Below are 56,324 nucleotides of genomic sequence, written 5' to 3'. Positions count from 1 at the left end.
CCCCATCTCCGCTCAAGTTTATAAGGTGGCCGGAGTCCCCGGTCTCCCGCCCGCTTATATACGAAGGCAGGTCGTCCACGTCGATTTCTCCGTCATCGGTGAGGTTGATGGCCCTTTCGATGATGTTTTCGAGCTCCCTTGCGTTCCCGGGCCAATCGTAATTCATCAGGCACCTCATGGCCCCGGGCGTTATGGTGGTCACATTTTTTCCCAGCACCGTTGATAGTTTTTCCCTAAAATGTTCCGCCAGAAGAGGTATATCCTCTTTCCTCTCCCTGAGGCTGGGCAGGAAAATTGGTACAACGTTGAGCCTGTAATAGAGGTCTTCCCTGAATTCTCCCCTTTTTACCATTTCCTCGAGGTTCCTGTTGGTGGCTGCGATGATCCTGACATCCACCTTTATGGTCTGGTTTCCTCCTACCCTCTCAAACTCCTTTTCCTGCAGTACCCTTAAAAGTTTGGTCTGCATGTCCTTGCCCATTTCACCGATCTCGTCCAGGAAAATCGTCCCTCCGTTGGCCAGTTCGAACTTGCCTATCTTTTGGTACAGCGCTCCGGTGAAAGCACCTCTCTCGTGGCCGAAGAGCTCGCTCTCCAAGAGCGTCTGGGGAATGGCCGGACAATTCACCCGAACGAACGGGCCGTTCTTTCTCTTGCTGGCACTGTGGATTGCCCTGGCCACCAGTTCCTTGCCGGTACCGCTTTCTCCCCTGATAAGAACCGTGGAAGTCGTTGCGGCGGCTTTAGAAGCCACAGCTAGAGCATCCAATAGTTTTCCGCTCCTGCCGACTATCTCATCGAAGGCCCTGTCGAGCTTTTTACTCCTTATGAGCTCTTCTTCCAGGTATTCGGCCCGAGCCACGGCTTCGTTGAAGTCCTTCATTTCCCTTAAAAGCCTCTCCATGCGGGAAATGTCCTGAAAGATTATGACTCCCCCTACTATTTTCTTCTCTATTTTTATCGGAGCCAGGTCGGCTATCACCGGCCGGCCGTTGAAGATCTTTTTCTTTTCGTACTCGCCCCTTCCGCCGGCCAGTACCTTCTCTATCCCGGTTCCCGGCAGCAGGAAGTTAAGATTTTTTCCCACTGCCAGCGCCTGGGGGATCCCGGTAATTTCTTCCGCCGCTCTGTTAAATACCGTTACGGTGCAGTCCGCGTCTACCACTATGAGGCCGTCGGTTATGCTGTCCAGGATTACGTCGGATGTCAGGGCGTTTTCTTCAAGTATGGAGTCTATTTTATCATTCTCCTCGATGTTTTTTGGCATTAAATCTCCTTCCAGCAGCCTCGAAAATCTATCCAGCGCGGCACCCGCACCGGCGCCGCTTGCCAGCACCGTAATCTTATCCCCCGGTTTAATGTGCAAGGAATAAAGGGCCATAAGAGCCGTCGCCGGCACTTCGTGGCCTCTCGGATTCCTGACAAAAAGACTGGCGTCCAGCTCCTTTTGCATCTCATGGGCCTTCTGGACCAGCATAGCGGCCGCCCTGATATGGAGACCTTTCCTGTTTTTAAAAAGGACCTCCTTTTTTAACACACTCATCACCGCCGGTATTTTAGTTCCAGCTCCGGGTAGTCACCACATCGACGCCGGTACCGGCCACGTTGGAGTAAATCACCTGGCCGATTTTTACCGGCGCTTTTACCCTCACGCCGCTCAATTCCTTTACGGCGTCAAAGAGCAGGACCTTCGGTATAGGGCTCGCCGTCTTCACAGGCAGCAGCCGGCCGTCTTCCAGCCGTACCGTGGTGGTCAGCACCCTCATGGGCTGAGTGACTTCAGCCCTGGCGTAATCGGCACCCCTCTTACACTGGTTACCGCTGATCCGGACTATTTCACTCCCTTCTATGCCCACCTTAATCCTGCACCCGCTGGGGCACACTATACAGGTTACCGTCCTTTCCTCATTCGCCGCGCTCAACGCTGTCACCTTCCTCCCGAAGGCTGAAGTTTAACATTTTAATCCCCCTCATTTCATCGCGATCCAGCTGGATGCTTATCATCTCGCTGGGCTTGACGTACCTCAACACGCTTGATTTTATTACACCCCTTTCCGATTCTACGAAGAGCCTTGCCTTCGCCATGGGTCTGACGCTTCGCATAAAGAAGTTCTGCCTTTCCTCCGGCATTGCGTCTACGTTTATTCTCTGGGGCAGCACGTATCTCAGTCCATTCCCCGGAGAAACGGGTATGTGCTTGTATTTTTTGCCTCCGTCGGCCAGGTACGAGGCGGCTCCCCTCGCAGCCGACACCGCTTCCTGGGTGACGTAATCCACCAGGTCGTGGACGTGCAGCACGTTGCCGCAGGCAAAAATGCCGGGGACCGATGTCTCCATCCGCTGGTTTACCACCGGACCTCCGGTGACCTCGTCTATTTCTATATCCGCCAGCCTTGAAAGCTCGTTTTCCGGTATCAGGCCGACAGACAAAAGCAGCGTATCGCAGGGAACAAATTTCGCGGTCTCCATGATTGGCTTCATGTCGTCGTCGACTTCGGCGATGGTAACCCCTTCTACCCTTTTTCTACCGTGGATGTTGACAACCGTGTGCTTTAAGAGCAAGGGAATGCCGTAATCCTCCAGGCACTGCACGATGTTCCTCGTGAGGCCGTTGGAGTAGGGCATTATCTCTACGACGCACCGGACCTTGGCTCCCTCTAGGGTGAGGCGCCTTGCCATTATCAGCCCTATATCTCCCGAGCCCAGGATGACTATTTCCCGCCCAGGCATATAGCCTTCGATGTTGACAAACCGCTGCGCAGTGCCTGCGGTAAAAATACCCGCCGGCCGGAAACCCGGAATGTTGATGGCGCCCCTGGTCCTCTCCCTGCATCCCATAGCAAGGATGACCGCCTTCGCCTGGATTTCTATCAGCCCTTCCCGGCTGTTAACCGCCACTATGCGCCTGTCCGCTGTGAGCTCTATCACCATAGTGTTCAGCATGATTTCCACGCCAAGGTTTTCGGCTTGTTCTATAAAGCGCTCCGCGTACTCGGGGCCGGTAAGCTCCTCCTTGAAGACGTGCAGTCCGAACCCGGTATGAATGCATTGCTTCAATATCCCACCCGGCTCCGATTCCCTGTCTATGACGAGCACATCCTTTATCCCCAGCCTGCGGGCTTCCACAGCAGCTGACAGCCCTGCGGGTCCTCCACCGATTATGACAAGCTCTCTATTTTGCACCGGTAACACCACCAGTCTCAATAAATTCTTTCGTCCTTCCCCTCAATATTTCAGAACCGCTGCCGCATTTGGTTACTTCCAGGGGGTCTATACCGAGCTCCCTGGCCAGGATTTCCACCACTCTGGGCGAACAAAAACCCCCCTGGCACCTACCCATCCCGGCCCTGGTACGGCGCTTTACGGCGTCCAGGCTCCGGGCACCCACCGGCCTTCTGATTGCATCGATTATTTCCCCTTCGGTCACCGTCTCGCACCGGCAGATCACGCGGCCGTAGGCCGGATTTCGCCTTATCAGCTCCCTTTTTTCTTGGCAGCTGAGACGGCGGAATTTGAAAATTTGCGGTCTTTCAGGATTATAGTCGCTCTTTTCTTTTAGCTCCAATCCCTCTTCCTTCAAAATACCGACAACCATTTCGGCGATGGCTGGTGCGGAGGAGAGCCCTGGCGACTGGATGCCTCCGACGTTGATAAAGCCCTTGACTTTCTTCGAGGCCCCTATAACGAAGTCATCGGTATTAGACACGGCTCTCAACCCGGCAAAGGAGGCGATGACGTGCTTCAGGGGCAGTTCGGGCACTAGCTTGCGGGCGCTTTTTATTATTTCTTCAATCCCCTGCTGTGTAACTGCCACGTCGTCCTTTTCCCGGACATCGTTGGAATTGGGGCCGATGAAAAAGTTGCCGTCAACCGTAGGGCATACGAGAATGCCCTTGGATATTTTTGTAGGCGTTGGGAATATTGCTGTGTTTACGATACCCCCGAACCTTCTGTCGAAGATCAGGTATTCGCCTTTTCGCGGCGTTATGCGGTAGTCTTCCGCCCCCGCCATTCTCGATATCTCGTCGGCGAAAAGGCCCGCGGCGTTCACAACATACCGGGTGTAAATAGTTTCTCCCGGGGTCCTGACGGCCAGCACTTCCCCGTTTTCTACCCCTATACTCAGGACCGGGGAATTCAGCTTTATTTCCACCCCGTTCCGGCTGGCATTTTCCGCCAGGGCAATCGTCAGCTCGTAGGGGCATACGATGCCTGCCGTCGGCGCATAAAGCGCCGCCCGGGCCTCCCTGCTGATATTGGGTTCCATTTCCATCAGCTTTTCCCGGTTTATAATCTCGAGGCCGGGAACGCCGTTGGTCTTCCCCCTTTGCAGCAATTCTTCCAGCACCTTGACCTCTTCCTCGTTTAAAGCAACCACGAGAGAACCTATCCTCTTAAAGGGTACATCAAGCTCGCTGCAAATTTTGTCAAAAAGAGGGTTGCCCCTCACATTTAACTTGGCCTTCAGGGTACCGGGCTTTGCATCGTAGCCGGCGTGGATTATGGCGCTGTTGGCCTTGCTGGTGCCGCTCGCCACATCGTCTTCCTTTTCCAGCAGTACAGTCTTCAGCTGGTACCGGGACAATTCACGGGCGATCATGCATCCCACGACACCCCCGCCTATTATAACCACATCTACCATTTGATTGACCTCCTTAAATTGATGACCCCTAAAAAAGTAAAGAGAACCACACCTAAAGGTGTGGTTCTCCTCTTCTCCACCACAACTTTCTAACAGCAATTTATCTTTTACTGTAGTAGTACTTCGACAAAAAATCGATCATTCCTTCTCCCAATCGAGGGCTCTTTTCACTGCTTTTTTCCATCCGGAGTAAAGTTTTTCTCTGGCTTCCATCGCCATTGCCGGTTTAAACTCCCGGTCAATCTGCCATTTGGCGGCGATTTCATCCATATCCTTCCAGTATCCTATGGCAAGGCCCGCCAGGTAAGCCGCCCCCAGAGCCGTGGTCTCCGTTACTTTAGGCCTAGAAACCGGAACGCCTAGAATATCGGACTGGAACTGCATCAGGAAATTGTTGGCGACGGCGCCCCCGTCAACCTTGAGGTTCGTCAGCGTTATGCCGGAATCCTTCTGCATGGCCTCAAGCACATCTCTGGTCTGGTACGCAATGGATTCAAGAGCCGCCCTTATTATGTGTTCGCGCTTGGCCCCGCGGGTAAGGCCCACTATAACACCCCTAGCGTACATATCCCAGTAGGGCGCTCCCAGCCCGACGAAGGCCGGCACCAGGTATACACCGTTGGTATCCTCCACTTTCATAGCGTATTCCTCGCTCTGGGCCGAAGTGTCGATTATTCTGAGCTCGTCCCTGAGCCACTGGACCACGGCGCCGGCTATGAATATACTTCCCTCGAGGGCGTATTCGACCCTGCCGTTAACGCCCCAGGCTATAGTGGTCAGGAGTCCGCTTTGAGATTCCACAGCCTTTTCACCGGTGTTCATCAGCATGAAGCAGCCGGTGCCGTAGGTGTTTTTGGCCATACCTGGCTTGTAGCAGGCCTGACCGAAGAGAGCCGCCTGCTGATCACCGGCATCGCCGGCTATAGGCACCTCGGCCCAAAATATTTCGCGGTCGGTATGTCCGTAGACGAAGCTCGATGGCTTTACCTCGGGGAGCATCGCCCTGGGAATTCCAAGCTCTCTGAGTATGTCGTCATCCCAATCGAGGGTATGGATGTTAAAAATCATCGTTCTCGAGGCGTTGGAATAATCGGTGACATGAACCTTACCGCCGGTGAGATTCCAAATCAACCACGTATCTACGTTGCCGAAAAGCAACTCTCCTCTTTCCGCTTTTTCCCTTGCGCCCTCCACGTTATCAAGAATCCACTTGATCTTGGTACCCGAGAAATACGCATCTACCACCAGCCCGGTTTTGCTGCGGATCGCATCGGCCAGTCCTTTTGCCTTTAAATCGTCGCAAATGGGAGCCGTCCTGCGGCACTGCCACACAATGGCGTTGTACACGGGTTTACCGGTATGCTTATCCCAAACAACGGTGGTTTCGCGCTGGTTGGTGATGCCTATGGCAGCTATTTCATCCGGCGTTATTCGCGCCTTCTCCATGGCTTCCCTGGCGACACCTACCTGGGTTCCCCAGATCTCCATGGGATCGTGCTCCACCCAGCCGGGCCTGGGATAAATCTGGGTGAATTCCTTCTGGGCGACGCTTTTTATGGAGCCGTTTTCGTCGAAAATTATCGCCCTCGAGCTGGTAGTCCCCTGATCCAGGGCCATTACGTATCTCGTCATAAAATATACCCTCCCGTTTATAATAATATTTTTATACCATTGCGAAGAGCAAAAGTCCTCCGAGCACCCCGCCCAGGAGACCGCTAAGGACCGGTTCCCAGTCTATCTTCTTACCTTCCATCAGATCCGCTACAAAGAGCCCCCAGAAGGCCGCTAGGGCCATATCGCTCCACGGACCGGGCAAACCTCCGCTCATCTGGGGTTCATACATCAGCCCGATGCCGTGGTTCAAAAGCCATATGGTACCCACTATGAAAAAGCCGGCCAGGACTCCTCCGAAGCTCTTGTATTCATCGGCCAGTTTGCCCCATACCAGGCCGATGACCAGCGGGAAAATAATACCCCCGAAAATGGTGGTCAGCACGTGCTGCCATGTCCACATTACACATCACTCCTTCTCGCAGCGTATAGGAGATATCCGGCCAGCGTCGCCCCGACGAGCTGCAGGAATATGGTCATCAGTGCACCGCCCAAGTTGGCACCGTGTAAGATACCGTAAGCTCCCCTGACAAGGCCCTTTACCGGGTCGAGCACTACGGTCCCGCCGAGCAGGGCCGAAAGCCATACCGACAGAGCCATATCCACCCAAGCGCCGCCGCCCTTGTTGGGTATACTGCCGGCATAGTGATTTACCAGCCAGCCCGTCGTTATTATGATTCCAGCCGCGAGCCAGCCGCCCAGCCAGTTCCACCGGGCCAGGCTTGAGGGCCATATGGTAAATACTCCGAAGCCTACAAAGGCCCCCGTGCACATGCCCATGAGAATACGCCTCAAATTCATTCTTTAACCCCTCCCATTAAAATCTTCTTGTGAAAAAGACCGGTCGTGTTTTTTATCACCTCCCCTGCTTAAATAAAAACCCTCCCGGAAAAGGCAAATTTATTACCTTCCGGGAGGACTTCTCCAGCTCTCCGAGTCCCCCGTCTTCCAACTATTGCTTTTTAGAAGGCATCCCAAAGGTCCTCCCTACTGACGGATACGGCCCAAGCTCCGGCTTCCAGAGCATCGTTCACCTCTTTTTTGTCCTCGATTAGGCCTCCGGCTATCAACAGGTGATTGACGTTTTCGTGTAACCTCTTTATGATCTTCGGTATTACTCCCGGTAAAATCTCTACCGCGTCGGGGTCTACCTGCCGTATGGTGCGGACGGCGGTGTCAACGGCCTGGCTGTCGAGGAAAAACGCCCGCTGAATGGCAAAAATGCCCTCGCTCTTCGCCGAAGAAATCAAATTACTCCTGGTCGTAATTATCCCGTCGGGCCTTATCTCTTCAGACACGTATCTCAAGCCGGCGGCGTCCTTGCTCACGCCTTCCAGCAAATCCATGTGAAGAAAAACCCTTTTTCGCGCCTTTTTTATGTGGGTGACAGGATATTTAATATTGAGGATATCGCCTGCAAGCATGAATATGCACCTGACGGGTTTATCCAGGGCCAGGTCTACAGCATCAATATCCCTAATCGCCGCTATAATCGGGTAGGCCTTCAGGTCAGCCAGTATATCTCTCAACGGTTTCACTCCCGATTTAGGGTTAATCTAAATAAAATTCTTTCTTTTTCTGTTTATTTTTAATTGCAAAATTTGTGCCAGCAGGCAAGTCCCAGTAATTGACGAGTTTGTTGGGAAAAAGTATCAAGCTTACAAAATACGGTGGATACTTTTTACCAAATTATATTAGATCTTCACATAACCTTCGTCCAATAAATTTGATTCCGAATTGCACTAAATATTACTATAAAAACCAGATATTTTATATTTTCGGTCATTTTTAAATATATTTTCGCACAATTCTTAAGGCCTGATTTTCTCGCCCAGCTTATGCTCCTTGCCCGCAATCAACCTTTTTATATTGGTCCTGTGCCTGTAAATGGCTATCGCAGCTATTATTACGCCGTACGCTATGTATTTGGCCGGGTAACGGAAAATCACAAGGAATAAAGGGAAGAATGCACTACCGACAACGGACCCCAGGGACACGTATCTCGTCAGCAGTATCGCAGCTGCTCCCACCATAAAGGAAAACAGTGCCGCCTTAGGAGCCAGGGCAATTACAACCCCCATGCTGGTAGCTATGCCCTTGCCGCCGTTGAAGTTGAGGAATAAAGACCAGTCGTGACCAACAATGACGAAAAGGCCGCTGAAAAGCGCCAGTGTGTCGCCTCCTATTAATTTAGCCAGCGCAGCAACGAGAAATCCTTTCAGAAAGTCGGCCGCATACACTGCTACCGCGGCCCTGCCGCCAACCACCCTGAACACATTGGTGGCACCCGGGTTGCCGCTGCCGTATTTCCTTATATCGATACCGTAGTATTTTTTGCAGATCAGGTGGGCGGAGGATATGGATCCTATTAAGTAACTTATGATTCCCGCAAGTATATATTTGAGCAATCGTCTTCACCTCCCGTCCTCACTTTTATTTTACCATATTATATTGATTTAAGAAAATAAAAAAAATGGGTTACCTTTTATAAAAGTATAACCCATTTTTCACTCCACTATTATATCCCTACCAGATTTTTCTTCAACCCGGCCTATAATCGACGCCCATTTTACGCCATTGTTTTTAAGTTCTTCCATCAGGACGGCGGCTTTCTGTTCCGGACAGGATATCAAAAGGCCTCCCGACGTCTGGGGGTCGAAAAGAACATCGGCCAGTTCTTCCCTGATATTTTCCGGGAGAACAACCTTATCCGCCAGGTACTTCCGGTTAGCGTAGAGGCCCCCCGGCAAAAGTCCCATAGCGGCGTATTCGAATATTCCCGGAATAACCGGAACTTTTTCCACCTTTATTTTAATGGTTACCTGAGAAGCCGCAGCCATCTCATACGCGTGGCCCAGGAGCCCGAAGCCCGTTATGTCGGTTACAGCGTTTACGCCCACCTGGACGGCGGCTTCCGAAGCAGCTTTATTGAGGGTACTCATGGTCTCAAGCGCTTCTCTTTCAATCCGGCTATCAGCCATTCCGGTCTTGGCGGCGGTAGTGAATACGCCTGTCCCCAGGGGTTTCGTAAGAACTATAACGTCTCCGGGTTTGGCCCCGGCATTGGTAAGTACACCGGCGGGATGCACCGCGCCCAGCACCGAAAGGCCGTATACCGGCTCAGGAGTCTTTATGGAATGGCCTCCTGCTATTATAGCCCCGGCTTCGATCACCTTGTCGGCACCGCCCTTCATCACCAGAGGCAGTACATCCTCCACCAGCTCTTCGGGAAAGCCCACGATATTCAGTGCCAGCAGGGGCCTTCCCCCCATGGCGTATATGTCGCTCAGGGCGTTGCAGGCGGCTATCTGCCCGAAGAGGTAGGGGTCGTCCACCACCGGGGTGAAAAAGTCCACCGTATGAATAACGGCCAGCTCCTCGTTTATTTTATAAACCGCCGCGTCGTCGGAAGTTTCAAGGCCCACCAGCAGGTTTTCGTGCTTTATTACGGGTAAGTGCCGCAGGACCTGCGACAGCGCCGAAGGCGAAAGCTTGGCCGCTCAGCCGGAACTGCAGGTGAGCTCGGTCAGTTTTATCTTTTCCACGGGTTCACCTCCCCGGGGTCTAATCTAAAATAATTAGCTGTAAAACAGCCGAAAATCCGGCAATATGCCGCGCTTTAAGAAGATTATAATACAAACTTGTAGAAAGCTCAATCGGACATCTTGTTCCGTGTTTGATTGTACTAACCGGATGCCGTGATATGGATAATATTATAGATATAATCTATAGAAATCATTGATTTGTATTTACATTTCAAATGCGTTCCATCTAAATAGTATTGTACAATTGTTAGTGAAAGAGAACACCCGGCTTGCAAAAAATTCCGGGTACAATGTGGAGATAATAAATTCAGCGGCGAATTTATTTTGAGGATATCGAGGTAGAACTGTATGATCGATAAGTACCCTTTTTTTATGATAACTTTTCCGTCGGTCCACCACGCGCTGCGGTTCGAGTCAAGAATGAAGGGCACCGGTATATCTTTTCAGCTGGTGCCGGTACCCCGTGAAATCAGCTCCAGCTGCGGTGTGGCCGCAAAGGTGACCAACACCGTTGAACGGACTTTAATCGACGCCGTCGAAAAGACCGGCATCGAATTTGATTCCATTTACCTTTACGAATCACCTAAGGAAAAACCCAGGCTGATAAGAGGATATAGTTAAGGGAATGGTTGGGCGGATAAAAAGGAGAATAAAAGGCCGGTCGAAGCCTTTTACTCTCCCAGTTTTCTTGCAAAAATCAGGTAGCCGGTATGGCCTATCATAAGGTCCTCGGGTCTCAGCCTTTCCGGGACCAGCTTGTACTTCCGCATCATGATTTCAACGACTTCGGAGATGTAAAAGCCGTTTTGATTCAGGGAGCTCATGGTCTCCGAAACCTGGTTCGCCGTCGGAACCAGGATCCCCAGGTGGCCGGCGGGTTTGAGCGCTTTCCTGACTTCGGCCATGACCTCCCACGGTTCTCTCACGTCCAGGAAAAAGGCATCCAGGTCCCTTTCCTCTATTCCCTCAGTGATGGATTTGTTGCGCATCACCACGTTATCGAATTCAGAAAAGCCCCTGATGTTCTTCTCGGCGAGCTTATGAAACTCCTCCCGCTGCTCGTAGGTGTACACCCTGCCCTCGGGGCCCACAGCCCTGGAAAGGCACACAGTGAAGGCTCCAGAGCCGGTGCCGGCTTCCCCCACCCGCTTGCCCGGAGAGACGTCGAGGCGCATGAGTATATAAGCTCCCTCTTTGGGATACACGATCTGGGTGCGGCGCTTCAGGTAGTACATCACGTAATCGAACATGTCGCAGGTCAGCACGTGGTAAACCGCGCCGTTCACCTCAAAACTGCCCCCCGGGCTTACGTCCGCAAGCAGCGTCGAATCTATATGACCGTTGGGCAGCCCTATTTTGTTCGGCGAAGCGATATCGACCACTTTTTTAAACCCATCGGACCCTATTATGACCCTTTTTGTCGCAAATCCCGACTGCATCTTTAGCCCCCTTTTCTCATTCTAATTCTCCGTCGTAACGGCCGAGTTTGCCGCCTCTCACCATATTGAGGGGCACGGAAAACATTATTCCCATTGAGCTGTCTTCAGCGAAACTGCCTATCTCCCTCTCCACGGCATCGGCTATGTCCTGGAGCTTTTTCTTATCCTCTATAACCGAAAGGATGGTCTTATTCACGAAAAGTCCATCTTCTTTCAATTTTTTAATGCTGGCGATCATGGGTCTGTCCTCTTCAAAACTTTTCATAATAGCGCCCTGCCCCATGGAGTCCAGCACCGTGGCCCCCTTGGCCCCGTTCTTTTTCATCACCGTCAGGAGCTTTTTTAAAAGTTCGGGCCGGTTAAGGATTATTACCATGAGATACATCGCCTTCACTCCCCTCAATATTTTCTGCGCTGTGGAAAAGCAGCTTTAAAAGCGGCGGAGCCACCAGGGTGGTGACCAGAACCATCAGCACGGAAGCGGTGAAAATCCTCTGAGATACGATACCCCTTTTCAGGCCCAGGTTGACGATGATAAGGGCCACCTCTCCCCTGGGCACCATGCCCGCGCCTACCGTAAAGCCCTCCCTCCAGCTGAATCCCACCAGCTTTGCCATGAGCCCGCACCCAAAAATCTTGCCGAGCACAGCAACGGCTATTATGAGAAGGCTGAAGCCAATACCGCCCAGCATGGCCCTGACGTCAGCCTTCAGCCCTATACTGACGAAAAATATCGGTGTGAAAAAGAGATAGGCCATTTCTTCTACACCGCGGACAATTTTTTCTTTCGCATCGTAGTTCGAGAAAATCAGGCCCGCTATGTAAGCACCGGTGATGGCGGCAATGTCGGCCTTCTCCGCGAAGTAAGCCACGCTGAAGCACAGCACCAGGGCGAAGGTTATGAGCCTGGTCCCCGGTTTCATTATCTCTATTATGCGCTCACCGTACCGGTGAAGCAGGAATGCCAGGACAGCTACCGAGACCGCGAATACGCCTATTTTCTCCATCAGCGGCAGGATGCTGGCTCCTCCGGAAACGTAGCCGATTATAAATGTAAGGAGGATTATACCTATCACATCGTCGATCACCGCCGCAGCCAAAATTGCTATACCCTCTTTTGAGTTCAGCTTTCCCATTTCTCTCAGGGCCTGCACCGTTATACTGACCGAGGTGGCCGTCAGCATGGTCCCTAAAAACAGGGCCTCGGGCAGGGTAACCCCACCGACGAGCCCGGCCCAGACACCTGCAGCGAAGGGCAATACAACCCCTCCGGCGGCAATGACCGTGGACGATAATCCCGACGCGATGAGCTCCGACGTGTCGGTCTCGAGGCCTGCCAGGAACATTAAAAGAATTACACCTATTTCGGCCATGAACTCCAGCACGTGCTCGGAGTGGACCAGGCCCAAGGCCGAAGGTCCTATAAGAAGGCCGGCAATGATCTGGCCCAGCACGTTCACCTGGTTGAATCTTGCGGCCAGGTAGCCGCCGATCCTGGATATCCCCAGTATTACGGCAAGTTCCAGTAAAGTCATGGATAACCCCCCTTTAAAACCGGTTCACCCGGAGTTGAATCCTTTTCCAACAGCAGCGCCCTTTCATAGTCTTCCCTAGTATTTATGTTAAAAAATCCAAGGCGGATTTTTTCTTTATCTATATCAACATACCGGGTATTTACCATATCGAACAGGTCCCTCACCCGAACGGAGCTTCCCTTTTCAATAAGGACCTCAATGGCATCGATGCAGTTTTTGCTGTAAACGGCGTGAAGGGGTTCGATCAGCCCTCGGTACCGGGGGCATACCGCGTCAAAGCCCCCGGAGGCGTCGAGCAGCATATTTATGAGCTCTGCGCTCAAAAAGGGCATGTCGCAGGCCACGAAAAACCCGGCCCGGTTCTCCATTTTCTTAAGGCCGGTGTATATGCCCCCCAGAGGGCCCAGCCCCTCCACTTCATCCCGGAATATACGGCAGCGGCCTTCGAGATAATCGATTTCCCCGGGGGAGTTGGATATAACCAGGATGTCCTGGAATAGCGGCTCCAGCACAGCAATGATCCTTTGCAGGATGGTCATTCCTCCTATCTTCAGGAGGCCTTTATTCTTTACGGATATTCGGGAAGACTTCCCCCCGTTCAATATGACCGCCGAAAATTCCCTCACGAACACTTTCCTTCCAAAAAAAGTCTCTATTATATTATAGCAAAAACCTCCGGAAGGCAACCGCGAACGGGTAATTTTTTCACTCATTTTTGTATATTTTTCAATTCTCAATATGCCCTATACTGCTAAAAAAATAAGAACCCGGATAACCGAGCCGAAAATCTTTAGAAGTCCGCAGCGTGCCTCCTGTATATTTCCTCCTTTTCCTCCCGGGTCAGGAGCCTTTCTATCAGATGGGCCATTATTATTATCCCGAATACGTCCACAGCCCACCTGGTCACCGCAAACTTATACCCCAGAGAGGACATCTCGAAGAGGAACATGGGTATTTTCAGGGTCGACCAGGCCCCCAGGAAGATGAGTATGTTGGAAAGCCTGGCTCCCTTTTTGATCATTACCCCCGCCACGGGGAAGGCACCGTACAGGGGTCCCGCCGCGGCAGCACCGAGAAATACACTGAGGAGCACGCCTTTTATACCGGACTTTTCCCCCAAAAGCCCTACTACCGTCTCCCTTGGCACCCACACGTCCAGCAGTCCCAGCAGCAAAAAGATCGGTGGGATAACGCCCGCCATCTGAAGAAAATTTCGGCTGGTATTGGCGATTATCCTGGCGCCGAGCCCCCTGTCATAAACCAGAATGGCAAGGTCAACAGCGATAACCGCCAGGAAAAGTCCGTAAGCTTTAAGGTTTTTCATGATACCACCATCCCTATGATAAAAGCCACCAGAAAGGAAAAGAGGTAAGCCATTGCATTCCTCAAAAAAGCTTCTTTCCGCCCGAAATAACTTATTTCCAGGGGAAGGGTAACCACGCCCACCATCATTAGCGTGGAGATGAACACGGCGAGCTGCATGATACCCGCCCCCCTTTCCAGCAGCGAAGCGGCTAGGGGAAAAGCCACGAAACCCGGTACCAGGGTGACGGCCCCTATAGCGGAAGTGAGCATCATCCCCTTAAAGCCGGTCTCGGCTCCGATGAGCCGGGAAATCACATCGGGGTTCAGCACAGTCAAAACCAGGCCGACCAGAGAAAGCACGCCCAAAAAGGCCGGCAATAGGTTGGCGAAGGACTTCCATGCCTTCAATACGGCCGTTTTGGTCTTTTTGCGATCCCTGGCCAGCGAAAAGAGCAGGAAGCTGATAGAAATCGCATACAGGACTGCTGTGAACAAACCCTTCCCCCCTACTTTCCGTCTTCCTTTTTCCGGAAGAGCCCTTCGTATTTTTCGATAAATACCTTAAGCCTCCCCATCTGGTTAATAATGTGGACGGTCCAGGCATGGATGGCTTCCTCGCCCTCGGGCGTTATGGTGTAAAGCCTTCTGGCAGGGCCGGATTCTCCGGTCTCCCAGTCGGACCTAACCCAGCCCTCTTCTTCCATTTTCCTGAGGTTCCTGTAAACGGCTCCCGGATCCAGATAACCGCCAAAGCCGAACTCAGCCAGCTTTTCCATCAGCTCATAGCCGTGGGCCGGTTTTTCATAGAGAAGAAGGAGCATACAGGGCTGCATAAACTTCTCCATCTTGAAACCCGGACATCCCGGTTCGCCCCCGCGGTGATGGGATCTATCGTGACACCCGCACATAATAAGATACCTCCTATAGTCTATATATGTATCTAACATATATATGATTAATAAGATTATACTATAGATCCAAACCATTCGGCAATATGAAAATAAAAACGGGAGAAAACTTCTCCCGCAGGTTCTTGAACTTATCGCTTTAAATTACATTAACTGCTGCCGGTCTCTCCGGTGCGGTTGGTCAGGGTCAAAAACACGACCACCTTTCCGCCCTCGCGGGCTCCCGCGTCGTAAAGGGCCCGCACCGCCTTCCAGACCTCTTCTTCATCGCCCCGGATCAGCGTACTCAAAGGAGTTACATCCACGTCCACGTCAAACTCCGCGAGGGATTCCAGAGATTTAAGCACAACCCTCTCGTAATCCTCCCTTCCCAGCGGGAAGAGGGACACCTGGCATGTGAGCATACTCAACGCCTCCTAATTTCGTATAACCACTTCGCCGAAGCTCGCCCGGAGCCTTTCCTTCGCCCTTTCCAGCAGTGCGCCGTCGCAGGGCTTTTTCCCGCAAAATGCCGGATCCAGCACGCCTTCGGAGAAGCGGTATCCCTGGAGCACGTATCTTTTTGCCCCCGAAAGCCACCGGCCAATTGCGTCAAAGTCTTCGGACGAGTGGATTCTTTCGTGCACCGTAGTCCTGAACTCGTAGTCGACTTTAGAAGCTCTCACCAGTTCTACGCTTTCCCTCACTCCGGCAATCTGGCTTTCATCGGTGGCAAAAATACCATAACGTTCCGGACGGGTCTTTATGTCGACGGCGACATAGTCGATTAAACCTTCATTCAAAAGCTCTTTTAAGATTTCAGGCCTGGAACCGTTGGTATCGAGCTTGACTTTCAATCCCCTTTTTTTGAGCTTTAAGACAAATTCCGGAAGGTCGCTCCACAGCGTAGGCTCGCCGCCGGTTATACACACACCGTCGATCAACTTTTTCCTGCGTTCCAGATACTCAAAAAACACACTTTCCGGTACCCTGCCCTTCGGGCTGCCCGCTACCAGCGGGCTGTTGTGGCAGTACGGACACCGGAAATTGCACTCCGGCAGGAACACGGTACACGCCACAACGCCCGGGTAATCGGCGGCAGATACCGGCATAAAATCATATATTAACGGCATATATCCTGTATTCCCTTCTGTCGGCAAATTCCGCCTTCTTGCCGTTGTTCCAGCACTGGACGGGCCTGTAGTAGCCCACTATCCGGCTGTAAACCTCGCATTCACGCCCGCAGGTAGGGCACTGGAAGTGCTCGCCGGAGATGTAGCCATGGTCCTCGCATACCGAAAACGTAGGCGTCACGGTGTAATAAGGTATGCGGTAGTTTTCCGCTATTTTTCTCACCAGAGCCTTGCAGGTGGATTTGTCCATCTTTTCTCCCAGGAACATGTGGAAAACGGTGCCGCCGGTGTACTTGCACTGCAGCTCCTCTTGATGGTCCAGGGCGGCGAATACGTCATCGGTGAAGTCCACCGGAAGCTGGGTGGAGTTAGTGTAGTAGGGCTCGTCCTGGCCGCAGGTTATGATCTTTTCTCCGAAAATCTCCCTGTCCTTTCTCGCCAACCGGTAGGAAGCTCCTTCCGCCGGGGTGGCTTCCAGGTTGTAAAGTTCGCCGGTTTCCTCCTGATACTGGGAAAGCCTTTCCCTCATGAAGTCCAGCACTTTAAGGGCGAAATTCCTGCCCTCCGGGTCTTCGATGCCGCACCCCATGAAGTTCCTCAGGGCTTCGTTCATCCCAACGAGGCCGATGGTGTTGAAATGGTTCTGCCAGTAGGCGCCGAACCGCTCGTAGACATCCCTTAGGTAAAATCTGGCGTAGGGGTAAAGCCCTTCCCTCGTCATCCTCTCCAGCACCTTGCGCTTTATCTCCAGGCTGGTCCTGGCGATGTCCATGAGCCGGGAAAGCTTCTCGAAAAATTCGCCTTCGCTCTTAGAGGTGTAACCGATCCTGGGCATGTTTATCGTCACAACGCCTATGGAGCCGGTCAGGGGGTTGGCGCCGAAGAGCCCGCCGCCGCGCTTTTTAAGCTCACGGTTGTCCAGACGAAGGCGGCAGCACATACTCCTCACATCTTCAGGTTTCATGTCGCTGTTGATGAAATTGGAGAAATAGGGCAGGCCGTACTTGGCCGTCATCTCCATTATTTTATCCACAACAGGGTTATCCCAGTCGAACTCCTTTGTTATATTGTAGGTTGGGATGGGGAAGGTGAAAATCCGGCCGTTGGCATCTCCCTCCATCATTACCTCGGCGAAGGCCATATTCAACATGTCCATTTCTTTCTGAAATTCGCCGTAAGTCCTGTCCATAAACCGGCCGCCGATGATGACGGGCTCCCTGGCTATTATCTCCGGCGGGACCAGGTCCAGCGTAATATTGACAAAGGGAGTCTGGAAGCCCACTCTGGTCGGAACGTTCAGGTTGAATATGAATTCCTGCATCGCCTGTTTGACTTCCTTGTAGCTCAGGTCGTCGTAATGTATAAAGGGGGCGAGGTACGTGTCGAAGTTGCTCAGGGCCTGGGCTCCGGCGGCTTCTCCCTGCAGGGTGTAAAAGAAATTAACTATCTGCCCGAGGGCGGACCTGAAGTGCCTAGGTGGTTTGCTGGCCACCTTGCCCTTCACACCCGTAAAGCCCGAGAGCAAAAGATCCCTCAGGTCCCAGCCGCAGCAGTAAACCGATAAGAGCCCCAGGTCGTGGATGTGAAAATCTCCGCTGATATGGGCGTCTCTAACCTCTTCAGGGTAAATCTTGCTAAGCCAGTATTTAGAAATAACTGCGCTGGAGATGTGGTTGTTGAGCCCCTGTAACGAGAAGCCCATATTGCTGTTTTCGTTGATCCTCCAGTCGGTCCTGCCTATATAATTGTCCACCGTATCCTCTATGTCCAGAAAGACTTTGCGGAATTCACGCATGTCCTGATGCTGCTTCCGGTACAGTATGTACGCTTTTGCCGTCCTGGCATGGCCGTTTTCGATGAGCACCTTTTCGACTATATCCTGTACGTTTTCCACCGTCGGCACCGAGTCCCGGTATCTTTCTTCCAGGATTTTTATTACTTCGTCGGTTAGGCGCCGCGCAATGGTCCTGTCGCTTCCGCCTACAGCCCTGGCCGCTTTGAAAATAGCGTTTTCTATTTTATCCCTGTCGAATTTCTGAATCGTTCCATCCCTCTTGATAATTTGAGACAACATTTAGAAAACCTCCAATTTCCAGTAAATTACGGCAACATATCCCGCATCATATATATTCTATCGATTGTTAAGAGGACAATCAATGCGATAAAAAGGCTAAAAAAAGCAGGAATTTAAACCTAGTCCTCCGGTAGTTCCCCGGGACTCCCCAAATCGCCCTCCTTAAATTTTTATATCAGTTTAAATTAAAACCCCCGCGTCAAGCCGGGGTCGCATCGTCAGGGCATCTTCTTCAGCTCGGTCATCACCCTCTGGTTGTTCTCATTGACGTAGTACATGAATTGGATCCGGTCGTTTTCTTTCAGGTTGAAACTGTCAAACCTGTCCTTAATCTCGGGTGCCAGCCTGTATACCTGGAAGCTGTCCCCTTCCTTGACTTCGATGGAGTTATCGTCTATCTGACCGATGTAAACCGCCTGGCCTTTTAAAGCTTCGGGAGCCTCGGGTTCTTCCGGTTTTTCTGTCTCATCCTCTGAAAGTTCATCTGATTCGCCCGGCCTTTCAGTAATAACTTCAGGCTTGTTATCACCCGATGCCGGTTCCCGGAAGTCTTTCCTGTATCCGTTGATGAATATAACTACCAGCAGAAGTACAAGGAGAATAATAAACATGGTCTTCGCGGTTTTCATAAAACATCCCTCCGGGTTCCAGTGTTACTTCATTATATCTCATTTACCGCAAAAAAATCAAGGTCCAACGTCCACTTCCTCCTTTCAAAGCATTTTATCCGGCAGGCAAATTTTGATATAATTTAATCAGCGCAAGAACTGAGGTGAAAAAACATGAATGCCGAAGAGAGAAGGGCAAGAATTGTGGAAATCCTTAAAGCGGAGAGGAAACCGGTTTCCGGTGGCGAGCTCGCAAGGATTTTTAACGTTACCCGGCAGATTATCGTGCAGGATATGGCCGTCCTCCGGGCCGCCGGGAAAGATATTATAGCCACATCCCAGGGCTATATGATAATGGAGCCCCTCGGCTTCATAACGAAAAAGGTGGCGTGCCGCCACGGCAGGGAAGAAACGCGCGAGGAGCTCATGACCTTTGTGGAATGCGGCTGCAGGGTGGTGGACGTGATAGTGGAACACCCCATTTACGGCGAAATCCACGGCATGCTCATGCTCAATAACTCCAAAGACGTGGAGGATTTTACGAGAAAAATGGAGGAGCACAACGCCGCCCTCCTTTCCCAGCTCACCCAGGGGGTGCACCTACACACCATTCAGGCAATAAACGAGGACTCCATCAAAAAGGCCAGTGAAATTCTGAAGAAAAAGGGGATACTGCTGGAATGAAATAACAACGGGTTGCCCGGATCACGGGCGCCCTCTTTTTTTGCTCCCGCCAGCCCTTATAAATGGACACGGCCGGGGATACGAGATCAAAATGATATTGACATATATCTGTATATACACTAGAATATATACAGATACCTAATTGAACGGAGGACATCTATGAGCACAAAAAATCTGGTCGCAGGCGCCCTGCTGACCGCTTTGGCCCTGGTAATTCCCATATCGTTCGGCGGGTACCTGCGCATCTATATTCCGCCCTTTTCCGCGACCCTAGCCTCCCACGTGCCGGTCATGCTGGCCTTTTTAATCAACCCGCTGGTGGCGGTAATGGTTGGCCTAGGCTCGGCCACCGGGTTTCTCGTCATGATGGGGCCGGTCGTAGCCGCCAGGGCATTCATCCACGTTATCTTCGGCTACATCGGAGCGAAGCTGGTTCAGCAAGGTACTTCCATTGAAATGGCCCTTTTGATAACGGCGCCGGTACACGCCCTTGGAGAATCCCTCGTAGTCCTGCCCTTCGGCTTTACGCTTTACAAAGCCTTCGTGCTGGTAGGCGCCGGAACGTTTCTGCACCACCTGATAGACAGCGCCATAGCCGTATTTCTGGCAAGGACGGTGCTCGCAGGAGCGATATCCAGGGTGAGAAATTAAGCCTGCACCGATAAGATGCAGGCTTTTTATTTTCCACACATCGATTTCTCGAAGGTGCCGAAAACCTGTACTTTTCCGTCTCGGACCATCCATCTCCCTTTTGCGATAACGCTCCGGATCTCCAGATTCTCGTCCATCACCACCAGGTCCGCGTCGAATCCCTCCCTTATCTCGCCTTTGCCCTCCAGCCTGTGGATGCCGGCTGGATTTTTTGTCACCGTGGCCAGAGCGGTTTCAAAAGGTATGTCGTATTTGAAGACCATAGCCTTCAGGCTTTTTAAAAGGGCGGAAACATCACCTATGCCCATGCCCACCAGCCTTTTACAGGAATCAAATACGGGCATACTGCCGTTGCCGTCGGAGCTTATGGTGAGATTCTGCGCCGGTGCACCCGCCTTTAACGCCTCGTAAATGGCCCGGGCTGCCGTCACCTCGTCATCTTCCAGGATATCCTCGCCTGCGGTGTAATCGCAGTATCCCCCCGCCATGGCGAATTCAATGGATTCTTCCATCAGCCTGCGGCACCGGTTGAGGTGGGTGGGCTGAAACTGGGAGAGGGGCACGTCGGTGGACGCGGCTATGCGGAAAAGGGCTTTAAGGCCTCTGGCACCGTCGCCCACGTGCAGGTGTAGTTTACCCCCTTTTTTGCCTATCATGGCCGCCACCCTGGCCTCACCCGCCAGGCGGGCAAGTTCAGCAGCTGAGGCGTGGGAGGAGCGGTGGTCCGATATGGCCACTTCTCCCACCCCCACCACCTTGTCTATAAAGATAAGATCGGTCTGGATGCTCCCGGTCAGGGTGGGAAGAGGGAACTGGTAGGCGCCGGTGAATATATACGTCGAAATACCCTCTATTTCAAGGGCTCTGGCTTTGTTGTAAAGCCTTGCCATAGACCTGGTGATTCCGTCGGTCCCCAGGCAGCCTATCACCGTGGTTATACCGTTTCTTGTCAGGTCGGAAAGCCTTATTTCCGGTGTCGAAGTCTCCGGACCTCCTTCACCGCCTCCGCCCGTGATGTGGACGTGCTGGTCGATAAACCCGGGGCAAAGATTCGCACCTTCCAGGTGGACCACCTCCACCTGAAAAGGGCCGCTTACTTCACAGCTTTTACCTACGTATATGATTTTCCCGGCTTCGATAAGTACGTCGCAATTTCCCATATCTTCCGGAGCAAAGACATGAGCATCTTTAATGTGGATCACAGGTTATCCCTCCAGTAATAATTTCACCGTTCTCTCCAGGATTTCCGGCATCACCTCGAAGGAATAGGATATGTTAACCCTTTCGGTGAATTTATGGGCGTCCTTGCCATAAGGGCCTATATTGACGACGGGTACGTTCAATTTTTTTATGGACTCGATAGGCAGCGAGTAGATTTCGTTCCACCCCGGCATATTGTTTACCAGGGCGCTGATTGCCTCAACTTTTTCTGAAACCGAGAAATAGCTCAGGTCCGAAATATACGGGTAAAACTTCTTTATTTCAAACCTGTAGGGGAACCGGGCGTCCGCACCGGCCACAGCCTCGTTTACGGCTGCCAGCAGCTTTCTTTCCTTCTCATTTTCGCCCTTTACGTAAATGTGCGGGTAATACGGCGGCGCGAAAAACAGGATCACGGCTGGGTTCTTGTTGGACCATTGCCGGTGCAGTTCCCGCACCACCTGCAGGCTGTATATTCTGTCGTCAGGTTTTTCCCGCAATAGCTCCTCCTTAAGTTTTTTTAGGTATTCGTCGATACTGTGGCCCTTCTCAGCTCTGACGGCGGCATAAAGCTCCTCGAAGGTCAGCACCTGTACCTCCCACGGCAGCTCCCTGTACGGCATACCGGCGGCCCGGCAGTAGCGCCTGTACTCGTCATTGAGCTTATCCAGCACACTCTTGAAGGCTCTCTCAGCCTTGGCTTTCAGTTTGGCCAGCACCTCATCCGGCTGGCTGCTGTGGGTGGAGTAATTGAAGTAAAGGTAGGCTTCGTTCACCGTCTGCACCGAGTACCTGGATTTCAAATCCCGCTGGCTCAGGCTTATAGGCGGGATCGAAGCTTCGTTTTCAACCACGTCGCAGAGGTCGAAGGCCAGGTCAACTTCCTTGAGTATTTCTGCAGCCAGCAGGTTGGCGTCGAGGCCTTCGAAGGCTTGCCCGACGTGGGTCTCTTTGCCGTATATGTAAAAGCAGGGCAGTATCTTTCCCACGGTGCCTATATAGATGTACTTCCTGTCGTCGCCGGGAAACCGGGGCGCCATGTAGTCGGTGTCAACAGCGGCCATGTACTCAAGGTCGTGGCTTTCGGCGAGCCGGACCAGCTCATCCACCGCTGAAAGCATGCCGCTGGAATTGCCCTCTTCGTCGGGCACGGCCAGGAACACCACGTTGCCCTCCAGCTGGCCGGCGTTTTCCGAAAGTTTCTTCATCAGGGCCATATGGGTCGCCACCCCGGCCTTCATGTCGAATATCCCCCTGCCGAACAGCCAGTCCCCGCTCTCCAGGTCCTTTAAGGTGTCTTCATCCAGCTCCTTTTGCCTGAGGACCGCTTTCAGCCTTTCTGGATCGGTGGCGTATTCTCTAATGTTTCCGTAATCTTCTACGCCCACGGTGTCAATGTGCCCTATGAGGATCACGGTCCTCCTGGAATTGCCCTTTTCCCCCTTCAGCAGGGCGATCACGTTTTTCCTGCCCAGGGCGTCTTCCTTTAAATCCGACAGCATGAGGTAATCGGAGTGTTTCGCGTAATAGTCAAGGCCTTTTAAAAAATCGTAAATTTTCTCGGCCACCCTTATTTCTCCCGGGGTGCCGACTATGCTCTTTATTCTGGTGAGTTCCACAGTGAGCTGCCGGATGAGTTCTCTTTCCAACATCCAACCCCCTCCTGGTATCATGTTTTCAAGGTCTTCAGGACTATTGCAAGAACCTCGTCGCCGCTATCGCCATTATTATTCCCCTTTTCAAGCATTCGACGTAGGTTCCCAATTTCCTCCGATCTAATAAAATATATAAAATTCAATAAATTACTTCCTATGCAAAACCGGTTTTTTAGCAAAATTTTTTTGCGGTTTTTCTATGCACGGAAGGAATCCCGGATTGACCGTAGAAAATCTTATAAGTGGTGATGAAAAATGAATGAGGTCCAAAAGCGTTTGAAGGAGATTCTCTCCTATGAAACCGTAAAGCGGATTTTCGATGCCCTGGACGAGGGCATCATCATCGTCGACCGGGATTACAACATCATTTTCTACAACAGGACCCTGACCCGTTTTGAAGGCCTGGAATCCAATAACGTAATAGGGAAAAAGCTTCTCGAAGTATTTCCATCCCTAACTCCAGAAGAAAGCACCATTTACCAGGTCATCGAGACCGGACGGCCGATATTTAACCGCTACCAGCAGTACCTGAACTACAAGGGCAGGGAGATCAGGACGCTCAACACCACGATACCCATCATCGAAAACGGGCGGGTACTGGGGGCGCTGGAGATTTCCAGGGATGTATCGGAGGTTTATGCCCTTTCCCAGAAAGTGCTGGAACTCCAGCAAAAGCTCATAGGTAAAAAGCCCCGGTCTATAAACGTCGGGCTGAAATACTCTTTCGACAGCATAGTTGGCGGCAGCAGAAAGATAAGGGAAATAGTAGAGCTCCTGAAAAAGGTGGCCGGCACCACCTCCTCGGTACTGATATACGGCGAGACCGGCACCGGCAAGGAACTCTTCGCCCAGAGCATACATTCTGGAAGCCCCAGAAAAAACAGGCCTTTCATAGCCCAGAACTGCGCGGCTTTACCCGAAACCCTGCTGGAAGCCCTGCTCTTCGGCACCACAAAGGGCAGTTTTACCGGCGCCGAAGACAAACCGGGGCTGTTCGAACAGGCCGACGGCGGCACGCTGCTCCTGGACGAAATCAACTGCATGGGTCTTTCGCTGCAGAGCAAGCTGCTCAGAGTACTGCAGGAAGGGGTCGTCAGGAGGATCGGGGCGACCTTCGACATCCCGGTGGACGTCAGGATAATAGCCACTACCAACGAAAAACCATCGGAGCTGCTGCAAAGCGGCAGGCTCAGGAGCGACCTTTTCTACAGGCTAAGCGTAATCTATGTGGAGATTCCCCCGCTAAGGGAACGTCCGGAAGACATCGAAGAGCTGGTAAGTTTTTTCATAAAAAAGTACAACACAAAATTCGGCAAGGATGTAAAGGGCGTAGACCAGCAGGTACTGAGCATTTTCAGGGAATACTCCTGGCCGGGAAACGTGAGGGAACTGGAACACGTGATCGAGGGCGTAATGAATTACGTGGACGGGGGCTATATCTCTGTGAGGGACCTGAAGTACCTCAGTTTCGGAGGTTTTAAGAACTACATAGAGAAAAAGCCCGATCCTGCAATAGACGTAAAATCCAGGGTGGACGAATACGAAAAAGATTTGATACTGGATGTTTTAAGAAGCACCGGCGGCAACATAACCAGGGCCGCCGAAAAGCTGGGAATAAAAAGGCAGTCGCTGCAGTACCGCCTGAAAAAATACGGCATAACAAAAGAGCTGTACAGGTCATAGAGGAGATGACCAAAAAGGGCTGTCCCTTTACGGTGACAGCCCCTTATTCACTTACTGGAACCTCCGGAGCAGATCCTCCAGAGTGGGCGTACCGATTTCCTGTAACCTGTACCTGACTCTTACCGTGGGTTTATTGAGCTTCGTTATCCTGGTCAGGTCGATGGGCGTACCGATTATAACCGTGTCACACTCGGCTCTGTTGATAGTTTCCTCAAGTTCCTTCACCTGTATGTCTCCATACCCCATAGCCGGCAGAATCGCCGAAAGGTGGGTGTATTTGGCGTAGGTGTCCTTTATGCTCCCTACGGCGTACGGCCTGGGATCCACTATATCGGCGGCGCCGTACTTCTTGGCAGCCACGTAACCCGCCCCGTAGGTCATCTCGCCGTGGGTGAGCGTTGGACCATCTTCCACCACCAGCACCCTCTTGCCCTTGATCTTAGCCGGATCTTCCACAAATATCGGAGAAGCGGCCTCTACCACCTGAGCCCCCGGGTTCACCTGTTCGATACTTTTACGCACAGCATCAATTCCCTCGGAGGAAGCAGTGTCAATCTTGTTAATCACCACCACGTCGGCCATTCTGAGGTTGGTTTCTCCCGGGTGGTATTTTACTTCATGGCCGGGCCTGTGGGGATCTACCAGTACAATGTGCAGGTCGGTGTTGTAGAAGGGGAAGTCGTTGTTTCCGCCGTCCCATACTATTATGTCGGCTTCCTTCTCCGCCTCCTTCAAGATCACGCCGTAATCCACGCCTGCATACACCACTATGCCCATATCGATATGGGGTTCGTATTCTTCCCTTTCTTCGATAGTGCATTTATGGCGGTCCAGGTCTTCGTAAGTGGCGAACCTCTGGCACACCTGCTGGCTGAGGTCACCGTAAGGCATAGGATGTCTTATAGCCACTACTTTCTTTCCCATATCCTTCAGTATCTGGCATACCCTTCTGGTGGTCTGGCTCTTTCCCACGCCCGTCCTGACGGCGCAAACCGATACCACCGGTTTCACCGATTTGATCATGGTGCTCTTCGGTCCCATGAGCCTGAAATCCGCCCCGGCGCTGAGCGCCCGGGAAGCCTTGTGCATCACTTCTTCATGGGATACGTCGCTGTAAGCAAAAATCACCTGGTCGACTCCCATCTCCTTTACCAGCTCTTCCAGCCGGCTCTCGGGATATATGGGAATACCGTCGGGATACAACCTTCCCGCCAGGTCGGCCGGATATTTCCTTCCCTCGATATTCGGTATCTGGGTAGCCGTAAATGCCACAACCTCGTATAACTCGTTGTCCCTGAAATAGGTATTGAAAACGTGAAAGTCTCGCCCCGCAGCTCCCATTATTATGGTCCTGATGCGTTTCATCCGTACACCCTCCCCTTGATAATTTGTATTTTAGCCGAAAATTAAAAGCAAAAAGCGTGCCAAACCTGCAGCGGGGTATAAAAACCGATTAGAGTTTTGAAGCCGCAAAAGATTTTTGCTTACTCTAATAATTTTTGCATTTTGACCTTAAAATATAAGTTCCCTTCCCGTTACACCGGCATTAAGGAGGTTTGAGTTTATTAAGGTTAATCTTAAGATTTTCTTTAGATTCTTCTCATAAGTTTCTTAAATTTTATGGCTACAATAAGTTTAGAGACAATGAAAAAATGAAGGGAGTGGATGCGCGTGTCTAAAAAAATTGTTGCTCTGGGAGTAATGGCGGTAATTATCCTGGGAGCTGCAGCCATGGCCATGGCTGCAGGGCCCGGAGGCCAGCGAACCGCCGGTGTAAATCCTCCCACTTTGCCTCAGTTGAATCTCACCGATGAGCAGTACAGCCGGCTCAAGGAGATAAGAACAGAGTTCTACCAGAAGATGATCGAACTTCGAAATGAAATGGACAAAAAGCATTTTGAGCTGCAGGATCTTTACTTTTCTAAAAATCCCGACCAAGACGCTGTACAGGCTAAATTCGAAGAACTGAAAGATCTCAGGGATAAAATGTTCAACCTCAAAAAAGAATATTCCGAAAAAATGAAGAATGTACTGACAGAGGATCAGCTTTCGCAGCTTCGGGGATTCAGGGGGCCGGTCTTCGGCATGGGGCCCGGATTCTGCCACGGTTTCGGCCCCGGCAAAATGGGGCGGTTTTTCGGTCCGGAATATGATCCCGGTAAAACTCAATAATTGAGCTCGAACTTTTTCTTACGGGGCGGCCGGTGAAGTTATACCGGCCGCTCCGGCTTTTATGTATATTTTTTCGTAAATTGATTGCAGTTATGCTATACTTTATTTAAGGCAAATAATAAATTGCGCTATTGATGTACGGGCAAGGAGGGAAGATGTGGGCGGTTACAGGATACTGGTAGTAGACGATGAGGTCAAGCTGCTGAACCTGATAAAAAATTATCTGGAAAAGGAGGGTTTTGACGTCACCATCGCCGACAGCGGCGGGGAAGCCCTGAAACTTCTTGAAACGCAGAAGTTCGACCTGGCGGTGCTGGATATCATGATGCCCGAAGTTACCGGATTCGACATCCTGAGAAACATCCGGGAAAAAATTAAAATTCCCGTCATATTCCTGACCGCCAGGGCAGAAGAACAGGACAAGCTGCTGGGCCTAGAGCTGGGCGGCGATGACTACATCACAAAGCCCTTCAGTCTCAGGGAGCTGGCCGCCCGGATCCGTGCGGTCCTGAGGAGAGTCAAGCCCGCCGGGGCGGCAAACACTATTCTGGAATACGGCGGTATAAAGCTGGATCTCAACGAAAAAACCGCCTTCCTTAACGGCCGGCCTCTCTCCCTGACACCAACGGAATTCAGGATACTGGCGATTTTGATGGCCAACCCGGGAACTGTAGTCTCCAGGCTGCGGATACTGGAAGAGGTGCTCGGCGGTTACTACGAAGGGTACGAAAGAACCCTAGATACGCATATCAGTAACCTGAGGAAAAAACTGGGGGACAACCCCTCAAATCCTTGTTACATCAAAACCGTCTACGGCGCGGGTTATAAACTGGGAGGTCTATCATGAGAAAGAGGGGAATAGGATTTCGCGTAACGGCTAGCCTGGTGGCCGTATCCCTACTGACGTCAGCGCTCTCCATCCTGTTCTTTTACTCCCTGACCAGAAAGGCGTTTAACGACTACGTGAGAAAGAACCGGACCCAGTTAGTCCTGCAGGTGAGCAGGATCGTGGGCGATGTATACGACCAGTCGGGATGGGCGGGCGTTCAGAGTCTGTTAGAGGACATATCCTACATGAGAAGAATGCACGGCCCCCACATGGGGATGAGACCGGGCTCCATGGGCGGCATGGGGCTGATATTTTTACTACAGAACGATATAATTGTAACCGATGCATCCGGCAGGATAGTGGCATCCACGCCGGGCTTCAACGGGCAGGTGCGGACCGCCAGCATCACAGCACCGGTGTATTCGGAAGGTGAAATCGTGGGCTTTGTCACCGTAAGATCCCCCCTCAGGCCCGCCGAGAGGAGCCTGGAATTCGTCTTCTACAGGACTTTGTCCTCCTATTCCCTCTTTTCGGTGGCCTTCGGCCTCGGCCTGGCCCTCATAATAGGGGCGCTGGTTTCCAGGCGGTTGACGGAACCGGTAAGGCAGCTTTCGGCAGCCGTGAGGCGTTTTTCCGGGGGGGAGAGGGATGTGCAGATCACGCTGAAAACCGGTGATGAGCTGGCCGATCTTGCTGAAGACTTCAACGCCATGGCCGAGAGCATCAGAAAAAGCGAGGAGCTGCGCAGGAACCTCACCGCCGATATAGCCCACGAGCTGCGGACCCCCATAGCCATAATTCAGGGCACCCTGGAGTCCATACAGGAAGGGATGCTGGAGCCCTCGCCCGCTCTGATGCTCTCCCTGCAGGAAGAGGTCTCGCGGATGACCCGCCTCATTAAAGACCTGTCGGATCTCAGCCTGGCCGAGACAGGCAAGCTGGAATTGAACAGAACCCGGATCTTTCCCGCCGAGCTCGCGGGCAAATTCATCCATTTCAAGACCAAGGCCGAGGCAAAAGGTGTACGGTTTGACATCAACCTCCCCCGGAACCTGCCCGCCGTATACGCGGATCCAACCCGCCTGGTCCAGATAATTACCAACCTGCTGGCCAACGCCCTGCAGCACACGTCTTCCGGCAGCATAGAACTATCCGCAGAAAAGGCCGAAGGAGGGGTGGTTTTCAGGGTGAAAGACACCGGCGGCGGCATAAAAAAAGAAGACCTCCCTTACATCTTCGAGAGGTTCTACAGGGCGGAAAAATCCCGTTCCCGCAGGACCGGGGGTATGGGGCTGGGCCTGGCCATAACAAGAGGCCTGGTGGAAGCCCACGGCGGCAGGATCTGGGTGGAAAGCCGCGAAGGCGAAGGGTCGGTTTTCAGCTTTTTCATCCCCGCCGCCCCTTAAAAAAGGAAAATTGGATTTTTTGTACTATTAAGTCCGAAAGGTTTTATTTAAAATATTCAGGATGTACTTCTTTTAAGTAGGTCTGATCAAAAATCACTCTGGTAAGGTGCTTCTCCATTAAATCCGCTGCCGTCTTTTCATCTTTGTCTTTTATGGCCTGTAATATCTCTTTATGGTCATTAACAGTCCTTTGCATATCCATTTCTGCAAGGTTAAGGATACGCACCCTGTCAAAATGCGACATCATGCTTTGAATAAGATTATAGGTTGTCACTTTATTACAGGCTTTGAATAAAAGCTCATGAAAATGGTTATCTAAGGAAAGTAGGCGCTTGAAATCTTTGCGAATTACACAGGAATTCTGTAACTGCAGATTTTCCTCCAAAGCTACTATATCGGCCTCGGAAATCATTTTACAAGCAAGCTGTACAACAGCTTTTTCAAGCACACACCGCACAAAACGGGATTCCTCTACCATTTCCATATCAATCCGCGAGATATACGTTCCCTTCTGAGGATATATCTCGACCATCGATGATTTGGAAAGCTCTATAAATGCCTCTCTCACTGGTGTGCGGCTCACACCGAGGATTTCAGCTATTTCATTTTCGCTCACAAGCTGTCCGGGCTTGAGATTCATATTTATAATGTTGTGCCGCAAAACCCTTATTACATATTCCCTTGCATTTTCTTTTCCATTTCTTTCAAGCACTTCAAGCATGATTTTGCACCCACTTTCCGGTGTCTCGATTAAGATTATAAGCACTAAGTCAATAAACGTCAATAAATGCAAAAATTGGTTTTTTTAACTTTTACGGCTCATTTTATCAATTGCTTCCCATAAGCCCTGCAGATATGTCGCACCAAGGGCTCTGTCATAAAGACCATAGCCGGGACGGCCTGTTTCTCCCCAGATCATGCGGCCGTGGTCGGGACGTACATACCCCGTAAATTTTGTGTCATAGAAAGCTTTGACTATCTCAAACATGTCAAAGGAACCGCATTGTGACAAGTGTGCGCTTTCGTAAAAATCCTTGTCCGACTCAAATTTTAAGTTCCGGATATGAGCGAAATGAACCCTTCCCTCACCCACAAATTCCCTCACGATAGCAGGGATGTCATTGTTTTTATTTGCTCCCAATGAACCCGTACAGAGGGTTAGGCCGTTATACGGGCTCTTATTAAGGTCAAGGAATTTGCGTATATTTTCTCTGCTTGTTATCACCCTGGGCAGGCCAAATATAGGCCATGGTGGATCGTCCGGGTGTATGGCCAGCTTTATATCATATTTTTCAGCATATGGTATTACACTGTCAAGGAAGTATTTAATATTCTTCCAGTACTGTTCCTCGCTGACGTTTTTATATTTCTCTATGGTAACAGACATCTCTTTTAGCCTGTCCGGCTCCCAACCAGGCAGCTCAAAGCCGTTTGACTGCTCACTAAATCGATTGGCAAGATTGCTGGGATCAATTTTTAAAATATATTCATGATTATATGCCATGGTATTGGAGCCGTCTTCCAATGGCCTTGCAAGGTCGCTCCTTGCCCAATCCAGTACAGGCATGAAGTTATAGCATATTACTTTCACACCTATCTGTGATAGATTTTCCATCGTATTGATATAAGCCTCTATATATTTATCCCTTGTTTTTTCTCCCAGTTTTATATCCTCATGGATATTTACGCTCTCTATTACTTCAACCTTTAGGCCGTAACTCTCAACTTCTTCTTTTAATACCTTTACTCTTTCTAAAGGCCAGACCTCTCCTACAGGTATATCCATTAGACTAGTTACTACACCTGTTATGCCCGGTATTTGCCGAATATACTCGAGAGGAATTTTGTCGAATCCTTTTCCGAACCATCTAAAAACCATTTTCAAGTAACATCACACTCCACTAGTCAAAAATAAGATTTGGAATGAAAAGAACTAAATCCGGAAAGGCAATCATTATTCCTACTACCGCTAAAATTGCAATAAAAAATGGTATAGCTTCCTTTGTGGTTTCTTCAGGTGAACATTCCATTAAAGATGATACCGTATACAGGGCCACACCAAGAGGAGGTGTCATTATTCCCATGGTAACGACAGTCATCATAAGCACGCCGAAGTGCACCGGATCTATTCCGACACTGGTAACAACTGGCAGCAATATGGGAGTAAGAAGCAAAGCCAAAACAGTAGTTTCAACAAACATGCCGGCGATCATGAGAAAGACAACAATTATTAACTGAAGCAGTATGGGATTTGCAGTTATGCCAATAAGGAACTCGGCAAGTTTTTGGGGTACTCTGTCATATACAATGCCGTAACCAATAATACCGGACAATGCAATTATGAGCATTATCGAACCTATGTCCATGGCACTATCCTTTAAAGTCCGCATAAATGACTCCCATGTGAGTTCTTTATATATAACCGCGCCGACAAAAATGGCATAAACTGCGGCAAAGGCACCGGCTTCGGAAGGTGTAAAAACACCGAAACGTATCCGACAATTAATATGACCGGAAAAATAAGTGCCCAGAAACTTTCTTTAAAGGCAATGAAAATTTCCTTTAAAGAGGCCGGCTTTGCTTTTGCAGGCAAATATCCGCGTTTTCTTGCGGATATGGATACAGCCAGCATAAGTGCAGCCATCATGAGGAATCCGGGAACAATACCTGCGGCAAAAAGCCTGCCCACCGATACCTCACCGACTGAACCGTAAATAATCAATCCCATACTTGGAGGAATTGTGGCGGTTATTAAAGCGGATAGCCCGTTTATTGCCGCACTGTAGCCTCTTGAATAACCCTTTCTGAGCATTTCTGGGCCGAGAATTCGTGTTTCCATCGCAGCATCCGCTGTGGCCGAACCGGATACGCCCCCCATCAGGGTGCTGAGAACAACGCTTATCTGGGCCAGGTTGCCGTACATATGACCGGTAAGCACATCTGAAAGTCTTATGAGTTTTTTGGTTATACCTGTGTTATTCATCAAGTTACCGGCAAATATAAACAACGGAATTGCGAGTAATGTAAAAGATTGAGTTGAAGCTACAACTCGTTGAACAACTATGGAGAATGGTATATCGGGTGTTGTAAGGAAATATGTCACACCGGAGATACCTATGGAAAAGGCCACAGGCATACCGAAAGCCAGCAAACCCAAAAATATTATTAATACGAGTAACATAACTTCACTTCCCTTTAACTACAGGTGTTTTTGCAGCTTTATAAATCTTTATACCGGTTGAAATCATCATAAGAAAAGATCCCACCGGTACACTGATTGTAGCCCAGGAGTAGCTTATACCTAATGTCTGAAATAAACGCTTTGAACTTTCCAGTGACAATGGTATACCATACAAGACAAGGGAAGCCAGAAAGGCAAGTATAACTATCTGCCAGAGTATATAAAGTCCCTTTCGAGCGCCGGGTGATAATTGTTTTATTATCATATCCACATTTACAAGGTCGGTATTTCTGAGAGCCATATCGGCTCCCAGAAATACTGTCCAGGCGAAGAGCAATAAGGAAAGATCTATTGCCCAGTTAATGGGAAACTTTAACGTGCGGCATATTGCTGATGAAAACACTAAAAATACAACAGCGCACAAAAATACTTGAACCACTAACTCCTCAAATTTACAAAAATATCTATACAGTGCTTTCATCTCTCTCACCGTCAGTTATTTTTTGCCGATTTCTGCATAAATCTTTTCCTTGAGTTCCCTGAACCCCAGGGCATCATAAGCTTTATCGGCCGCTTCCTTGAATGCTTCTATATCAACCTCGACAACTTTCATGCCTTTTTCAACCATCTTCGCTTCATACTCATCAGATAGTTTCATAATTAGTTTTGCATTTTCAGCAGCAACCGCCTTTGTTTCATCGCGTAGAATCTGCTGATACTCTGCTGGTAGTGTTTTAAACCACTTTTCGCCTACAATAATACCGTTAACAAGCTGGAAATGAGCTGTCTTGTTTATATACTTGAGAACCTCATATAATCTTGATGAATAGGTAGCAGTATGCTGACCTTCCGCCCCGTCAATAGCCTTCTGCTGCATAGCCGGGTAAACCTCCGTCCAGGGCATCGAGACAGGTGTAGCTCCCATGGCCTTAACAGATTCCGACCAAACCGGTGCACCCGGTGTTCTTATTCTTAAACCGTTAAGGTCAGCGGGTTTTGTTACAGGCTTGTTTGTAAGGAAATGCCTTGCACCGTCATACCAGTTGAAAGAAAGTACTCTGATACCGTGTTCCTCGGCGAGCTGCTTTTCCCATTCTTTAAATGTATCACTCTGTGTTACCTTCAATATATCTTCATAGCTGTCTGCGAAGTAAGGCATACCGATAATACCCATTTCTTTTACATAGTTTCCCATACGGCCGCCATCGGTGAGTACCGCCACATTTACACCTTGAATTGCCTGCTCGATTACATCTTCATCGGAGCCAAGCTGTGCGCTGGGATAAACTTCAATTACAAGCTTTCCACCGGTCTTTTCGGCAACTCTTTTTGCCAGCTCTTTAAAACCATCTACCATTGGGTGCGTTTCATTCAACTGCGTTGACATTTTCAGCGTATACACCTTACCATCATCGGCTGGAGCCGAATTTTCATTGCCTTCGGGTTTGGAGCCGCCAGAGCATCCCGTCATAACCACCAGAACCATTACAAGCACCAGCACTACCGATAAAATCTTTTTCATTTTTTTCCTCCCCTTTTATTAATCTCAGCCATATGCATATATGCATATGGCCAGTATACAAGACTATTAAATGTTAATATATTTTTCCAGAGTCTTCCTTACGGCACCCTTACCGGCTACTAGTTCCTCAAACATGCCCTCAACCTTTGATGCAATGCCATATTCATATAAATTTACACCAAAAATTTTGCTGTCGGATAAAATCGGCCTTAGAATCTCCGTAAAGGGGCCTCTATCACCGAGAGAAATCTCCTTGACATACCCCTGCAGAACTTCAAGCATCGGGTCGGGGCTTAATGTAAATGGATTCCCCTCGTCGTCAACTCCCATTAGATATCGGAGCCAACCCGCAAAGAACAGCGGTATATATGTCAGTGTGGATAAATCTTTTCCGTAAGCAATATATGCCTTTAGGGTTTCGCCAAAACGAACGGGGATTTTTTGCGACGTGTCGCAGGCAATCCTCTGCGGAGTATCCGGTAAAAAAGGATTGGGCAGTCGTTTTTCAATTACCTCGTTTATAAAGTCTTCAGGTCTTATAATGCCTGGATCAACCACTACCGGCAGTCCTTCTTCATAGCCGGCTTTTTGAATAAAAGTCTTGAGGTGTTTATCTTTCATTTCTTCTGATATTGAAGTATAGCCGAGGAGACAGCCGTAAACAGCCAGGATTGTATGAAGGGGATTCAAACAGGTGCAGACTTTCATCTTTTCTACCTTGTCCACCGTTTCCCTGTCAGTAAATATAACACCCGCTTTTTCCAGGGGTGGTCTTGAATTCGGGAAGGAATCTTCAATTACCAGATATTCAGTTTGCTCCGCGTTTACAAATGAAGATATATATGTATTTTTGGCTGTGCGTATAATGTCAGCACCCTCAAAGCCGTCAGCTTCAAGTACGGCTTTTACCCGTTCAGAAGGACGCGGAGTTATTTTATCAATCATACTCCACGGGAAGGATACCAGACGCGGATTGTTGATATAATCAGCAAAACCCGCATCCACCAATCCTCTTTTTACCCAGTTATCTGCAAAAGTTCTTACCGCATTACAAAGCTTTGTTCCATTATGGGAGCAGTTGTCCATACTTACCAATGCAACAGGCAACTTTCCCGCCAGATATCTTTTATAACATAAAGCGGCTACCTTTCCCATGAGACTCTTAGGCTCTTCAGGAAGATTCTCAAAGTCGCTGAGCACATCCGGATAATATTCTCCCTTAGAGTCCGTAAGCGAATATCCTTTTTCGGTTATAGTAAAACTCACCATCTGCAGCGAAGGAGATGTAAATATCCTTTCAAGCTCATCCATGTGGTCTTTTGCGGGAATTGCATGAACTACGCTGGCTACGACCTTTTTATCCATGCTTCCATCGGCTTTTAAAGTGACAAGCAAACTCAAATTATCAAAAGGAGCATACGCCTTTTCAATAATTTCTTCATCAAAGGACTCACATACTATTATCCCTTTGTCACAAAAGCCTTTATCAAGAAGAGTTTGCTGCAATACCGCCGGAAATGCTCTGAATATATTTCCTGCACCAAAGTGAAGCCATATGGGCTCTTTTAGAGTCCTCTCTCTGACTGCCTCAACGTCAAAAGCAGGCAGTTCATATCCCCTTTTTTGCCAGACTTGTTTGTTTTTCAGGTCATGGATGCTCAGTTTCATATAATATCACCTGTATTTCAGGCTGTTTGTACTCGCCTGAATATTTTCACTTACATACTACCATATTAGTATGCTGCTTGTCAATAACTTTTTAACACTCTGGACGCATCAAATAATTTCATCAAATAATTTCAATTATTTGATGAAACCATTACCACTTGAACTTCATTTTAATCCTGAACGGAAGGAAAATGGTAAAACCATGGATAATAGTAAATCAGAACGCGGCATACGTATACACCCGTGTCTCCACAGAAGTACAAGAGTTGACAGATTGCTGTAAACGGTTATATAATTATTTTCGAACAGCTAAAAATTTGAAACCTTCAAGGTGCCCCTTTCCGGGGAGAATAGGGAAGTCCGGTGAAAGTCCGGCGCGGTCCCGCCACTGTAATGGGAAGCCGCCTTATAAGATGCCACTGGGAAACCGGGAAGGCATAAGGCGGCGATGAACCAGAGCCAGGAGACCTGCCTTGAAAGGTAGCCGTCCGGGGATGATGGTAAAGTCCACGGTCTAATTTACAAATTAGACTGTGGGCTTTTTTGTTTACCGCTCCGGCACCGGCCCGTTACCTGCCGATTAATTTACGTACCGGAAATTCCCTGAATAATTTCGGACAGGAGGTATGATTGATGATCGGTCAAAAAACAAAAGATCTCACCTTAACCGCCATGTTTATAGCCCTGAGCTTCGTGGGAGCAGGCATAAAGGTGCCCAGCCCCACGGGAACCGTGGCCTTTGACTCGGCCCCTGGGTACATGGCCGCTCTCTTTCTCGGTCCCGGTTACGGAGCTCTCACCGCCGCCCTGGGCCATTTATTTACCAGTATGAGCGCAGGCTTCCCGCTGTCACTTCCTCTGCACCTTTTAATAGCTGCGGAAATGGCATTTTTCGCTTGGGTATTCGGCCTGACGGCCAAAAGGAGTCTCATACTTGCGGTGGTCGCCGCCTCGCTCATGAATGGAATCCTGGCTCCCGCAAGTTTCATACTCATCCCCGGCTTCGGACCCGGGTTTTTCACGGCTATGGTGTTTCCTCTAGTAGTGGCCTCGGCCCTGAATGTAGCCGCTTCGGCACTGCTTTACAGATACATACAGAGGACAAAGGGTGAAGACCATGCCGCATAAAAATATAGCCCCACCGAACAGGGACGTCGCCCTGGTGGAGCTTCAGCCCGGAATCTATCTGGCCGTGGCCTGCGATTCCGCGGGAGGCATCGGGGAGAAGGAAAGGGATGTGGTGAAGGTCCCGCCTTACATCACCGGCCGGTTCACCTGCCGGGTGACGCTAATGGAATTGCTGGCGATAGGTGCGGATCCCCTGGTCCTCACCGCAACTATATGCAGCGAACCGTCGCCGACGGGTGAGGGCCTGCTGAAGGGCGTTATGGACGAACTCTGCGCGTCGGGCTTTAATATACCCATCACCATCAGCACCGAAAAGAACATCCCTACCTGCCAAACCGGGCTGGGCGTGACCGCCGTCGGCCTCGTTAAAGAAGGGGGGCTGCGCATGGGCAGGACGGAACCGGGAGACGGGGTTTACTGTCTCGGCGTTCCAAAGGTGGGAAACGAGGTCAGCCTCCACGACCCCGATATAGCCGATACCGGTGCCGTCAGGCGGCTGCTTTCCCTGCCGGAAGTGCACGATATAATTCCGGTGGGTTCAAGGGGGATAAAGGGTGAGGTGGAACACCTGGCAAGAGTGTCGGAACTGTCGGTGCGGTGGGAGCTCTGTCCGCCCGTAAATACGAAAAAACCGGCGGGACCTTCTACATGCGTCGTTTTTACCGCCTCGAAGCTGCCGGACATAAAAGGGCCCAGCCCGGTTTTCCGGCTGGGAACTCTCTTCTAATCATTCCTGCTGTACGCTTTTTTCCGCGTCCTTTATATTTTTTTCGGCTATCTGATACTTCATCTTGATCAGATTGGGATCCCCGGCTCCGATGGCTTCGGACAGCTCCTTCAGGGAAAATTCGACCTTGCTGGCCATCGTGTTGTCTTTCAACTGCGATTTGCCCATTTCCCACTCCTGCAGGGCCCTATCCATCGAGGCGGCAGCTTCCTGACCCTGATTGTTGAGAGCCCTGTACGCCGCATCCCTTGTGTAATATAATGTTCTCTTTACGCCTATTGCCGGCCCGCCCTGAAACAGCCTGCCGAAAGCCACGGTTCTGTCATAAAGGTCGTTGGCTGCCAGCACGCCGCCGTAAAGGTCCTGCCTTGTCAGCATTTGGGTCAGTTCGTTCAGTTTAGTGTTAAAGGCGGTGATCATCTCCATTCCCGCCCCTTTTTTCAGGGCTTCTTCCCGGAAATTGTTCCACTGGGAATGGATGAGAAATACCATCTTTTCGTATTTAGTCCAGTCGGGCTTTTGCTGGCTGCCGGCCTGTTGCTGACTCCCATCCTGCTGCCCTCCACCCTGCTGCTGGCCCCCGCCCTGGCTCCCCTGCTCTTGCTCTTTAGACTGGCCTTGATTCTGGCCCTGTTTCTGCTGTCCTCCCCCCTGCCCGCCGCCTTTCTGTGCTCCCTGGCCGCCCTGACCCCCGGAGCCTCCTTGAGTTCCTCCCGGTGGGGCCTGGAAAGCCAGGTAGTCTTTTTCAAACTCTTTAATGAGCTTTTCCACATCTTCCTCCAGCTGCTTCAGCGCGAACATCCCCTTTTTTTGCTGATCCGAGCTTTTGGGGGAAGACTTGGCGGACCCTCTGGAGCAGCCCGCCGCTACGGCCAGGCACAGCAGGAGAATCGAAACTATTAGCCCGTACGTTAAAAATACTCTTAAGGTCTTGGGGTGTTTCACGTCTAAACCACCTCGTTTCACCTTAAGAGTATTTTTCCCGGTCTTTGCCCTTTTTATTTAAACCAGGGCGAACATGAGCTCCCCTTCGGCGGCCGTTTCACCGTTGACGGTGGCTCTGGCCTTTCCCTTACCGACGGAGCCTTTGAGCTTTATTATCTCCACCTCCAGGGTGAGCACATCTCCCGGTACCACCTGTCTTTTGAACCTCATACCGTCGATACCGGCAAAAAGGGCGAGTTTCCCTTTGTTCTCTTCGGCGCTCAGGATGGCGCAGGCGCCCACCTGGGCAAGGGCTTCTACTATCAGCACGCCGGGCATGATGGGCCTGCCGGGGAAATGCCCGGCAAAAAAATGCTCGTTGGCGGTTACGTTTTTGACTCCTACGGCCTTCCTGCCGGGTTCCATTTCAAGGATCCTGTCCACCAGCAAAAAAGGATATCTATGAGGTATTATTTTCTGAATTTCTTCTATTCCCAGCATAAAAACCTCCGTTACTCACCGTCGTTATACGTATCGGGAGAGCTGCCTGTACAATTGTTCCGCAATTCCTATCCCATTATTCCTGGAAAGTTCCTCGGCCAGTGCGTCATCGTGCATGGACCGGGCTATGTCGAAAGCCAGGCCGTGTCCCAGAAATCCCGAATTTGGCACGGTCTCTCGCATCTCTTTTAGAAGGTATCTCAAAAAGATTGCCTCGAACTGCTTGCATACCTTTTTCAATTCGGATTTCGCCCTTTCGGCTTCAACGGCCGCAGCGACGGGGCTTACGGATTCTACTTTCAAGCCTCAGAACCTCCTATCTCCTGAGATTATTGGCTTCGCCCAGCATTTCGTCGCTGGTCTGGATGGCCTTTGTATTTATTTCATAGGCCCTCTGGGCTACGATTAAATTCACCATCTCTTCCACGACCTGCACGTTGGACATCTCCAGGAAGCCCTGCAACACGGTACCGAATCCCGGTTCGCCGGGGTCCTGTTTCAGCCGGTATTCTCCCGATGCCGCCGTCTGCTCAAAGAGGTTGTTGCCCACGGCCAGCAGGCCCTCGGGGTTTAAAAATGTGGCCAGGGCGATAGTTCCAATTTCCTGAATATTGCCGTCCCTGTCGCGGCCCGTTATGGTGCCGCCGGCCGATATGTTTATATCCGTGAGGTCTTCGGGTATCGATATGTAATCCTCATCGGTGCTGAGCACGTAATATCCTTCAGACGTGACCAGGTACCTGTCGGACCCGTCTATGGATAATTTAAAGGATCCATCCCTGGTAAAAGCCCGGCTTCCATCGGGCCTTTCCACCACGAAAAAGCCTTCCCCCTCGATGGCCAAGTCGAAGGTATTTCCCGTCTGCTGGAGGTTACCCTGGGTGAAAAAGCGGGTAGTCGAGGAAGGTCTTACGCCATGTCCAACCTGCAGTCCCACCGGATTCCCCTGTCCGGGCTGATAAACATCGGGCCTCCGTAAGGTCTCGTAAAGCAGATCCTTAAACTCCACCCTGCTTTTTTTGTAGCCGGTGGTGTTTACGTTTGCCAGGTTATTTGAAATCACGTCGACGTTGAGCTGCTGGGCAAGCATGCCCGAGCCCGCACTCCAGAGCGCTCGCATCATGGCAAAATCCCTCCCCATTAAATCTCGCTGCCTCAATCGTTCAGCAGCGGAGGGCCCCTGCAATGCAGTCCGGCCCTATTTTATATTCTCGCGATTTCGTTTACAGCGCTAGCCAGCGTGTCATCGTGGGCTTTTACAACCCTCTGATTCGCCTCGTAAGCCCTGAAGGCCGATATGAGGCTTACCATTTCAGAAACGGCGTTTACATTGGACCGCTCCAAGGCTCCCTGAATTATCCGGGCATCGGCCGGTAAGGGCACGCCCTCCTGAGCACTATAAAGGTTATCGCCCTGTTTTTCAAGAAGCGAACCCGCCGGAAAAGCCGCAATTCGGAGCCTGTCCACCAGCTGGCCGTCAAGATACACCTCTCCCCTGGTGTTTATCACTACCTTGCTGCCTTCCTTTAAGTTTACCGGGCCGTTCTCGCCCATTACGTAGTACCCTTCCCTGGTCACCAGAAATCCGCCGGCATCGATGGTAAAGCTGCCGTCCCTGGTGTAGCGGACTCCCTCCGGCGTCTGAATTTCAAAAAACGATCTTTCACCCGCTGCAGTATCCTCTATGGCCAGGTCCAGAGGGTTGGAGGTCATTTCTATCCGGCCCTGGGTGAAATCCACGTGGATTTCGTCCAGTACGGCGCCCGTCCCGAGCGCGCCTATAAACGGCACCGGATCGATTTTGAATCCGGCCCCTGCCGGTTCAGGATCGTCAAAGCGGTGGATGTTCATCTCCGGAAAAGCCCTGAACACGGCCCTGTCCTTTTTAAACCCCGTGGTGTTCACATTTGCCAGGTTGTTGGAGATGACGTCGGTCCTTGCCATCTCCACCAGCATCCCCGACGCGGAAGTATAAAGTCCTCTTATCATACTACTTATCACCTCCCCCCTCATCTTCTATAAACGGCTTTAGATCCCAGCATATCAAGGCATTCCAACGCCTTGCCGGCTCCCAAGGCGACACAGGAAACGGCGTCTTCCGCTATGTAAACCGGGATATTGGTCCGGTGGGCTATAAGCTTGTCGAGACCTTTCAGCAGAGAACCGCCCCCGGTCATGATTATGCCCCGCTCGCTGAGATCCGCCGCCAGTTCCGGAGGTGTCCTCTCCAGCACGCTGAATATAGCTTCGATTATCCTTTCTACAGGTTCCTGAAGAGCCTCACATGTCTGCCGGGCGTTGATTGTTATGGTCTGGGGGAGCCCGCTGACGAGGCTCCTGCCCCTGATTTCCAAAGATTCCGATGAACTGGCATCCGGAAACACTGTAGCTATGGAGATTTTCACTTCCTCGGCGGTGCGCTCTCCGATGGCTAGATTAAACTCCTTTTTTACGTACCTTATTATGGCTTCGTCGAACATATCTCCCGCTACCCTTATCGAAGTCCCGCACACGATTCCTCCCAGGGAAAGCACGGCGATGTCGGTGGTGCCCCCGCCGATGTCGACGACCATGCTGCCCATCGGTTTTGATATATCAAGGCCCGCTCCTATGGCCGCCGCAACAGGCTCCTCAATGAGGAAGGTCTGCCTTGCCCCGGCGGCGGCCGCCGCCTCGATAACGGCCCTCTTTTCCACCTCGGTTATCACCGCGGGCACGCATACCATAACCCTGGGGCGGAACAGTTTTCGCTGAATGACCTTGTTCAGAAAATGCTTGAGCATCAGCTCCGTTATAGTATAATCGGCTATTACACCTCCCCGCATGGGCCTTATGGCCACAATATTACCGGGAGTCCTGCCGATCATCTTCCAGGCCTGTTCTCCGACAGCCAGCACTTTGCCCGTATCCTTGTCCAAAGCTACTACAGAAGGTTCCTGGAGGACGATACCTTTCCCCCGTACGTACATTAGTACAGATGCTGTTCCGAGGTCTATACCGATATCCATGAAATTTATGTAACCTCCTGTCAAAACTTAACAGATACTTAAGTATAAATTCTACATATATACAAAAATTCCTTCTTTTTTCCAAATTTTTGTTAACAATTGAGGTACTTCCTTCTGGTGGCCCTTCCTCCCCTGATGTGCCTCTCGGCCTTGTTGAATTCCAGCACCTCCTTTACCAATTTCGCCTTCTCTGGATTTATCTCGGGAAGTCTCTCGGTCATGTCTTTATGCACCGTACTCTTGCTGACACCGAATATTTTAGCGGCCTGCCTTACGGTAGCCTTAGTTTCGATTATGTACGACGCAATTGCCAGAATCCTTTCTCTCATGTAATCTCTCACTTTTATTCCCCCTCAGCCCGTTTTTACTAAATATATATGTCGCTATTTACTTTGTTAGAAGAAAAAAATAAAGCACGGCCTTTAAGGGCCATGCTTTTTTAAAGGGGGGCTTTTTAAAGATCGGGGAGAAAGTTCCTTGGATCAATGCTCTCGGTTCCTTTCAGAACCTCGAAGTGAAGGTGGGGAGGATCCTCTATCTCATAGGGGGCCGTCTTACCGACGCCCCCTATGACGTCGCCTTTTTTAACTTGCTTCCCCTTCTGCACGAGGTTGTCTGACATCAGATTACCGTAGAGAGTCTTGATGCCGTTTCCATGGTCTATTACGACGACCACACCCAGCTTTGGATCGGAGTTTCGCACTTCGACTACCGTTCCGGCCATGGCGGCTTTAACCGGTGTGCCAGTATCCGCCGCAATATCCACGCCTTTATGGACACACCACTGCTCCAGGGTCTTGGAATATACCAGCCCGTCGGAGGAATGCTCCGTTATGATTTTTCCCAGCACGGGCATGGCCATTGTCGAAGGATTTCCGGCAAAAGCCTCAACCACACCGGCTTCGGCAGTTTTTTCGCCGCCCTTCACCTCAGCGGTATCCGCCGGCGGGATATCCTGAGAACCGGGAACCGGCTCGGCCGACTCTCTGCCGGGTTCCACCGCAGGCTCCTGTTCAACTTCCTGTTCATCTTCGGCCTTATCAGGTATTTTTTCTTCATTCAGATTGATTTCCCACTCTTTAGGAGCTGAGTAATCCTGCGGCTGCTGCGGGCCTTTGCCGAAAAACCTCAGGTACCAGAAGGCGCCGTTTACTGTAAAGAGCACCGCCAGAAATGCCACGAGTAAAAGCCTTTTTAAGGATATTTTCTTCCACATTTTTTGCATAATGGAGAAAAATTCTCTGATGGGCCGCCGGACGCGGAACATCTGCATCACCTCGTTAATATTATGACCATAATTTTCCTCCATTATGCATGCGTCGTTTATATAATTTATTTGAGCCCTTCTATCTTTTTAACCTCAACCCCCGTATAGTAGTGCTTCAGTATATCGACATAATTGGCGCCCCTTTCGGCCATGGCGTTGGCCCCGTACTGGCTCATACCCACGCCGTGGCCGTAACCCACGGTGGTGAATTTTATATTATCCCCGACCCTCTCCCACCTGAAGTTGGTGGAATTGAGCTGGAACAGTTCCCGGATCTCCGTGCCGTTGACCACCCTGTTCCCTATCTGAATTTTTTTAATCCTGCCGCCCTCGCTCCTCTCTACGACTTTCCACTGGCGTTCAGGGTTTCTGGGATCCAGCACTATGTCAGGCCATTTCTGCCTTAGTTTTGAAACAACCTCGTTGACGGGCACCTGCTTTACGGCCACAAACCTGGGCGAAGTCTCCTCGCCGGGGCTGGTTACGCTGCGCAGGTAAGGGATGAAATTCCCCCAGACGTCCTCGGAATTTTCCGTCTTACCGCCGCTGGTGGAGTGAAAAAGGGGGTCGATGGGCTTGCCCTGGTAAAGGATCACCATACCGGCGGTGCTTTTCACCGCCTGAGAGATCTTGCTGTAGTAGTGGTAAAAGGCGAATATCCCCCATTTTTTCAGCATCTCTCCCCTTGTTATCCAGGCCTGGCAGTGGGTCGGGTCGTCGCACACGTCGGCTTCCGGGTGCAGACTGCAACCGGTCCCTCCAGCCGATCTCATCCTTTTATATGCGTAGGTCCTGGCAGCCACCGCCTGAGCCTTCAGGGCCTCCATTTTAAATCCGGCCGGCATTTCGGCCGCCACCACTCCCTTTACATATTCCTCGAGGGGAATTTTCTCAATGCTGTTCTTGGAGGTCACATAGAGTGAGACCATCAGTCCCCCGGGCTTATCCACTTTTTCAGGCTCCCCGGTCCTTTCCGGCAGAAGGTCGCTGCAGCTCTTCACCACAACGGCAGGGAGGATAATTACCACGAAGAATATAAAAAAAACGAGGTAATACGCGGCGTTTCTCATTATATCCCAGCCCCTTTTTGTCTTATAAAATTTTATTTCCGGGATGCCGGGAATATGATCAATATAAAAAAAGAGCCTTATTCGGCTCTCTTTATTTTCGCTCCGATGGAACGCAGTTTTTCCACTATGTTTTCGTAGCCCCTGTCCACGTGCTGGGCGTTCATAACTTCGGTGGTACCTTCAGCCGCCAGGCCTGCCAGGATGAGGGCCGCCCCGGCGCGAAGGTCGGTGGCTTTCACCGGAGCGCCGGAAAGCTTTTCCACGCCTTCTATCATGGCGCTCCTTCCCTCTATCCTTATCCTCGCGCCCATGCGCTTCAATTCCTCCACGTGCATGAAGCGGTTTTCGAAAACGGTCTCGATTATCATGCTGTTGCCGTTGCAAAGGCTCAGATACGCCATCATCTGGGCCTGCATGTCGGTGGGGAAGCCGGGATAGGGCATGGTTTTTACATCCACGGGATTGGGCCTGCCCTTCCCCACGACCCTTATGCCGTCCTCGCCCTCGGTCACCTCCGCTCCGCATTCGATGAGCTTGGCAATTAGAGGCTTGAGGTGTTCGGATACCACGTTTTCCACCAGCACGTCCCCGTTGGTAATGGCGCCAGCGATCAGGTAAGTACCCGCCTCAATCCGGTCCGGTATGACCGTATATGAAATGCCCTTCAGGCTTTTGACGCCCTCAATCTTTATTATATCGGTACCTGCACCGCGTATGTGGGCCCCCATGGAATTGAGGAAGTTGGCCAGGTCCACTATTTCCGGCTCCTTGGCTGCATTTTCTATGATGGTCTGCCCTTCAGCCAGAGCGGCGGCCATCATTATGTTCTCGGTGGCACCGACGCTGGGAAAATCCAGGTAAATTATGTTGCCCTTCAATTTTTCACATCTGGCTTCTACAAAACCGTGCCCCAGGTCAATTTCGGCCCCCAGGGCGCTAAAACCCTTCAGGTGCAGGTCTATGGGCCGGCTGCCGATAGCACAGCCGCCGGGCAAGGATATCCTGGCCCTGCCGTATTTCGCCAGCAACGGGCCCATTACCAAAAAAGAAGCCCTCATTTTCCGCACAAGTTCGTAAGGGGCCTCACAGGTATCTATATTATCGGGATTTATCTTCAGCGAACTCTCTTTTGTTTCACACCCGGCTCCGAGGGAAGATAGTACCTCCCTCATCACCCTGACGTCTTCAAGCTCGGGGACGTCTTCGATCACGCACTCGCCCTCCGCCAGCAGCGACGCAGCCATAACGGGTAGCACGGCGTTTTTGGCACCGCTGGCCCGAACGGTCCCTTTAAGGCTCTCTCCACCTTCTATGATAAAACTCGACAATCCTTTTCCCCCCGAAAATTCTAGTATTCGACCGAAATGACGGGTACCCCCATCCATATATAAGTCCTGTCGTCATCGGGGCTGTACCTCATGGCGACGTTTACGTTGTAATTTTCGCCCATGATTTCGATACCGTCGGAAATAAGCGGGCTGTAGCCTACGAAGCTTTGAGTCTCCAGATCCTGCATCTTTTCGAATTCTTTTATATCAAGCTTTTCGCGTATCTTGTCGATAATTTTGTCCTTATCCGTCTGATTAAGTTTACCATAAAATGCCCCGGTGAGGCAAGTGGTAATTCTTGAATGCCCGCCGCTGGAGTTCACCGCTTCAATAACCTTCTTTTTCATGACCTTTAGTTTTCCAACATCCCTACCGGTAACATTTACCACCAGGTAGGTCTGCGGTTCCTTTTCATATTCCTCGGGCAGTTTTACCGACTGCACTATCACTCGCAGGTGGGTATCGTCATCCAGCATACCCTCGAGGGTAAGTATTCTGTACATATCGTCGGATTCCTGCGTCGAGGGGAAATTATTCTCACCGGCGCCGAAGATCCGGAGTACCTTTTCTGTGATATGCTTCATATCTGAAAAATCCATAAATTTTCTATTAATTACTGACCAGTCTGTCACATCGAAAGCTTCCGGCCGGGCCCCGGTAGCAGTAAAGGCCTCCAATAAAAGGTCTTCCTCCGCCATACTGAGGGAGACGACCGGGACGGTTAATAGAAAAATGAGTCCTATGACAACTATTTTCATAAATTTCATAAACATCTCCTCCTCATACGTTATTCATTAAGATTATTGCCCCCAATCGCTCCTCCTATGCTTCCCGTTTAAAATATTCAGTTATAACAGTGGTTTTTTCCGGCAGCACCTCCGCCAATCCCTGCTTTACGGTATAATATTCTTCAAATCCCTCGCCAGCCACCTTCATCACCCCTTCCCTAAGGGCTATTATTTCCGGGGCGTGGCGGGGGAGTACGCCGTAGTCGCCTTCAAGTCCCGGCAGAATCAGCTTTAAAACTTCAAGCTCGATAGAATTTTCGGGAGACAGCACGGTAAGCCGGAAGGTCACTTTTTCCTCCCCCTTATTCTTTCCGCCTTTTCCAGGGCTTCTTCGATGGTGCCCACCATGTAGAAGGCCGATTCAGGAAGGTCGTCGTACTTGCCTTCGATGATACCGGCAAAACCCTTAATCGTGTCCTCCAGTTTAACGTATTTTCCGGGAGTCCCGGTGAACGCCTCGGCCACAAAAAACGGCTGGGTGAGGAACCTCTGGATCTTGCGCGCTCTGGAAACCGCCAATTTATCTTCTTCTGAGAGCTCGTCCACACCCAGTATCGCTATAATATCTTGAAGTTCCCTGTAGCGCTGCAGGATTTTCTGGACTCCCCGGGCCACGACGTAGTGCTCTTCCCCCACAATCTTCGGATCCAGGATTCTGGAGGTGGAATCCAGCGGGTCTACGGCTGGATAAAGCCCCAGCTCCGCCACCTGTCTGGAAAGAACGGTGGTAGCGTCCAGGTGGGCGAAGGCGGTGGCCGGGGCCGGATCGGTCAGGTCGTCGGCCGGCACGTACACCGCCTGCACCGAGGTTATGGCCCCCTTCCCGGTGGAGGTGATGCGCTCCTGGAGCATGCCCACGTCTACCGCCAGCGTTGGTTGATAGCCAACCGCCGAAGGGATGCGGCCCAGGAGCGCCGAAACCTCGGATCCCGCCTGAATGTACCTGAATATGTTGTCGATAAACAGCAGCACGTCCTGTCCCAGCTCATCCCTGAAGTATTCGGCCATGGTGAGGGCGGTCAAGGCCACCCGCATCCTGGCCCCCGGCGGCTCGTTCATCTGCCCGAAGACCAGCACCGTCTTTTCCAGGACCCCTGAAGCCTTCATTCCCAGCCACAGCTCGTTGCCTTCCCTGGTCCTCTCTCCTACGCCAGCAAATACCGAGTACCCCTTGTGCTCGGTGGCTATATTCCTTATGAGCTCCATTATCAACACAGTCTTTCCGACGCCGGCTCCGCCAAAGAGCCCGATCTTCCCGCCTCTGGGGTACGGGGCCAGCAGGTCCAGCACCTTTATTCCGGTCTCGAAAATCTCCTCCCTGGTCTCCTGCTCCTCGAAAGGCGGCGCCGGCCGGTGAATAGGCCAGCGCTCCCTGACCTCGACACCCTGTATGTCGTCGATGGGTTCGCCCAGGACGTTGAATATCCTTCCAAGTACCCTCTCGCCCACGGGCACCTCTATGGGCCTGCCGGTATTCTTCACCTTCATCCCTCTAACCAGGCCGTCGGTGGAGGACATGGCTATGGACCTCACCGTGTCGTCTCCCAGGTGGTGCATGACCTCCAGCACCACCTTCACCGGTTTCGACACGTCATTATTCCTTGGACCCTCCTGGGGCCTGCCCAGGGATTCATCCTCCACCTCCAGGGCGGTGTAGATGGCGGGCAGCTCGCCTTCGGGAAAACGCACATCTACCACCGGACCCACGATCGATACGATTTCGCCGTACGATTCTCGCGATTTTTGTTCTTCCAACGCTTTTCCCCCCTTACCCGCTAGTGCAGGTAATTTTCGGCTCCGCTCACTATCTCGGTTATTTCCCTGGTTATCACGGCTTTTCTCTCCCGGTGAAACTGCAGGGTGAGCTGCTCTATGAGGTCGTCGGCGTTTTCGGTGGCCGTCTCCATGGCCCTCAGCCTGGAGGCCAGCTCGCTGGCGTAGGAATTGAGGTAAAGGCCGTACAGGCTCAGCTTAAGGTACAGCCCCGCAACATAGTCCATAAGTTCTTCGGGGTCAGGTTCGAAGGCGATATCGATATTCTCATTCCCTACTTTGTCAGGAGGCAGGAGGCGTTCGGTTACCGGTTCCATGGAAAGGGGGTTTGAGAACCTGGTGTATGTGACGAAAACCCCGCCTCCCTGCCTGTAATGGTCCAGGGCCAGCCTCACCACGCCATCGAAGGACCCGGTGCTCATGTTCTTTGCCACGTCCGTCAGGCCAATGGCGGGTTTCATGCCCTGCCTTGTAAAATAATCCCAGGCCTTCCTGCCCACCGTTACAAGAACGGCGTCGCCCCACTCTTTCAATCTGGCGGCTGCTTCCTCCAGCACCGCCGCGTTGTAGCCGCCGGCGAGCCCTCTGTCCCCCGCCATTACTATCAGAAGGGGCCTGCCTTTACTCTCCCTTTCTTCAACCGGGATGCGGGCCACAATTTCCTTCATGCTTTTGTAGAGGGCTCCGTAGTCCTCCAGCTTTTTCTGCGCGGCCTTCAGGCGCGCGGAGGAGATAAGGTGAAAGGCCTTTGTAATTTTGCGCATGTTCTTTACACTCCCCAGCCTTCTCCTTATATCCCTGAGTCCCGGCATGAATAACTCCCCCCTTTAGTTTCCCCGCCGGCGGTCCGCCGTCTCGTTTTCGCGATCTTTCACGTCAAGTTCCTCCGGGGATTCCCCCGCGGAGGGACTGAATCGTTTCTTGAATTCCTCAAGAAGCACCCGGATCCTTTCTTCCAGCCCGTCGTCCATAGCCTTTTTTTCCCTTATCTCCTGCAGGACTTCGGGATGGGCCGATCTTGCGTATTCCAGCATTTCCTTCTCCCAACGCTTCACATCAGCCACGGGCACATCGTCGAGGAACCCGTGGGTCACCGAGTACAGGGAAAGTATCTGGCTTTCCAGCTCCTGAGGCTCGTACTGGTTCTGCTTTAAAATCTCGACGATGCGCTCTCCACGGGCAAGCCTTGCCCGGGTCTCGCTGTCCAGTTCCATGCCGAACTGGGCGAACGCAGCCAGTTCCCTGTACTGGGCCAGGTCCAGCCTCACCCTGCCGGCCACCTGTTTCATTATCTTGAACTGGGCCGCACCCCCCACCCTCGATACGGAAAGCCCGGCGTTAACGGCCGGTCTTACACCGGCGTGGAAAAGTTCGGGCTCCAGATATATCTGCCCGTCGGTAATCGAGATTATGTTTGTCGGAATGTATGCCGAAACATCCCCGCCCAGAGTCTCCACTATGGGTAAAGCCGTCATGGACCCGCCGCCCATTTTTTTACTCAGGCAGGCGGACCTTTCTAGCAGCCGGGAGTGGAGGTAAAATACGTCGCCCGGGAAGGCTTCCCGCCCCGGCGGCCTCCTTAAAAGCAGCGACATGGCCCTGTAGGCGATAGCGTGCTTTGAAAGATCGTCGTACACTATGAGAGCGTCTCTGCCGCTGTACATAAACTCCTCGGCCATGGCGCAGCCGGCGAAGGGAGCTATATACTGTATAGGGGCGGTTTCGCTGGCGGTGGCCGCCACAACTACGGTGTAGTCCATAGCCCCATGCTCCCTCATAGTCTCAACGATCCGGGCCACCGTGGAACTCTTCTGGCCGATGGCCACATACACGCACAAGACACCTTTTCCCTTCTGGTTTAATATGGTATCCACGGCTATGGCGGTCTTACCGGTCTGCCTGTCGCCTATTATCAGCTCCCGCTGGCCGCGGCCTATCGGAATCATGGCATCGATAGCCTTGATCCCTGTCATAAGCGGAGTGTTTACAGGTCTGCGTTCGGTAACCCCCGGCGCCGGATATTCTATGGGCCTTTTCTTTCCTGAATTTATCGGTCCCTTGCCGTCTATGGGATCTCCCAGGGCGTTTACCACCCGCCCCAGCATTTCCTCGCCCACGGGCACTTCTACTACCCTTCCAGTGAGGCGGACCTCGTCACCTTCCTTGATCATCGAGTCGGGCCCTAGCAGCACGCACCCCACCGAATCTTCTTCCAGGTTCATCGCTATGCCGTGGACACCGCTGGGAAACTTCAGCAACTCGCCAGCCATGGCCCTTTTTAACCCGTATATCCTGGCTATTCCATCGCCGACGCTGACCACGTAGCCCGTTTCCTCTATATTCAATTTTTCCCGGTAACCGCGAATCCTTTCCTCTATGACGGATATTATTTCGTCAGCCGAAAGTTCCAGCCCCATTTTTTTACCCTTCCATCATTGCCCTTAATTCCTCAAGCCTCGACCTGATGCTGCCGTCGATTACCTGAAAACCTATCCTCACGACCATACCGCCTATTATCGCCGGGTCCACTTCTTTTTCCACCACTACTTTCCTGCCGAATATCTTCTCGAGTCTTGTCTTGAGATCCTCTTCTTCGTCAGAGGTAAGCTCCACTGCAGTGGTAACCCTGGCTATGCGGTAAGCCCTGTACCGCCGGTAATATTCCATGTACTCCCGGTAGATGTCATCCAGGAAGTACTGCCGGCCCTCGTCTATCACCAGGTTAAAAAAGTTCATCATCTCCGGGTCCAGAATTCCCGAAAAGACATCAGAGATTATCCTTTTCTTATCCTGTCTTTTGATCCCGGGGTGGTACAGAAAATCTCTGAAGGCGGCAGATTTTTTGACAGCGTCTCTCACCAGGGAAAGCTGTTCTTTGATTTCTCCCACCTTTCCGGCTTCCTCTGCCACCGAAAAAAGGGCACCGGCGTAAACCCTGCCTACCGCACCCATTTTCCCTCACCTATTTTCTCAATGGCCCGCCGGATGAGATAGTGGTGTTCCCGGGGATTCAGCCGCTCCTCTATAATCTTTGCAGCAAGCATCACCGAAAGTTCGGCCGCTCTCGACTTCACTTCGGAAAGGGCCCTCGCCTTTTCCCGGTCTATTTCCTCCCGGGCTCTGGCAAGAAATATATCGGCCTTTTCTTTCGCCTCCCGTTCGGCCTCCTCCTTAATGGCTTTCGCCTGCTCCCGGGCCGTCTCGATCATCGCCCGGACTTCCTCCCCTGCCCTGTCCAGTTTTTCCCTGTAATCCTCGTAGAGCTGCCGGGCTTCTTCCAGGCGTTTATCGGCCTCGACGAATTTTCTCCTGATGGATTCATCCCTCTTTTCCAGAAATTCGCGGACGGGCTTGAAAAAAAGTCTTTTCATGAAGTAAAACAGCACGGCCACGTTTATGAGCTGAAGTATAACCGTATAAAGGTTGAGGAGCACGGAATGATCCCCCCTGGAGTGGTTTAGAGCAGCCGGAGCAGCGGGTTTGCGAAGATAAGGATGAGGGCTATTATGAGGCAATATATGGCACTGGTCTCGGCCACGGCGTCACCCAGGAGCAGCGTCCTGATGATGTCGCCCTGGGCTTCCGGCTGGCGCGCCACAGCTTCGGCAGCCTTTCCGGCGGCTATTCCCTGACCGATACCGGTTCCCAGCCCTCCTATCATCGCTATTCCCGCTCCCAGAGCCGAAAAAGCAAGTAAAAGCGCTTTACCGTCAACGGCAGGCATATAAAGGACCTCCTTTTTCGAATTTTTAATCGGCCATGGAGACGAATACAGCGGTGAGCATGACGAATATGAAGGCCTGAAGCACCCCTGCGAAGACGTCAAAGTAAAAGTGCAGCGCCACCGGAACCAGCAGGGGGACGGCCGAGTATATGAGGCCGGTTATTATCTTCCCGCCCAGTATGTTTCCGAAAAGCCTGAACGCCATGGATACCGGGTTGGCGAAACTTCCTATTATGTTAAGCGGCGCCAGCAGGGGCAGAGGCTCGAAAAAGCTCTTAAGGTATCCTGCAAAACCCTTCCGCCGGACGGCCTCCCGCTGGACCAGCCCAAAGGTTATGACCGCCAGTCCGAAGGTCGTGGAAAGATCCGCCGTGGGAGGCCTAAGGGTTAAAAGGCCCGACAGGTTCGACAGCAGGAGAAAGGCGGCCAGGGTACCGATGTACGGAACAAATCCCATTCTCTCGCTGCCCATGGTCTCCTCTACGAGCCTCTCTACTCCCTCGTAAAAAACCTCGGCGAGCTGCTGGAAAAGGCCGGCTTTTCTCCCCAGGCTTTTTCCGGCATAGTAGGAAGCGGCTATAAGCACGGCCATTATGAACCATGTCACCACCACCGTTTCGGTGACGGGCACGGACAGGTTGTATACACGCCAATAAAAAACTACCCTCGGGAAGAACTGCATTTTTTGAGACCTCCCAGGATAGTATTTGACAATACGGCAATTTTTATCACCATTAGGCCCAGGATTGTTGCAATAAAAAACTCCATGTTTGCGGATATGGCAAAAATCAATCCGGTCAGGGTCAATAGAAACCTCAGGAAAAAGCCGCCCATGCCGATAAGAGTCGCCATCTCCCGGCTTTTACCGGCGAGCCCTGTGAGGAATATATAGAGCAGATAAAAGTTAAAAATTGACATGAAAGATCCCAGAATCAGCCCTCCCGCCCACCTTCCGGTCCTGTCGAAAACCAGAGCCAGTATGGCGGTAACAGCGGCAAGTACGATGCTTCTTTTTACAACCCCTGCGAAAGTGTTCCTGAGTTCGTCCAATTTTTCACCCCGGTCGTATGTATTATGGCTTATATTTTTATCTTGCTCCAAGGATCATTTCTTATAACAAAAAAGCCAGTTTTTTTAATACGGGTCGGAAATGCCTAGAAATAGAAAAGGCAGCTTGCTGCTGCCTTTTCTTTGCATTTATTATTTTATTTATACTATACTATATTGCTTTGTGTCTTACGCCAAGATAAGCTTCCTGTACTTTCGGGTTTGCCAGAAGCTCTTTGCCAGATCCGGAAAGGACCACGCGACCGGTTTCCAATACATAAGCCCGGTCCGCTATTTCCAGTGCCTTGTGGGCGTTCTGCTCGGCGAGGAAGATGGTGGCCCCCTGGGCTTTTATCTGCAATATGGTTTTGAAAACCTCAGAAGTGTACAATGGCGAAAGGCCGAGGGAAGGTTCGTCCAAAAGCAGGATCTTGGGCCGCGACATTAGGCCGCGGGCTATGGCAGCCATCTGCTGCTCGCCGCCGCTTAACGTCCCGGCGTATTGATTGGACCTCTCCTTTAATATAGGAAAAAGCGAGTATATGAATTCCAGGTCCTTTTTTATCCCCTCTGGGTCTTTCCTTAAGAACGCCCCCATTATTATGTTTTCCCTTACGGTAAGATTAGCGTACAGCCTCCTTCTCTCGGGCACCAGTATAACGCCGGCGGCAGCGACATCATGGGCCGAGGCCGGCAATGATTTGCCGTTATAAGTAATGGTCCCACTTTTCGCTTTCAGTACGCCGGCCAGTGTCCACATCAGGGTCGATTTCCCCGCCCCGTTGGCCCCCACTACTGTCACGATTTGTCCTTTTGGCACTTCGATGCTTACATTTTTTAAAGCGTGGATTCTCCCGTAGTATACGTTTAAGTTTTCAACCTTTAACATAGGTGTATTCCTCCCCCAAGTAAGCCTTCAATACCCTGGGATCGCTCTGCACTTCTTCTTTTGTACCGTCTATGAGCATTTCCCCAAAATTTATGACGATAATCCTGGGGCAGAGTTCCATTACCACATCCATGTGGTGTTCGATGAGAATGATGGTGAGGTTGTAGCGTTCCTTTACTTTCCTTATGAGGTCTACCAGCATCAGTGATTCTTCGGGGTTCATCCCGGCGGCGGGCTCGTCGAGTAAAAGGAGCCGGGGCTTCAGCGCCAGGGCTCTCGCTATTTCAAGTTTTCTCTGGAGACCGTATGGCAGGCTGTCGGCGCGGTAGTTCGCGTATTCCTCCAGTTCTACCACTTTTAAATATTCCATAGCTTTTTCTACAAGTTGTTTTTCAATTTTTGTCACTTTTGGGCTTCTGAAAAGTGCTTCAACCATGTTGTAGTCCGCCTCTCTGAAGAGGACTGTCCTGATGTTTTCGATGACGCTCAGCTTATTGAACAGCCGTATATTTTGAAAAGTCCTGGCTATACCGCATTTCACTATGGAAACAGGATCAAGATCTGTTATGTCTTTACCGTCGAAAAAAATTTTTCCTCCGGTAACTTTATAGACTCCGGTTATAAGATTGAATATGGTTGTTTTGCCCGCTCCGTTGGGGCCTATTAATCCGACTATTTCGTTTTGCTCCAGGGCAAAGGATATGTCTTTTACCGCCACTATGCCACCGAAGCGTTTTGTTACGCCTTTCAATTCAAGCAGAGCCATTTCGTTTATATCCCCCTTTTGCCTGCATAGCCTGCGGCTCTTCCAGGAATTATTTTTTTAAGAATTTCAAAGGAAAACTCGTGGTATCCCATAATTCCCGACGGTCTGTATATCATGATGAGCACCAGGATCAGGCCGTAGACCACCAGGCGCCACATGTTGGCTACCCTGAGCACTTCGGGAACGGCTATAAATAATGATATGGCTATAATGGGTCCAGTGAGGCTGCCCATCCCGCCCGCCACAACGGCAGCCGTGAGCTGCGTTGAAAGGACGGATGTGAACATGGCAGGTTGTATGTAATTTAAATAATGCGCAAAAAGCCCTCCTGCAAGACCGCCGCACGCTGCGCTGTATATGAGGGAAATCATTCTCACCTTAAAAAGATCTATCCCGGCCATCTCGGAGGCTACAGCGTCTTCTCTTACAGCGATGGCATTCCTCCCGTATTTGGACCATATGAAATTTCTGGTCATCCAGACAACAAGCAGCGAAAATACCATCACCACGGGAAGTGTCGTGTAATGGGAGATGCCCGGAAGTCCCCTGGCCCCCTGGGTTATGGAGAGGTTTTCCAGTATAACCCGCACCGCCTCGCCAAATCCCAATGTCGCGATGGCGAAATAGTCTCCCCTGAGTTTCGCCCGGAGAGTCGGAAAGCCTATAATCATACTGACCGCCGCCGACATCAACATCCCGGCAAGAAGGGCAAATAAAAACGGGACGTTATAAAAATATGTAAGGATTGCCGCCGTATAAGCACCTATGGCCATAAATGCGGCATGCCCCAGTGAAAAAAGCCCCGTAAATCCTGTAAAAACCGAAAGGCCCACCGTGGCAATAATTTCTATTCCTATTACGGACAATACTCCGAGAATGTATTGCATATATTCTCCCCCCTAAACCTTTTCTTCAAGATACTTGCCAAGCAAGCCCGCAGGTAGTATTACCAGGAATATTATGACCAGGGAAAAACTGAATACGTCCCTTATTACCGAGGAGATATAAACAGAAACGAACGTCTCAAGTATTCCCAGGATAACCCCGCCTATTACAGCTCCGGGGAGGCTTCCCAGTCCGCCTATTACCGCGGCGATATAAGCCTTGCTTGTTATCCAGCCCATGGTGGGGTATACCATGTATTTTATTCCAAGGAACACCCCGGCAATGCCTGCAAAGGCTCCCGCCAGAATAAATACTACTCCTATGAGTCTATTCATATTGACGCCGTTTAGAGACGCCACGGTCATGTCGTAGGAAGCTGCCCTGATGGCGGTGCCCATCTTAGTCCTTGTGAGAAAAAGATGAAGACCACTTATGGCTATAAAAGAAAAGATCAGGGCAAACAGGTCAAGGGTGCTTATTTCACTGCCGAAAAAGGAAACACTGGACTTCTTAAATATTTCAGGGAAAGAATAGAAATGGGACCCAACAGTTACGTAGACCATATTCTCCAAGAAAATGGAAACACCCATTGATGTAATCATTAAATAGAGCGGAGGTGCTTTTCTATTGATAAGGGGAATATATGCAAGACTTACGTTTAACAGTGCGAAAATTGCTGCGCCCACGATTGCCCCGAGTAATGAAATCGCAAGACTTGAATAAAACCAGGATATTAAAAAATAACCTATATAAGCCCCAAGCATTATGATGGTGCCGTGGGCAAAATTGCTGAAATTAAGTATAGAAAAAACAAGAGAATAGCCTACCGCCATGAGGGCATATATACCGCCTATAGAAAGTCCTGTTATCAGGGTCTGCAGAAACATTTAATTCACTCCTCATTTTTGTCCAATGAATATATCTACAGAGAGGGGATTTTAAAATCCCCTCTCCACTCAATGCTCTAGTTTGTCACAAATTTTTCAACAAAAACGAACTCGCCGTTTTTTATCTGTTGGATAATAGCTGGTTTATTTAAAGGATCATGAGTCTTGGGATCTATTGTAAG

Annotated in this window: 63 protein-coding genes, 1 pseudogene and 1 riboswitch (2 of these 65 running past the window's edge); of the genes and pseudogenes, 9 read left to right on the top strand and 55 right to left on the bottom strand. The window is 51.0% G+C overall.

Features of this window, described 5'->3' with window-relative positions; translation table 11 throughout:
• The 10 genes from LZ11_RS12825 to selD form a co-directional block, all read right to left on the bottom strand.
• A protein-coding gene (locus LZ11_RS12825) for a sigma 54-interacting transcriptional regulator (RefSeq protein ID WP_148865967.1) crosses the window boundary here: on the bottom strand, positions 1–1,543 show its 5' portion. It extends 143 nt beyond the left edge of the window; 1,543 of the gene's 1,686 nt are visible here — the first part of the coding sequence; it begins with the start codon at positions 1,541–1,543; its stop codon lies beyond the left edge, outside the window.
• 13 nt (positions 1,544–1,556) lie between these two features.
• A complete protein-coding gene (locus tag LZ11_RS01490; protein ID WP_148865965.1) occupies positions 1,557–1,922 on the bottom strand; it encodes a DUF1667 domain-containing protein in 366 nt (121 codons plus the stop codon).
• Positions 1,906–3,183 carry an NAD(P)/FAD-dependent oxidoreductase gene (locus tag LZ11_RS01485; RefSeq protein WP_148865963.1) on the bottom strand — a complete coding sequence of 426 codons (1,278 nt, stop codon included), beginning with the start codon at positions 3,181–3,183 and terminating at the stop codon, positions 1,906–1,908. Before LZ11_RS01485 ends, LZ11_RS01490 begins: the two co-directional genes overlap by 17 nt.
• Entirely contained in the window at positions 3,173–4,642 is a 1,470-nt protein-coding gene (locus LZ11_RS01480) for an NAD(P)/FAD-dependent oxidoreductase (RefSeq protein ID WP_148865961.1), read from the bottom strand. The genes LZ11_RS01485 and LZ11_RS01480 overlap by 11 nt, the downstream gene beginning before the upstream one ends.
• A gap of 138 nt (positions 4,643–4,780) precedes the next feature.
• The gene (gene glpK, locus LZ11_RS01475; RefSeq protein WP_148865959.1) at positions 4,781–6,274 is read right to left on the bottom strand and encodes a glycerol kinase GlpK; all 1,494 of its coding nucleotides are present in this window, start codon (positions 6,272–6,274) and stop codon (positions 4,781–4,783) included.
• 31 nt (positions 6,275–6,305) lie between these two features.
• On the bottom strand, positions 6,306–6,656 hold the full coding sequence (locus LZ11_RS01470) for a Lin0368 family putative glycerol transporter subunit (RefSeq protein WP_148865957.1): 351 nt from the start codon (positions 6,654–6,656) through the stop codon (positions 6,306–6,308).
• Positions 6,656–7,054, bottom strand: a complete 399-nt coding sequence (locus LZ11_RS01465; RefSeq protein ID WP_148865955.1) for a Lin0368 family putative glycerol transporter subunit — start codon at positions 7,052–7,054, stop codon at positions 6,656–6,658. The genes LZ11_RS01470 and LZ11_RS01465 overlap by 1 nt, the downstream gene beginning before the upstream one ends.
• Before the next feature lie 161 nt (positions 7,055–7,215).
• Positions 7,216–7,782 carry a glycerol-3-phosphate responsive antiterminator gene (locus LZ11_RS01460; RefSeq protein ID WP_148865953.1) on the bottom strand — a complete coding sequence of 189 codons (567 nt, stop codon included), beginning with the start codon at positions 7,780–7,782 and terminating at the stop codon, positions 7,216–7,218.
• A 282-nt stretch (positions 7,783–8,064) separates the two neighbouring features.
• Positions 8,065–8,661 carry a glycerol-3-phosphate 1-O-acyltransferase PlsY gene (gene plsY / locus LZ11_RS01455; protein ID WP_148865951.1) on the bottom strand — a complete coding sequence of 199 codons (597 nt, stop codon included), beginning with the start codon at positions 8,659–8,661 and terminating at the stop codon, positions 8,065–8,067.
• Between the two features lie 99 nt (positions 8,662–8,760).
• Complete coding sequence (gene selD / locus LZ11_RS01450) at positions 8,761–9,798, bottom strand: selenide, water dikinase SelD (RefSeq protein ID WP_148865949.1); 1,038 nt, start codon at positions 9,796–9,798, stop codon at positions 8,761–8,763.
• A gap of 348 nt (positions 9,799–10,146) precedes the next feature.
• Here selD and LZ11_RS01445 point away from each other — a divergent pair, with 348 nt between their 5' ends.
• Positions 10,147–10,419 (top strand): putative Se/S carrier protein, encoded by a 273-nt coding sequence (locus tag LZ11_RS01445; RefSeq protein WP_148865947.1) that lies wholly within the window; start codon positions 10,147–10,149, stop codon positions 10,417–10,419.
• A gap of 50 nt (positions 10,420–10,469) precedes the next feature.
• Here LZ11_RS01445 and LZ11_RS01440 read toward each other — a convergent pair whose 3' ends face one another.
• From LZ11_RS01440 to LZ11_RS01390, 11 genes are all read right to left on the bottom strand, one after another.
• Positions 10,470–11,237: a tRNA (adenine-N1)-methyltransferase gene (locus tag LZ11_RS01440; RefSeq protein WP_148865946.1), complete on the bottom strand. Its 768-nt coding sequence runs from the start codon at positions 11,235–11,237 to the stop codon at positions 10,470–10,472.
• Between the two features lie 16 nt (positions 11,238–11,253).
• Entirely contained in the window at positions 11,254–11,622 is a 369-nt protein-coding gene (locus LZ11_RS01435; RefSeq protein ID WP_148865944.1) for a P-II family nitrogen regulator, read from the bottom strand.
• Positions 11,597–12,772, bottom strand: coding sequence for a cation:proton antiporter (locus tag LZ11_RS01430; RefSeq protein WP_148865942.1), 1,176 nt, complete (start codon positions 12,770–12,772; stop codon positions 11,597–11,599). The genes LZ11_RS01435 and LZ11_RS01430 overlap by 26 nt, the downstream gene beginning before the upstream one ends.
• A complete protein-coding gene (gene mobA, locus LZ11_RS01425; RefSeq protein ID WP_170240255.1) occupies positions 12,769–13,398 on the bottom strand; it encodes a molybdenum cofactor guanylyltransferase in 630 nt (209 codons plus the stop codon). Before mobA ends, LZ11_RS01430 begins: the two co-directional genes overlap by 4 nt.
• Before the next feature lie 164 nt (positions 13,399–13,562).
• The gene (locus LZ11_RS01420; RefSeq protein WP_148865938.1) at positions 13,563–14,096 is read right to left on the bottom strand and encodes a permease; all 534 of its coding nucleotides are present in this window, start codon (positions 14,094–14,096) and stop codon (positions 13,563–13,565) included.
• A complete protein-coding gene (locus LZ11_RS01415) occupies positions 14,093–14,572 on the bottom strand; it encodes a permease (RefSeq protein ID WP_148865936.1) in 480 nt (159 codons plus the stop codon). Before LZ11_RS01415 ends, LZ11_RS01420 begins: the two co-directional genes overlap by 4 nt.
• 11 nt (positions 14,573–14,583) lie before the next feature.
• On the bottom strand, positions 14,584–14,985 hold the full coding sequence (locus LZ11_RS01410; RefSeq protein WP_148865934.1) for a PadR family transcriptional regulator: 402 nt from the start codon (positions 14,983–14,985) through the stop codon (positions 14,584–14,586).
• Between the two features lie 149 nt (positions 14,986–15,134).
• Positions 15,135–15,389 (bottom strand): YkoF family thiamine/hydroxymethylpyrimidine-binding protein, encoded by a 255-nt coding sequence (locus LZ11_RS01405; RefSeq protein WP_148865932.1) that lies wholly within the window; start codon positions 15,387–15,389, stop codon positions 15,135–15,137.
• Positions 15,390–15,401: 12 nt separating this feature from the next.
• Complete coding sequence (locus tag LZ11_RS01400; protein ID WP_148865931.1) at positions 15,402–16,097, bottom strand: anaerobic ribonucleoside-triphosphate reductase activating protein; 696 nt, start codon at positions 16,095–16,097, stop codon at positions 15,402–15,404.
• Positions 16,081–18,171 carry a ribonucleoside triphosphate reductase gene (locus tag LZ11_RS01395; RefSeq protein ID WP_148865929.1) on the bottom strand — a complete coding sequence of 697 codons (2,091 nt, stop codon included), beginning with the start codon at positions 18,169–18,171 and terminating at the stop codon, positions 16,081–16,083. The genes LZ11_RS01400 and LZ11_RS01395 overlap by 17 nt, the downstream gene beginning before the upstream one ends.
• 218 nt (positions 18,172–18,389) lie before the next feature.
• Positions 18,390–18,800, bottom strand: a complete 411-nt coding sequence (locus LZ11_RS01390) for a hypothetical protein (RefSeq protein ID WP_148865927.1) — start codon at positions 18,798–18,800, stop codon at positions 18,390–18,392.
• Between the two features lie 153 nt (positions 18,801–18,953).
• Here LZ11_RS01390 and LZ11_RS01385 point away from each other — a divergent pair, with 153 nt between their 5' ends.
• Both LZ11_RS01385 and LZ11_RS01380 read left to right on the top strand, forming a co-directional pair.
• Positions 18,954–19,463 carry a transcription repressor NadR gene (locus tag LZ11_RS01385; protein WP_148865925.1) on the top strand — a complete coding sequence of 170 codons (510 nt, stop codon included), beginning with the start codon at positions 18,954–18,956 and terminating at the stop codon, positions 19,461–19,463.
• A 159-nt stretch (positions 19,464–19,622) separates the two neighbouring features.
• Complete coding sequence (locus LZ11_RS01380; protein ID WP_148865923.1) at positions 19,623–20,114, top strand: ECF transporter S component; 492 nt, start codon at positions 19,623–19,625, stop codon at positions 20,112–20,114.
• Between the two features lie 26 nt (positions 20,115–20,140).
• Here the strand turns inward: LZ11_RS01380 and iadA are convergent, their stop codons facing one another.
• Together iadA and LZ11_RS01370 are read right to left on the bottom strand one after the other, a co-directional pair.
• Positions 20,141–21,316 (bottom strand): beta-aspartyl-peptidase, encoded by a 1,176-nt coding sequence (gene iadA, locus LZ11_RS01375; RefSeq protein WP_148865921.1) that lies wholly within the window; start codon positions 21,314–21,316, stop codon positions 20,141–20,143.
• A gap of 3 nt (positions 21,317–21,319) precedes the next feature.
• Entirely contained in the window at positions 21,320–22,966 is a 1,647-nt protein-coding gene (locus LZ11_RS01370; protein WP_148865919.1) for a M20/M25/M40 family metallo-hydrolase, read from the bottom strand.
• 258 nt (positions 22,967–23,224) lie between these two features.
• Here LZ11_RS01370 and LZ11_RS01365 point away from each other — a divergent pair, with 258 nt between their 5' ends.
• Complete coding sequence (locus tag LZ11_RS01365) at positions 23,225–24,652, top strand: sigma-54 interaction domain-containing protein (RefSeq protein WP_148865917.1); 1,428 nt, start codon at positions 23,225–23,227, stop codon at positions 24,650–24,652.
• A gap of 51 nt (positions 24,653–24,703) precedes the next feature.
• Here the strand turns inward: LZ11_RS01365 and LZ11_RS01360 are convergent, their stop codons facing one another.
• Positions 24,704–26,017: a cyclic 2,3-diphosphoglycerate synthase gene (locus tag LZ11_RS01360; RefSeq protein WP_148865915.1), complete on the bottom strand. Its 1,314-nt coding sequence runs from the start codon at positions 26,015–26,017 to the stop codon at positions 24,704–24,706.
• A 306-nt stretch (positions 26,018–26,323) separates the two neighbouring features.
• Between LZ11_RS01360 and LZ11_RS01355 the strand changes: the two genes are divergently transcribed.
• From LZ11_RS01355 to LZ11_RS01345, 3 genes are all read left to right on the top strand, one after another.
• Positions 26,324–26,824, top strand: coding sequence for a Spy/CpxP family protein refolding chaperone (locus LZ11_RS01355; protein WP_170240254.1), 501 nt, complete (start codon positions 26,324–26,326; stop codon positions 26,822–26,824).
• A 157-nt stretch (positions 26,825–26,981) separates the two neighbouring features.
• Positions 26,982–27,671, top strand: coding sequence for a response regulator transcription factor (locus tag LZ11_RS01350; protein WP_148865911.1), 690 nt, complete (start codon positions 26,982–26,984; stop codon positions 27,669–27,671).
• Positions 27,668–29,059, top strand: coding sequence for a sensor histidine kinase (locus LZ11_RS01345; protein WP_148865909.1), 1,392 nt, complete (start codon positions 27,668–27,670; stop codon positions 29,057–29,059). Before LZ11_RS01350 ends, LZ11_RS01345 begins: the two co-directional genes overlap by 4 nt.
• Before the next feature lie 43 nt (positions 29,060–29,102).
• On the opposite strand, the gene LZ11_RS01340 is transcribed toward LZ11_RS01345, so the two are convergent.
• From LZ11_RS01340 to LZ11_RS01315, 6 genes and pseudogenes are all read right to left on the bottom strand, one after another.
• Positions 29,103–29,780, bottom strand: coding sequence for a GntR family transcriptional regulator (locus tag LZ11_RS01340; protein ID WP_148865907.1), 678 nt, complete (start codon positions 29,778–29,780; stop codon positions 29,103–29,105).
• 84 nt (positions 29,781–29,864) lie between these two features.
• A complete protein-coding gene (gene uxuA, locus LZ11_RS01335) occupies positions 29,865–30,944 on the bottom strand; it encodes a mannonate dehydratase (protein ID WP_148865905.1) in 1,080 nt (359 codons plus the stop codon).
• Positions 30,945–30,960: 16 nt separating this feature from the next.
• Positions 30,961–32,240, bottom strand: a pseudogene (locus LZ11_RS12620) (TRAP transporter large permease).
• A gap of 4 nt (positions 32,241–32,244) precedes the next feature.
• Positions 32,245–32,721: a TRAP transporter small permease gene (locus LZ11_RS01325; RefSeq protein ID WP_148865903.1), complete on the bottom strand. Its 477-nt coding sequence runs from the start codon at positions 32,719–32,721 to the stop codon at positions 32,245–32,247.
• Positions 32,722–32,736: 15 nt separating this feature from the next.
• Complete coding sequence (locus LZ11_RS01320; RefSeq protein WP_148865901.1) at positions 32,737–33,762, bottom strand: C4-dicarboxylate TRAP transporter substrate-binding protein; 1,026 nt, start codon at positions 33,760–33,762, stop codon at positions 32,737–32,739.
• 66 nt (positions 33,763–33,828) lie between these two features.
• Entirely contained in the window at positions 33,829–35,430 is a 1,602-nt protein-coding gene (locus LZ11_RS01315) for a mannitol dehydrogenase family protein (RefSeq protein ID WP_148865899.1), read from the bottom strand.
• A gap of 312 nt (positions 35,431–35,742) precedes the next feature.
• Positions 35,743–35,920, top strand: a riboswitch (cobalamin riboswitch).
• A gap of 143 nt (positions 35,921–36,063) precedes the next feature.
• Here LZ11_RS01315 and LZ11_RS01310 point away from each other — a divergent pair.
• Together LZ11_RS01310 and LZ11_RS01305 are read left to right on the top strand one after the other, a co-directional pair.
• Positions 36,064–36,558 (top strand): ECF transporter S component, encoded by a 495-nt coding sequence (locus tag LZ11_RS01310; RefSeq protein WP_148865897.1) that lies wholly within the window; start codon positions 36,064–36,066, stop codon positions 36,556–36,558.
• Positions 36,548–37,285 (top strand): AIR synthase related protein, encoded by a 738-nt coding sequence (locus tag LZ11_RS01305; RefSeq protein ID WP_148865895.1) that lies wholly within the window; start codon positions 36,548–36,550, stop codon positions 37,283–37,285. The genes LZ11_RS01310 and LZ11_RS01305 overlap by 11 nt, the downstream gene beginning before the upstream one ends.
• Here LZ11_RS01305 and LZ11_RS01300 read toward each other — a convergent pair whose 3' ends face one another.
• The 25 genes from LZ11_RS01300 to LZ11_RS01180 all read right to left on the bottom strand — a co-directional run.
• The gene (locus tag LZ11_RS01300) at positions 37,286–38,230 is read right to left on the bottom strand and encodes a hypothetical protein (RefSeq protein ID WP_148865894.1); all 945 of its coding nucleotides are present in this window, start codon (positions 38,228–38,230) and stop codon (positions 37,286–37,288) included. It abuts the gene before it with no gap.
• A gap of 57 nt (positions 38,231–38,287) precedes the next feature.
• Positions 38,288–38,710, bottom strand: a complete 423-nt coding sequence (gene fabZ / locus LZ11_RS01295) for a 3-hydroxyacyl-ACP dehydratase FabZ (RefSeq protein WP_148865892.1) — start codon at positions 38,708–38,710, stop codon at positions 38,288–38,290.
• Between the two features lie 24 nt (positions 38,711–38,734).
• Positions 38,735–39,013: a rod-binding protein gene (locus tag LZ11_RS01290; protein WP_148865891.1), complete on the bottom strand. Its 279-nt coding sequence runs from the start codon at positions 39,011–39,013 to the stop codon at positions 38,735–38,737.
• Positions 39,014–39,026: 13 nt separating this feature from the next.
• Positions 39,027–39,833, bottom strand: coding sequence for a flagellar basal-body rod protein FlgG (flgG, locus tag LZ11_RS01285; protein ID WP_148865889.1), 807 nt, complete (start codon positions 39,831–39,833; stop codon positions 39,027–39,029).
• 80 nt (positions 39,834–39,913) lie between these two features.
• Positions 39,914–40,699, bottom strand: coding sequence for a flagellar basal-body rod protein FlgF (gene flgF, locus LZ11_RS01280; RefSeq protein WP_148865887.1), 786 nt, complete (start codon positions 40,697–40,699; stop codon positions 39,914–39,916).
• A 20-nt stretch (positions 40,700–40,719) separates the two neighbouring features.
• A complete protein-coding gene (gene mreB, locus LZ11_RS01275; protein ID WP_148865885.1) occupies positions 40,720–41,718 on the bottom strand; it encodes a rod shape-determining protein MreB in 999 nt (332 codons plus the stop codon).
• 92 nt (positions 41,719–41,810) lie between these two features.
• Entirely contained in the window at positions 41,811–42,059 is a 249-nt protein-coding gene (gene spoIIID, locus LZ11_RS01270) for a sporulation transcriptional regulator SpoIIID (protein WP_148865883.1), read from the bottom strand.
• A gap of 113 nt (positions 42,060–42,172) precedes the next feature.
• Entirely contained in the window at positions 42,173–42,985 is an 813-nt protein-coding gene (locus tag LZ11_RS01265; RefSeq protein ID WP_246110667.1) for a M23 family metallopeptidase, read from the bottom strand.
• A 65-nt stretch (positions 42,986–43,050) separates the two neighbouring features.
• Entirely contained in the window at positions 43,051–44,055 is a 1,005-nt protein-coding gene (gene spoIID, locus LZ11_RS01260; RefSeq protein WP_148865879.1) for a stage II sporulation protein D, read from the bottom strand.
• Between the two features lie 77 nt (positions 44,056–44,132).
• Positions 44,133–45,440 (bottom strand): UDP-N-acetylglucosamine 1-carboxyvinyltransferase, encoded by a 1,308-nt coding sequence (murA, locus tag LZ11_RS01255; RefSeq protein WP_148865877.1) that lies wholly within the window; start codon positions 45,438–45,440, stop codon positions 44,133–44,135.
• Entirely contained in the window at positions 45,404–46,150 is a 747-nt protein-coding gene (locus LZ11_RS01250; RefSeq protein ID WP_170240253.1) for a YwmB family TATA-box binding protein, read from the bottom strand. Before LZ11_RS01250 ends, murA begins: the two co-directional genes overlap by 37 nt.
• A 55-nt stretch (positions 46,151–46,205) precedes the next feature.
• A complete protein-coding gene (locus LZ11_RS01245; RefSeq protein ID WP_170240252.1) occupies positions 46,206–46,460 on the bottom strand; it encodes a F0F1 ATP synthase subunit delta/epsilon in 255 nt (84 codons plus the stop codon).
• Positions 46,457–47,926 carry a F0F1 ATP synthase subunit beta gene (atpD, locus tag LZ11_RS01240; protein ID WP_148865871.1) on the bottom strand — a complete coding sequence of 490 codons (1,470 nt, stop codon included), beginning with the start codon at positions 47,924–47,926 and terminating at the stop codon, positions 46,457–46,459. Before atpD ends, LZ11_RS01245 begins: the two co-directional genes overlap by 4 nt.
• A gap of 20 nt (positions 47,927–47,946) precedes the next feature.
• Positions 47,947–48,756, bottom strand: coding sequence for an ATP synthase F1 subunit gamma (atpG, locus tag LZ11_RS01235; protein ID WP_148865869.1), 810 nt, complete (start codon positions 48,754–48,756; stop codon positions 47,947–47,949).
• Between the two features lie 15 nt (positions 48,757–48,771).
• The gene (gene atpA, locus LZ11_RS01230; protein WP_246110666.1) at positions 48,772–50,361 is read right to left on the bottom strand and encodes a F0F1 ATP synthase subunit alpha; all 1,590 of its coding nucleotides are present in this window, start codon (positions 50,359–50,361) and stop codon (positions 48,772–48,774) included.
• A gap of 4 nt (positions 50,362–50,365) precedes the next feature.
• Positions 50,366–50,896, bottom strand: coding sequence for an ATP synthase F1 subunit delta (gene atpH, locus LZ11_RS01225; protein ID WP_148865867.1), 531 nt, complete (start codon positions 50,894–50,896; stop codon positions 50,366–50,368).
• Positions 50,884–51,378: a F0F1 ATP synthase subunit B gene (gene atpF / locus LZ11_RS01220; RefSeq protein WP_148865865.1), complete on the bottom strand. Its 495-nt coding sequence runs from the start codon at positions 51,376–51,378 to the stop codon at positions 50,884–50,886. Before atpF ends, atpH begins: the two co-directional genes overlap by 13 nt.
• A 23-nt stretch (positions 51,379–51,401) precedes the next feature.
• Positions 51,402–51,668 carry an ATP synthase F0 subunit C gene (gene atpE / locus LZ11_RS01215; protein WP_148865863.1) on the bottom strand — a complete coding sequence of 89 codons (267 nt, stop codon included), beginning with the start codon at positions 51,666–51,668 and terminating at the stop codon, positions 51,402–51,404.
• Between the two features lie 25 nt (positions 51,669–51,693).
• Positions 51,694–52,350, bottom strand: coding sequence for a F0F1 ATP synthase subunit A (gene atpB, locus LZ11_RS01210; protein ID WP_148865862.1), 657 nt, complete (start codon positions 52,348–52,350; stop codon positions 51,694–51,696).
• Positions 52,329–52,718, bottom strand: coding sequence for an ATP synthase subunit I (locus tag LZ11_RS01205; RefSeq protein ID WP_170240251.1), 390 nt, complete (start codon positions 52,716–52,718; stop codon positions 52,329–52,331). Before LZ11_RS01205 ends, atpB begins: the two co-directional genes overlap by 22 nt.
• Positions 52,719–52,887: 169 nt before the next feature.
• On the bottom strand, positions 52,888–53,604 hold the full coding sequence (locus LZ11_RS01200) for an ABC transporter ATP-binding protein (protein ID WP_148865858.1): 717 nt from the start codon (positions 53,602–53,604) through the stop codon (positions 52,888–52,890).
• Complete coding sequence (locus LZ11_RS01195; protein WP_148865856.1) at positions 53,591–54,370, bottom strand: ABC transporter ATP-binding protein; 780 nt, start codon at positions 54,368–54,370, stop codon at positions 53,591–53,593. Before LZ11_RS01195 ends, LZ11_RS01200 begins: the two co-directional genes overlap by 14 nt.
• A gap of 5 nt (positions 54,371–54,375) precedes the next feature.
• Positions 54,376–55,257 carry a branched-chain amino acid ABC transporter permease gene (locus LZ11_RS01190; protein WP_148865854.1) on the bottom strand — a complete coding sequence of 294 codons (882 nt, stop codon included), beginning with the start codon at positions 55,255–55,257 and terminating at the stop codon, positions 54,376–54,378.
• Between the two features lie 12 nt (positions 55,258–55,269).
• Positions 55,270–56,142, bottom strand: coding sequence for a branched-chain amino acid ABC transporter permease (locus LZ11_RS01185; RefSeq protein ID WP_148865852.1), 873 nt, complete (start codon positions 56,140–56,142; stop codon positions 55,270–55,272).
• A gap of 77 nt (positions 56,143–56,219) precedes the next feature.
• A protein-coding gene (locus LZ11_RS01180; protein WP_222927136.1) for an ABC transporter substrate-binding protein crosses the window boundary here: on the bottom strand, positions 56,220–56,324 show its final stretch. Its footprint extends 1,095 nt past the window's final position; 105 of the gene's 1,200 nt are visible here — the last part of the coding sequence; its start codon lies off the right edge, out of view — the gene reads right to left on this strand; it ends in the stop codon at positions 56,220–56,222.

The organism is Thermosediminibacter litoriperuensis (assembly GCF_008124715.1).
Classification (GTDB): Bacteria; Bacillota; Thermosediminibacteria; order Thermosediminibacterales; family Thermosediminibacteraceae; genus Thermosediminibacter; species Thermosediminibacter litoriperuensis.
This window is presented reverse-complemented; position numbering and strand designations above follow the sequence as displayed.

Bases quoted from the DNA above. Each gene is read 5' to 3' on its own strand.
- LZ11_RS01430 (WP_148865942.1), bottom strand. From the start codon at position 12,772: ATGACTTTACTGGAACTTGCCGTAATACTGGGGATATCCAGGATCGGC.
- LZ11_RS01385 (WP_148865925.1), top strand. From the start codon at position 18,954: ATGAATGCCGAAGAGAGAAGGGCAAGAATTGTGGAAATCCTTAAAGCG.
- LZ11_RS01400 (WP_148865931.1), bottom strand. From the start codon at position 16,097: ATGCCGTTAATATATGATTTTATGCCGGTATCTGCCGCCGATTACCCG.
- LZ11_RS01265 (WP_246110667.1), bottom strand. From the start codon at position 42,985: ATGTTCCGCGTCCGGCGGCCCATCAGAGAATTTTTCTCCATTATGCAA.
- LZ11_RS01480 (WP_148865961.1), bottom strand. From the start codon at position 4,642: ATGGTAGATGTGGTTATAATAGGCGGGGGTGTCGTGGGATGCATGATC.
- LZ11_RS01340 (WP_148865907.1), bottom strand. From the start codon at position 29,780: ATGCTTGAAGTGCTTGAAAGAAATGGAAAAGAAAATGCAAGGGAATAT.
- mreB (WP_148865885.1), bottom strand. From the start codon at position 41,718: ATGGATATCGGTATAGACCTCGGAACAGCATCTGTACTAATGTACGTA.
- LZ11_RS01320 (WP_148865901.1), bottom strand. From the start codon at position 33,762: ATGAAAAAGATTTTATCGGTAGTGCTGGTGCTTGTAATGGTTCTGGTG.
- fabZ (WP_148865892.1), bottom strand. From the start codon at position 38,710: ATGCTGGGAATAGAAGAAATTCAGAAAATAATACCTCATAGATATCCT.
- LZ11_RS01445 (WP_148865947.1), top strand. From the start codon at position 10,147: ATGATCGATAAGTACCCTTTTTTTATGATAACTTTTCCGTCGGTCCAC.
- LZ11_RS01200 (WP_148865858.1), bottom strand. From the start codon at position 53,604: ATGTTAAAGGTTGAAAACTTAAACGTATACTACGGGAGAATCCACGCT.
- atpB (WP_148865862.1), bottom strand. From the start codon at position 52,350: ATGCAGTTCTTCCCGAGGGTAGTTTTTTATTGGCGTGTATACAACCTG.
- atpE (WP_148865863.1), bottom strand. From the start codon at position 51,668: ATGCCTGCCGTTGACGGTAAAGCGCTTTTACTTGCTTTTTCGGCTCTG.
- glpK (WP_148865959.1), bottom strand. From the start codon at position 6,274: ATGACGAGATACGTAATGGCCCTGGATCAGGGGACTACCAGCTCGAGG.
- LZ11_RS01410 (WP_148865934.1), bottom strand. From the start codon at position 14,985: ATGTGCGGGTGTCACGATAGATCCCATCACCGCGGGGGCGAACCGGGA.
- LZ11_RS01390 (WP_148865927.1), bottom strand. From the start codon at position 18,800: ATGAAAACCGCGAAGACCATGTTTATTATTCTCCTTGTACTTCTGCTG.
- LZ11_RS01315 (WP_148865899.1), bottom strand. From the start codon at position 35,430: ATGAAACTGAGCATCCATGACCTGAAAAACAAACAAGTCTGGCAAAAA.
- LZ11_RS01465 (WP_148865955.1), bottom strand. From the start codon at position 7,054: ATGAATTTGAGGCGTATTCTCATGGGCATGTGCACGGGGGCCTTTGTA.
- flgG (WP_148865889.1), bottom strand. From the start codon at position 39,833: ATGATGCGAGCGCTCTGGAGTGCGGGCTCGGGCATGCTTGCCCAGCAG.
- LZ11_RS01345 (WP_148865909.1), top strand. From the start codon at position 27,668: ATGAGAAAGAGGGGAATAGGATTTCGCGTAACGGCTAGCCTGGTGGCC.
- LZ11_RS01395 (WP_148865929.1), bottom strand. From the start codon at position 18,171: ATGTTGTCTCAAATTATCAAGAGGGATGGAACGATTCAGAAATTCGAC.
- atpA (WP_246110666.1), bottom strand. From the start codon at position 50,361: ATGGGGCTGGAACTTTCGGCTGACGAAATAATATCCGTCATAGAGGAA.
- spoIID (WP_148865879.1), bottom strand. From the start codon at position 44,055: ATGAGAAACGCCGCGTATTACCTCGTTTTTTTTATATTCTTCGTGGTA.
- LZ11_RS01325 (WP_148865903.1), bottom strand. From the start codon at position 32,721: ATGAAAGCACTGTATAGATATTTTTGTAAATTTGAGGAGTTAGTGGTT.
- LZ11_RS01370 (WP_148865919.1), bottom strand. From the start codon at position 22,966: ATGTTGGAAAGAGAACTCATCCGGCAGCTCACTGTGGAACTCACCAGA.
- LZ11_RS01185 (WP_148865852.1), bottom strand. From the start codon at position 56,142: ATGTTTCTGCAGACCCTGATAACAGGACTTTCTATAGGCGGTATATAT.
- LZ11_RS01190 (WP_148865854.1), bottom strand. From the start codon at position 55,257: ATGCAATACATTCTCGGAGTATTGTCCGTAATAGGAATAGAAATTATT.
- LZ11_RS01360 (WP_148865915.1), bottom strand. From the start codon at position 26,017: ATGAAACGCATCAGGACCATAATAATGGGAGCTGCGGGGCGAGACTTT.
- LZ11_RS01305 (WP_148865895.1), top strand. From the start codon at position 36,548: ATGCCGCATAAAAATATAGCCCCACCGAACAGGGACGTCGCCCTGGTG.
- murA (WP_148865877.1), bottom strand. From the start codon at position 45,440: ATGGATGGGGGTACCCGTCATTTCGGTCGAATACTAGAATTTTCGGGG.
- LZ11_RS01195 (WP_148865856.1), bottom strand. From the start codon at position 54,370: ATGGCTCTGCTTGAATTGAAAGGCGTAACAAAACGCTTCGGTGGCATA.
- LZ11_RS01405 (WP_148865932.1), bottom strand. From the start codon at position 15,389: ATGCTCACATGCCAGGTGTCCCTCTTCCCGCTGGGAAGGGAGGATTAC.
- LZ11_RS01420 (WP_148865938.1), bottom strand. From the start codon at position 14,096: ATGAAAAACCTTAAAGCTTACGGACTTTTCCTGGCGGTTATCGCTGTT.
- atpH (WP_148865867.1), bottom strand. From the start codon at position 50,896: ATGGGTGCGGTAGGCAGGGTTTACGCCGGTGCCCTTTTTTCGGTGGCA.
- LZ11_RS01470 (WP_148865957.1), bottom strand. From the start codon at position 6,656: ATGTGGACATGGCAGCACGTGCTGACCACCATTTTCGGGGGTATTATT.
- LZ11_RS01435 (WP_148865944.1), bottom strand. From the start codon at position 11,622: ATGTATCTCATGGTAATAATCCTTAACCGGCCCGAACTTTTAAAAAAG.
- LZ11_RS01365 (WP_148865917.1), top strand. From the start codon at position 23,225: ATGAATGAGGTCCAAAAGCGTTTGAAGGAGATTCTCTCCTATGAAACC.
- flgF (WP_148865887.1), bottom strand. From the start codon at position 40,699: ATGATAAGAGGACTTTATACTTCCGCGTCGGGGATGCTGGTGGAGATG.
- LZ11_RS01440 (WP_148865946.1), bottom strand. From the start codon at position 11,237: ATGCAGTCGGGATTTGCGACAAAAAGGGTCATAATAGGGTCCGATGGG.
- atpG (WP_148865869.1), bottom strand. From the start codon at position 48,756: ATGCCGGGACTCAGGGATATAAGGAGAAGGCTGGGGAGTGTAAAGAAC.
- LZ11_RS01250 (WP_170240253.1), bottom strand. From the start codon at position 46,150: ATGAAATTTATGAAAATAGTTGTCATAGGACTCATTTTTCTATTAACC.
- LZ11_RS01380 (WP_148865923.1), top strand. From the start codon at position 19,623: ATGAGCACAAAAAATCTGGTCGCAGGCGCCCTGCTGACCGCTTTGGCC.
- LZ11_RS01310 (WP_148865897.1), top strand. From the start codon at position 36,064: ATGATCGGTCAAAAAACAAAAGATCTCACCTTAACCGCCATGTTTATA.